The 52334-nt window shown below is 63.0% G+C and carries 80 protein-coding genes and 1 pseudogene; 6 read left to right on the top strand and 75 right to left on the bottom strand.

What is annotated here, in order from left to right; translation table 11 throughout:
* Position 1: 1 nt before the first annotated feature.
* Positions 2-1135, bottom strand: a complete 1134-nt coding sequence (locus AC59JP_RS02190; RefSeq protein ID WP_497323985.1) for an FAD-dependent oxidoreductase — start codon at positions 1133-1135, stop codon at positions 2-4.
* A 400-nt stretch (positions 1136-1535) separates the two neighbouring features.
* Entirely contained in the window at positions 1536-1742 is a 207-nt protein-coding gene (locus tag AC59JP_RS02185; protein ID WP_497323984.1) for a hypothetical protein, read from the bottom strand.
* 99 nt (positions 1743-1841) lie between these two features.
* Between AC59JP_RS02185 and AC59JP_RS02180 the strand changes: the two genes are divergently transcribed.
* The 3 genes from AC59JP_RS02180 to AC59JP_RS02170 all read left to right on the top strand — a co-directional run bounded on the left by AC59JP_RS02180 (position 1842) and on the right by AC59JP_RS02170 (position 2656).
* The gene (locus tag AC59JP_RS02180) at positions 1842-2120 is read left to right on the top strand and encodes a hypothetical protein (RefSeq protein ID WP_497323983.1); all 279 of its coding nucleotides are present in this window, start codon (positions 1842-1844) and stop codon (positions 2118-2120) included.
* Positions 2120-2266 carry a hypothetical protein gene (locus tag AC59JP_RS02175; protein WP_497323982.1) on the top strand — a complete coding sequence of 49 codons (147 nt, stop codon included), beginning with the start codon at positions 2120-2122 and terminating at the stop codon, positions 2264-2266. The genes AC59JP_RS02180 and AC59JP_RS02175 overlap by 1 nt, the downstream gene beginning before the upstream one ends.
* A gap of 63 nt (positions 2267-2329) precedes the next feature.
* The gene (locus AC59JP_RS02170; protein ID WP_497323981.1) at positions 2330-2656 is read left to right on the top strand and encodes a hypothetical protein; all 327 of its coding nucleotides are present in this window, start codon (positions 2330-2332) and stop codon (positions 2654-2656) included.
* Between the two features lie 50 nt (positions 2657-2706).
* Here AC59JP_RS02170 and AC59JP_RS02165 read toward each other — a convergent pair whose 3' ends face one another.
* Positions 2707-2958 (bottom strand): hypothetical protein, encoded by a 252-nt coding sequence (locus tag AC59JP_RS02165; RefSeq protein WP_497323980.1) that lies wholly within the window; start codon positions 2956-2958, stop codon positions 2707-2709.
* Between the two features lie 277 nt (positions 2959-3235).
* Here AC59JP_RS02165 and AC59JP_RS02160 point away from each other — a divergent pair, with 277 nt between their 5' ends.
* Positions 3236-3403: a hypothetical protein gene (locus AC59JP_RS02160; RefSeq protein WP_497323979.1), complete on the top strand. Its 168-nt coding sequence runs from the start codon at positions 3236-3238 to the stop codon at positions 3401-3403.
* Positions 3404-3430: 27 nt separating this feature from the next.
* Here the strand turns inward: AC59JP_RS02160 and AC59JP_RS02155 are convergent, their stop codons facing one another.
* From AC59JP_RS02155 to AC59JP_RS02085, 15 genes are read right to left on the bottom strand one after another with little or no spacing between them, the layout of a single operon-like run.
* A complete protein-coding gene (locus AC59JP_RS02155; protein WP_497323978.1) occupies positions 3431-4648 on the bottom strand; it encodes a beta propeller repeat protein in 1218 nt (405 codons plus the stop codon).
* Positions 4648-6777 (bottom strand): hypothetical protein, encoded by a 2130-nt coding sequence (locus AC59JP_RS02150; RefSeq protein WP_497323977.1) that lies wholly within the window; start codon positions 6775-6777, stop codon positions 4648-4650. Before AC59JP_RS02150 ends, AC59JP_RS02155 begins: the two co-directional genes overlap by 1 nt.
* A gap of 8 nt (positions 6778-6785) precedes the next feature.
* Positions 6786-8660, bottom strand: coding sequence for a glycoside hydrolase 5 family protein (locus tag AC59JP_RS02145; protein ID WP_497323976.1), 1875 nt, complete (start codon positions 8658-8660; stop codon positions 6786-6788).
* A 25-nt stretch (positions 8661-8685) separates the two neighbouring features.
* Positions 8686-9027, bottom strand: a complete 342-nt coding sequence (locus AC59JP_RS02140) for a phage tail fiber protein (protein WP_497323975.1) — start codon at positions 9025-9027, stop codon at positions 8686-8688.
* Between the two features lie 3 nt (positions 9028-9030).
* A complete protein-coding gene (locus tag AC59JP_RS02135) occupies positions 9031-9357 on the bottom strand; it encodes an LtfC-like domain-containing protein (protein WP_497323974.1) in 327 nt (108 codons plus the stop codon).
* Positions 9354-9704 carry a putative phage holin gene (locus tag AC59JP_RS02130; RefSeq protein ID WP_497323973.1) on the bottom strand — a complete coding sequence of 117 codons (351 nt, stop codon included), beginning with the start codon at positions 9702-9704 and terminating at the stop codon, positions 9354-9356. Before AC59JP_RS02130 ends, AC59JP_RS02135 begins: the two co-directional genes overlap by 4 nt.
* Positions 9701-9928 (bottom strand): DUF7620 family protein, encoded by a 228-nt coding sequence (locus AC59JP_RS02125; protein WP_497323972.1) that lies wholly within the window; start codon positions 9926-9928, stop codon positions 9701-9703. The genes AC59JP_RS02130 and AC59JP_RS02125 overlap by 4 nt, the downstream gene beginning before the upstream one ends.
* Positions 9925-10236: a hypothetical protein gene (locus AC59JP_RS02120; RefSeq protein WP_497323971.1), complete on the bottom strand. Its 312-nt coding sequence runs from the start codon at positions 10234-10236 to the stop codon at positions 9925-9927. Before AC59JP_RS02120 ends, AC59JP_RS02125 begins: the two co-directional genes overlap by 4 nt.
* A gap of 4 nt (positions 10237-10240) precedes the next feature.
* A complete protein-coding gene (locus AC59JP_RS02115) occupies positions 10241-10525 on the bottom strand; it encodes a hypothetical protein (RefSeq protein ID WP_497323970.1) in 285 nt (94 codons plus the stop codon).
* Positions 10522-11334 carry a glycoside hydrolase family 19 protein gene (locus tag AC59JP_RS02110; protein WP_497323969.1) on the bottom strand — a complete coding sequence of 271 codons (813 nt, stop codon included), beginning with the start codon at positions 11332-11334 and terminating at the stop codon, positions 10522-10524. The genes AC59JP_RS02115 and AC59JP_RS02110 overlap by 4 nt, the downstream gene beginning before the upstream one ends.
* Positions 11334-11942 (bottom strand): C39 family peptidase, encoded by a 609-nt coding sequence (locus AC59JP_RS02105; protein WP_497323968.1) that lies wholly within the window; start codon positions 11940-11942, stop codon positions 11334-11336. The genes AC59JP_RS02110 and AC59JP_RS02105 overlap by 1 nt, the downstream gene beginning before the upstream one ends.
* A gap of 8 nt (positions 11943-11950) precedes the next feature.
* Positions 11951-12178: a hypothetical protein gene (locus tag AC59JP_RS02100; RefSeq protein ID WP_497323967.1), complete on the bottom strand. Its 228-nt coding sequence runs from the start codon at positions 12176-12178 to the stop codon at positions 11951-11953.
* Positions 12178-12483 carry a hypothetical protein gene (locus AC59JP_RS02095; RefSeq protein WP_497323966.1) on the bottom strand — a complete coding sequence of 102 codons (306 nt, stop codon included), beginning with the start codon at positions 12481-12483 and terminating at the stop codon, positions 12178-12180. The genes AC59JP_RS02100 and AC59JP_RS02095 overlap by 1 nt, the downstream gene beginning before the upstream one ends.
* Entirely contained in the window at positions 12480-13469 is a 990-nt protein-coding gene (locus AC59JP_RS02090; RefSeq protein WP_497323965.1) for a glycine-rich domain-containing protein, read from the bottom strand. Before AC59JP_RS02090 ends, AC59JP_RS02095 begins: the two co-directional genes overlap by 4 nt.
* Positions 13466-14086 carry a phage gene 29 protein family protein gene (locus tag AC59JP_RS02085; protein ID WP_497323964.1) on the bottom strand — a complete coding sequence of 207 codons (621 nt, stop codon included), beginning with the start codon at positions 14084-14086 and terminating at the stop codon, positions 13466-13468. The genes AC59JP_RS02090 and AC59JP_RS02085 overlap by 4 nt, the downstream gene beginning before the upstream one ends.
* Before the next feature lie 78 nt (positions 14087-14164).
* Between AC59JP_RS02085 and AC59JP_RS02080 the strand changes: the two genes are divergently transcribed.
* Positions 14165-14674, top strand: a complete 510-nt coding sequence (locus AC59JP_RS02080; RefSeq protein WP_497323963.1) for an NUMOD4 motif-containing HNH endonuclease — start codon at positions 14165-14167, stop codon at positions 14672-14674.
* Here the strand turns inward: AC59JP_RS02080 and AC59JP_RS02075 are convergent.
* From AC59JP_RS02075 to AC59JP_RS02065, 3 genes and pseudogenes are all read right to left on the bottom strand, one after another.
* Positions 14671-16308, bottom strand: a pseudogene (locus AC59JP_RS02075) (Gp37-like protein). The gene AC59JP_RS02080 and the pseudogene AC59JP_RS02075 overlap by 4 nt on opposite strands.
* A 74-nt stretch (positions 16309-16382) precedes the next feature.
* Positions 16383-17333, bottom strand: coding sequence for a phage tail protein (locus tag AC59JP_RS02070; protein ID WP_497323962.1), 951 nt, complete (start codon positions 17331-17333; stop codon positions 16383-16385).
* Complete coding sequence (locus tag AC59JP_RS02065; protein ID WP_497323961.1) at positions 17333-21898, bottom strand: phage tail tape measure protein; 4566 nt, start codon at positions 21896-21898, stop codon at positions 17333-17335. Before AC59JP_RS02065 ends, AC59JP_RS02070 begins: the two co-directional genes overlap by 1 nt.
* Positions 21899-21961: 63 nt before the next feature.
* Here AC59JP_RS02065 and AC59JP_RS02060 point away from each other — a divergent pair, with 63 nt between their 5' ends.
* Positions 21962-22315: a DUF732 domain-containing protein gene (locus tag AC59JP_RS02060; protein ID WP_497323960.1), complete on the top strand. Its 354-nt coding sequence runs from the start codon at positions 21962-21964 to the stop codon at positions 22313-22315.
* On the opposite strand, the gene AC59JP_RS02055 is transcribed toward AC59JP_RS02060, so the two are convergent.
* The 54 genes from AC59JP_RS02055 to AC59JP_RS01790 form a co-directional block, all read right to left on the bottom strand.
* Positions 22312-22692 (bottom strand): hypothetical protein, encoded by a 381-nt coding sequence (locus AC59JP_RS02055; protein WP_497323959.1) that lies wholly within the window; start codon positions 22690-22692, stop codon positions 22312-22314. The two genes, AC59JP_RS02060 and AC59JP_RS02055, sit on opposite strands and share 4 nt — an antisense overlap.
* A gap of 50 nt (positions 22693-22742) precedes the next feature.
* On the bottom strand, positions 22743-23132 hold the full coding sequence (locus AC59JP_RS02050; RefSeq protein WP_497323958.1) for a hypothetical protein: 390 nt from the start codon (positions 23130-23132) through the stop codon (positions 22743-22745).
* 14 nt (positions 23133-23146) lie between these two features.
* On the bottom strand, positions 23147-23713 hold the full coding sequence (locus tag AC59JP_RS02045; RefSeq protein ID WP_497323957.1) for a phage tail tube protein: 567 nt from the start codon (positions 23711-23713) through the stop codon (positions 23147-23149).
* Between the two features lie 106 nt (positions 23714-23819).
* Positions 23820-24260: a hypothetical protein gene (locus AC59JP_RS02040; protein ID WP_497323956.1), complete on the bottom strand. Its 441-nt coding sequence runs from the start codon at positions 24258-24260 to the stop codon at positions 23820-23822.
* Positions 24257-24568: an HK97 gp10 family phage protein gene (locus AC59JP_RS02035; protein ID WP_497323955.1), complete on the bottom strand. Its 312-nt coding sequence runs from the start codon at positions 24566-24568 to the stop codon at positions 24257-24259. Before AC59JP_RS02035 ends, AC59JP_RS02040 begins: the two co-directional genes overlap by 4 nt.
* A 1-nt stretch (position 24569) precedes the next feature.
* On the bottom strand, positions 24570-24767 hold the full coding sequence (locus tag AC59JP_RS02030) for a hypothetical protein (RefSeq protein ID WP_497323954.1): 198 nt from the start codon (positions 24765-24767) through the stop codon (positions 24570-24572).
* Between the two features lie 2 nt (positions 24768-24769).
* Entirely contained in the window at positions 24770-25138 is a 369-nt protein-coding gene (locus tag AC59JP_RS02025; protein WP_497323953.1) for a hypothetical protein, read from the bottom strand.
* Entirely contained in the window at positions 25135-25518 is a 384-nt protein-coding gene (locus AC59JP_RS02020) for a hypothetical protein (protein WP_497323952.1), read from the bottom strand. The genes AC59JP_RS02025 and AC59JP_RS02020 overlap by 4 nt, the downstream gene beginning before the upstream one ends.
* Before the next feature lie 9 nt (positions 25519-25527).
* Positions 25528-25806, bottom strand: coding sequence for a hypothetical protein (locus AC59JP_RS02015; protein WP_497323951.1), 279 nt, complete (start codon positions 25804-25806; stop codon positions 25528-25530).
* Positions 25806-26693: a phage major capsid protein gene (locus tag AC59JP_RS02010; protein WP_497323950.1), complete on the bottom strand. Its 888-nt coding sequence runs from the start codon at positions 26691-26693 to the stop codon at positions 25806-25808. The genes AC59JP_RS02015 and AC59JP_RS02010 overlap by 1 nt, the downstream gene beginning before the upstream one ends.
* A gap of 28 nt (positions 26694-26721) precedes the next feature.
* Positions 26722-27387 (bottom strand): hypothetical protein, encoded by a 666-nt coding sequence (locus AC59JP_RS02005; RefSeq protein WP_497323949.1) that lies wholly within the window; start codon positions 27385-27387, stop codon positions 26722-26724.
* A gap of 61 nt (positions 27388-27448) precedes the next feature.
* Positions 27449-27682, bottom strand: a complete 234-nt coding sequence (locus AC59JP_RS02000; protein WP_497323948.1) for a hypothetical protein — start codon at positions 27680-27682, stop codon at positions 27449-27451.
* Complete coding sequence (locus AC59JP_RS01995; RefSeq protein ID WP_497323947.1) at positions 27679-29496, bottom strand: VG15 protein; 1818 nt, start codon at positions 29494-29496, stop codon at positions 27679-27681. The genes AC59JP_RS02000 and AC59JP_RS01995 overlap by 4 nt, the downstream gene beginning before the upstream one ends.
* Before the next feature lie 3 nt (positions 29497-29499).
* The gene (locus AC59JP_RS01990) at positions 29500-30873 is read right to left on the bottom strand and encodes a phage portal protein (RefSeq protein WP_497323946.1); all 1374 of its coding nucleotides are present in this window, start codon (positions 30871-30873) and stop codon (positions 29500-29502) included.
* A gap of 15 nt (positions 30874-30888) precedes the next feature.
* Entirely contained in the window at positions 30889-32553 is a 1665-nt protein-coding gene (locus AC59JP_RS01985; protein WP_497323945.1) for a terminase large subunit domain-containing protein, read from the bottom strand.
* A complete protein-coding gene (locus AC59JP_RS01980; protein ID WP_497323944.1) occupies positions 32554-33024 on the bottom strand; it encodes a phage terminase small subunit in 471 nt (156 codons plus the stop codon).
* Positions 33021-33497 (bottom strand): HNH endonuclease signature motif containing protein, encoded by a 477-nt coding sequence (locus AC59JP_RS01975; RefSeq protein ID WP_497323943.1) that lies wholly within the window; start codon positions 33495-33497, stop codon positions 33021-33023. The genes AC59JP_RS01980 and AC59JP_RS01975 overlap by 4 nt, the downstream gene beginning before the upstream one ends.
* A 553-nt stretch (positions 33498-34050) precedes the next feature.
* Positions 34051-34191, bottom strand: coding sequence for a hypothetical protein (locus AC59JP_RS01970; RefSeq protein ID WP_497323942.1), 141 nt, complete (start codon positions 34189-34191; stop codon positions 34051-34053).
* A 102-nt stretch (positions 34192-34293) separates the two neighbouring features.
* Positions 34294-34686, bottom strand: coding sequence for a DUF3307 domain-containing protein (locus tag AC59JP_RS01965; protein ID WP_497323941.1), 393 nt, complete (start codon positions 34684-34686; stop codon positions 34294-34296).
* Positions 34687-34690: 4 nt separating this feature from the next.
* Positions 34691-34858, bottom strand: coding sequence for a hypothetical protein (locus tag AC59JP_RS01960; RefSeq protein ID WP_497323940.1), 168 nt, complete (start codon positions 34856-34858; stop codon positions 34691-34693).
* Complete coding sequence (locus AC59JP_RS01955) at positions 34858-35031, bottom strand: hypothetical protein (RefSeq protein WP_497323939.1); 174 nt, start codon at positions 35029-35031, stop codon at positions 34858-34860. Before AC59JP_RS01955 ends, AC59JP_RS01960 begins: the two co-directional genes overlap by 1 nt.
* A 483-nt stretch (positions 35032-35514) precedes the next feature.
* The gene (locus tag AC59JP_RS01950; protein WP_497323938.1) at positions 35515-35883 is read right to left on the bottom strand and encodes a hypothetical protein; all 369 of its coding nucleotides are present in this window, start codon (positions 35881-35883) and stop codon (positions 35515-35517) included.
* Positions 35880-36380: a hypothetical protein gene (locus AC59JP_RS01945; RefSeq protein WP_497323937.1), complete on the bottom strand. Its 501-nt coding sequence runs from the start codon at positions 36378-36380 to the stop codon at positions 35880-35882. Before AC59JP_RS01945 ends, AC59JP_RS01950 begins: the two co-directional genes overlap by 4 nt.
* Positions 36377-37099 carry a hypothetical protein gene (locus AC59JP_RS01940; RefSeq protein WP_497323936.1) on the bottom strand — a complete coding sequence of 241 codons (723 nt, stop codon included), beginning with the start codon at positions 37097-37099 and terminating at the stop codon, positions 36377-36379. Before AC59JP_RS01940 ends, AC59JP_RS01945 begins: the two co-directional genes overlap by 4 nt.
* 54 nt (positions 37100-37153) lie before the next feature.
* The gene (locus AC59JP_RS01935) at positions 37154-37360 is read right to left on the bottom strand and encodes a hypothetical protein (protein WP_497323935.1); all 207 of its coding nucleotides are present in this window, start codon (positions 37358-37360) and stop codon (positions 37154-37156) included.
* Complete coding sequence (locus AC59JP_RS01930; RefSeq protein WP_497323934.1) at positions 37357-37515, bottom strand: hypothetical protein; 159 nt, start codon at positions 37513-37515, stop codon at positions 37357-37359. The genes AC59JP_RS01935 and AC59JP_RS01930 overlap by 4 nt, the downstream gene beginning before the upstream one ends.
* On the bottom strand, positions 37508-37930 hold the full coding sequence (locus tag AC59JP_RS01925) for a hypothetical protein (protein WP_497323933.1): 423 nt from the start codon (positions 37928-37930) through the stop codon (positions 37508-37510). The genes AC59JP_RS01930 and AC59JP_RS01925 overlap by 8 nt, the downstream gene beginning before the upstream one ends.
* Positions 37931-38090: 160 nt before the next feature.
* Positions 38091-38315, bottom strand: coding sequence for a hypothetical protein (locus AC59JP_RS01920; protein ID WP_497323932.1), 225 nt, complete (start codon positions 38313-38315; stop codon positions 38091-38093).
* Positions 38312-38686 (bottom strand): hypothetical protein, encoded by a 375-nt coding sequence (locus AC59JP_RS01915; protein WP_497323931.1) that lies wholly within the window; start codon positions 38684-38686, stop codon positions 38312-38314. The genes AC59JP_RS01920 and AC59JP_RS01915 overlap by 4 nt, the downstream gene beginning before the upstream one ends.
* Positions 38686-38826, bottom strand: coding sequence for a hypothetical protein (locus AC59JP_RS01910; protein WP_497323930.1), 141 nt, complete (start codon positions 38824-38826; stop codon positions 38686-38688). The genes AC59JP_RS01915 and AC59JP_RS01910 overlap by 1 nt, the downstream gene beginning before the upstream one ends.
* Positions 38823-39470 carry an NUMOD4 motif-containing HNH endonuclease gene (locus AC59JP_RS01905; RefSeq protein ID WP_497323929.1) on the bottom strand — a complete coding sequence of 216 codons (648 nt, stop codon included), beginning with the start codon at positions 39468-39470 and terminating at the stop codon, positions 38823-38825. Before AC59JP_RS01905 ends, AC59JP_RS01910 begins: the two co-directional genes overlap by 4 nt.
* A 2-nt stretch (positions 39471-39472) precedes the next feature.
* The gene (locus AC59JP_RS01900) at positions 39473-41077 is read right to left on the bottom strand and encodes a DnaB-like helicase C-terminal domain-containing protein (protein ID WP_497323928.1); all 1605 of its coding nucleotides are present in this window, start codon (positions 41075-41077) and stop codon (positions 39473-39475) included.
* Positions 41074-41547: a hypothetical protein gene (locus tag AC59JP_RS01895; protein ID WP_497323927.1), complete on the bottom strand. Its 474-nt coding sequence runs from the start codon at positions 41545-41547 to the stop codon at positions 41074-41076. The genes AC59JP_RS01900 and AC59JP_RS01895 overlap by 4 nt, the downstream gene beginning before the upstream one ends.
* The gene (locus tag AC59JP_RS01890; RefSeq protein WP_497323926.1) at positions 41544-42470 is read right to left on the bottom strand and encodes a hypothetical protein; all 927 of its coding nucleotides are present in this window, start codon (positions 42468-42470) and stop codon (positions 41544-41546) included. The genes AC59JP_RS01895 and AC59JP_RS01890 overlap by 4 nt, the downstream gene beginning before the upstream one ends.
* On the bottom strand, positions 42470-42700 hold the full coding sequence (locus AC59JP_RS01885; protein ID WP_497323925.1) for a hypothetical protein: 231 nt from the start codon (positions 42698-42700) through the stop codon (positions 42470-42472). The genes AC59JP_RS01890 and AC59JP_RS01885 overlap by 1 nt, the downstream gene beginning before the upstream one ends.
* Positions 42701-43013: 313 nt before the next feature.
* Positions 43014-43406: a hypothetical protein gene (locus AC59JP_RS01880; RefSeq protein WP_497323924.1), complete on the bottom strand. Its 393-nt coding sequence runs from the start codon at positions 43404-43406 to the stop codon at positions 43014-43016.
* The gene (locus AC59JP_RS01875; RefSeq protein ID WP_497323922.1) at positions 43403-44086 is read right to left on the bottom strand and encodes a cutinase family protein; all 684 of its coding nucleotides are present in this window, start codon (positions 44084-44086) and stop codon (positions 43403-43405) included. The genes AC59JP_RS01880 and AC59JP_RS01875 overlap by 4 nt, the downstream gene beginning before the upstream one ends.
* A gap of 65 nt (positions 44087-44151) precedes the next feature.
* Positions 44152-44592, bottom strand: a complete 441-nt coding sequence (locus AC59JP_RS01870; RefSeq protein ID WP_497323921.1) for a hypothetical protein — start codon at positions 44590-44592, stop codon at positions 44152-44154.
* Positions 44589-44957, bottom strand: a complete 369-nt coding sequence (locus tag AC59JP_RS01865) for a hypothetical protein (RefSeq protein ID WP_497323920.1) — start codon at positions 44955-44957, stop codon at positions 44589-44591. The genes AC59JP_RS01870 and AC59JP_RS01865 overlap by 4 nt, the downstream gene beginning before the upstream one ends.
* Positions 44954-45514, bottom strand: a complete 561-nt coding sequence (locus AC59JP_RS01860) for a hypothetical protein (RefSeq protein WP_497323919.1) — start codon at positions 45512-45514, stop codon at positions 44954-44956. The genes AC59JP_RS01865 and AC59JP_RS01860 overlap by 4 nt, the downstream gene beginning before the upstream one ends.
* An 870-nt stretch (positions 45515-46384) precedes the next feature.
* On the bottom strand, positions 46385-46723 hold the full coding sequence (locus AC59JP_RS01855; RefSeq protein WP_497323918.1) for a hypothetical protein: 339 nt from the start codon (positions 46721-46723) through the stop codon (positions 46385-46387).
* 2 nt (positions 46724-46725) lie between these two features.
* The gene (locus AC59JP_RS01850; protein WP_497323917.1) at positions 46726-47088 is read right to left on the bottom strand and encodes a hypothetical protein; all 363 of its coding nucleotides are present in this window, start codon (positions 47086-47088) and stop codon (positions 46726-46728) included.
* Entirely contained in the window at positions 47085-47270 is a 186-nt protein-coding gene (locus AC59JP_RS01845) for a hypothetical protein (protein WP_497323916.1), read from the bottom strand. The genes AC59JP_RS01850 and AC59JP_RS01845 overlap by 4 nt, the downstream gene beginning before the upstream one ends.
* Positions 47263-48153 carry an ATP-binding protein gene (locus AC59JP_RS01840; protein ID WP_497323915.1) on the bottom strand — a complete coding sequence of 297 codons (891 nt, stop codon included), beginning with the start codon at positions 48151-48153 and terminating at the stop codon, positions 47263-47265. Before AC59JP_RS01840 ends, AC59JP_RS01845 begins: the two co-directional genes overlap by 8 nt.
* Positions 48150-48641 carry a hypothetical protein gene (locus AC59JP_RS01835; protein ID WP_497323914.1) on the bottom strand — a complete coding sequence of 164 codons (492 nt, stop codon included), beginning with the start codon at positions 48639-48641 and terminating at the stop codon, positions 48150-48152. Before AC59JP_RS01835 ends, AC59JP_RS01840 begins: the two co-directional genes overlap by 4 nt.
* Complete coding sequence (locus tag AC59JP_RS01830; RefSeq protein WP_497323913.1) at positions 48638-48904, bottom strand: hypothetical protein; 267 nt, start codon at positions 48902-48904, stop codon at positions 48638-48640. Before AC59JP_RS01830 ends, AC59JP_RS01835 begins: the two co-directional genes overlap by 4 nt.
* The gene (locus tag AC59JP_RS01825) at positions 48901-49194 is read right to left on the bottom strand and encodes a hypothetical protein (protein ID WP_497323912.1); all 294 of its coding nucleotides are present in this window, start codon (positions 49192-49194) and stop codon (positions 48901-48903) included. Before AC59JP_RS01825 ends, AC59JP_RS01830 begins: the two co-directional genes overlap by 4 nt.
* A complete protein-coding gene (locus tag AC59JP_RS01820) occupies positions 49191-49772 on the bottom strand; it encodes a hypothetical protein (RefSeq protein ID WP_497323911.1) in 582 nt (193 codons plus the stop codon). The genes AC59JP_RS01825 and AC59JP_RS01820 overlap by 4 nt, the downstream gene beginning before the upstream one ends.
* A 4-nt stretch (positions 49773-49776) precedes the next feature.
* Positions 49777-50313 carry a VUT family protein gene (locus AC59JP_RS01815; protein WP_497323910.1) on the bottom strand — a complete coding sequence of 179 codons (537 nt, stop codon included), beginning with the start codon at positions 50311-50313 and terminating at the stop codon, positions 49777-49779.
* Positions 50314-50351: 38 nt separating this feature from the next.
* Positions 50352-50927: a hypothetical protein gene (locus AC59JP_RS01810; protein ID WP_497323909.1), complete on the bottom strand. Its 576-nt coding sequence runs from the start codon at positions 50925-50927 to the stop codon at positions 50352-50354.
* Between the two features lie 110 nt (positions 50928-51037).
* Positions 51038-51214 (bottom strand): hypothetical protein, encoded by a 177-nt coding sequence (locus tag AC59JP_RS01805; RefSeq protein WP_497323908.1) that lies wholly within the window; start codon positions 51212-51214, stop codon positions 51038-51040.
* Complete coding sequence (locus AC59JP_RS01800) at positions 51211-51483, bottom strand: WhiB family transcriptional regulator (RefSeq protein ID WP_497323907.1); 273 nt, start codon at positions 51481-51483, stop codon at positions 51211-51213. Before AC59JP_RS01800 ends, AC59JP_RS01805 begins: the two co-directional genes overlap by 4 nt.
* Positions 51480-51803 (bottom strand): hypothetical protein, encoded by a 324-nt coding sequence (locus tag AC59JP_RS01795; protein ID WP_497323906.1) that lies wholly within the window; start codon positions 51801-51803, stop codon positions 51480-51482. Before AC59JP_RS01795 ends, AC59JP_RS01800 begins: the two co-directional genes overlap by 4 nt.
* The coding region (locus tag AC59JP_RS01790) for a DUF7666 domain-containing protein (RefSeq protein ID WP_497323905.1) at positions 51800-52334 on the bottom strand (535 nt) is incomplete at its 5' end. The genes AC59JP_RS01790 and AC59JP_RS01795, both read right to left, overlap by 4 nt.

Raw genomic sequence — 52334 nt, 5'->3', positions numbered from 1 at the left:
GTCAGATGGGCTGAGCCAGAATTTCCAAGGAGTCCGCGACGAGCTGTGTCTGTTCCGCGGAGGGGGCGCCGCTCTGTTCGAGGCGCCCGATGTGCAGCGAGTTCTCGACCACGGTGCGGCAGCGCAGACCGCGCCGATGCATGAACGTCGCCAACGCATCGTCGACCGTGGAGGCCGACGAGAGTGCCTGTACCAGAACGATTGCGTCTTCGACGGCCATACCCGCACCCGACGCGAGCTGCGGGGTGGTGGGATGCGCGGCATCACCGACGAGAACCGTTCGGCCTCGAAACCAGGCTCCGGAGAACGAGAATGCCTCGAGGGGCCGGACCACGATGGAGGATTCCGAGGTGATGCCGTCTCTGATCTTGCCGATGATTCCGCCGTAACCGTCGAGTAGCGCCCGAAAACGGTCGACTGCGTCCGCCTCGGATATCGGCGCACCGCGCTCACATGTCTCGAGCGCGAAGACGTAGAGCAAGGACTCCGAGACCGGGGAGAGGCCGACCTTGGTCGGGCCGCCGAGGAAGAAGTGCCGACGGTCGACGTCTTCGGGGCGTTCGGCAATCAAGCGCCACACGGTTTGGCCGGTGTATTCGGGCACGGGGGCGTCGGGGAACACCAGACGCCGTGTCGAGGAATACAACCCGTCGGCGCCGACGACCAGGTCGTACGTCCCGGTGCGCCCGTCGGAGAACGTCGCGACCGTCCCGTCCTCGCGCTCCGCGATTGCGTCGCACGTGACGCCCAGCCGCACCTCGGTACCGAGGTCGACAACCTTGCCGGACAGTATGCGGTGCAGTTCGGGCCGAAGAATGCCGCCGCTTCCCCTGAACGAAGGCGGATCCGCAATCTCACGAAGTGCGTTGCCGTCCACGTCGCAAACACGAATTCCGTGTCCTGAATATCCGCTGCGCAGAACGTCTTCGAGAATCCCCAGTTGTTCGAACGCGCGCAGCGTGGGACTCGAGATGGTGATTCCGGCACCATATGTCCGCCAGGCGGGGTCGCGGTCGATGAGGTCGACATCGATCCCGAGCTTCCGCAGCACGATCGCCGTGGACATCCCCGCGATACCGCCGCCGACGACCAGCGCACGCTCGACCGGCACTGCAGGGGTAGGACGAGCATCCACATCGAGCTCCGTTTCACATCGCGCGCCACCACAGGAAGACCGCCGAGCAGTTCATGTCGAGGCGGCTTGTGACTTGCTTCACCGTACATGTCGTACGTACGTACAGTCCAGGACGAGATGATGCTCATTTCCGCCATCGGTCCGCGGCTTCCTGGGTCGGCTCCTCGTGAAGCTGCGAGACAACGAAAAAGCCCCCGACCCGGCACGCAGGTCAGGGGCTTATCAGACGCTCCCCCATCTGGACTTGAACCAGAAACCCTTCGGATTAACTCAGTACCCACGGTGGCTTCGGGACGCCCAGTCGTTCCAGAACGTGCAGCTCACACTCCTGGGCAACGATCGTCGTTCCGGTCAGAGGGGAACAGCTTGAGAGTTTCAGGTGGGTAAAGGGTGGGCGCAACTACCGGCGCGTGCCCTTGCGGATCTGGTAGACCCTCGCCTGCGAGAGGCCCGACGCTTTCACGATGTCGCTGTGGTGGATGCCGGCGTCGAACGCCTCCCCGACTGCGGCGCGCAGGTCTTCGTCCACGCGGGCAACCTGGGTCATCAGAGAAGATCTTTCGTTACGCAAAGAACCGATTAGGGCAAGGGTGTCGTCGGCGTCCATCGGTCCAGTCTAGCCGGTCGTTCTAGCGCCGTAGAAATATCTTCGGATTATTCCAATCTGGGCTTGTGCCATCGGATTACAGCGTGCTAGAATACTCCTATGAGCACACAGACAGCCGCCCGAATCGCCGACCTGGTCCGCGCCACCGGCCACAACCCCCGCCTCTACGCCATCACCGCTACCGCCCGCATGATCGACGAGACCACCGACGCCCACGCCGAGATGGCAGCACGCGGCTTCACCGCCGAAGCCGACGCAGAGTTTGCCCCCATGAGCGACCACGAGATCCTGGTGTACCTCGACGAGCAGGTGGAGGACGACAGCGTGCCGTTCCTCACCGAGGAGCACCGCCTGTACCTGGAAGGGTTGGCCGCCTGATGTCCACCACCACCGCCCACCTTCTCCCCTTCTACGTCACCACCGCCGACACGGAACGGTTGGTGATGGCGTTCACTGCCAGGGATGCCGAGGCTCGTGCAGCGCACTGGGGTGAGGTGGTGGCAGGCTCAGCCAGGGCACTGTGAGGTAGTGAAGCGTTCAACTACTTGTAGCTCGATCCCCCGTTGGTCTTGAAAGGATTCTGAACCATGAACGAAGTCGAGTTGAAGGCGTACGCAGTCCTCACCGTGGATTGCGGCATGAGCCATGCCGAAGCCGAGCGCGTTTCCCTGGCCCTTTCCAAGGCGGCCGCACTGCGCCACCCCATGACCATCAAGTCGGCGGATGTGAAATGGCAGGAAGGCAAGTGGCCGCACGTTGATCTGAAGTTCGAGGACCGAAACAAGCGGGTACGCGGGTTCGTGGTTCCAGAGGGTATGGAGCCGGGACTTCCAGTGCAGCAGTGGAGCAACCCGCTCTTGGCGCCTGACCGCATCCGACCCCCAACGCAGAAAAGCCCCGCTCCCGACCAGTGAAGGTCGAGGGCGGGGCGTCTCGCTGTCGGCGCATCACGCGCCGGGTGGTGTCAGGCTGCGGGGTCGGGCGACTCGGGGTCGACCGGCACCTCTTCCGCCGGCACCTCCGGCTCGGCCGGAACCTCGGGTGCAGCGTCGGGGACGATGCCCGCGACAGCAGCGAACTTGCCACGGATCAGCTCCGCAGTCTCGGCGTCCGCGCCGACAGCCTCGATGACCTCGGCGGCACGCTGGTCCGCCTCGGCCTTGATCTTCTCGTCCAGCTCTGCGAGAGCTGCGGTCACTTCGGGTCCAACGGCCATGATGGCTCCTTTGAGTTCGTATTTGACCCCGTCGAGCCTTCGCCCGATCCTCAGGGTTACTGCGTCCACGATCTGATCGACCGCGGATTTCCTGCTGAACCACCAACACATGTCGATGGCACCCCCTTTCTGTGGGGAATCTGTGCTGCCCCCGACTAGGGCATGGGTGGGTACCGTCGCGCCTGTGAACGACAGCGAGCGGTACGGGAGAGCGGAGCGACAGTTGCGGGCAGCGGCCCGGAGGTTGGAGGCCCCGGAGGGTTACAGGCACCCGGAGGTGGCGCCGGAACCTGAGCGGCTACGGGCGCTTGCGGATGAGGCGGAGGACCAGCGCTACCAGAGCGGCGAGAAGGCACTCGATCTCGACGAGCGAATCACAGCCGAACTCGGCGACGGGTGGGACGACGGACCGGAGCCGGATGTGTGGGAGAAGGGCGCGACATAACGTCCACTTCTCGGTGTTATGAGCGGGTCATTGCTGAACCGTGGTGTAGGTCATCTGGCGTGCTGAGCGCGAGCGGAACTGCCATGACACTGGCTGTGTCCGGATGGTTCGAGAACCGGTTGAGAACGCTGTCGCGTTGAACACCATCATGTACAGGAACCCGTTCTTGTCAGGGCCGACGACGCCTTGGATGGAGTTCGAGCCCGATGTCGCGATGTTAGATAGCTCCCACCACGAGCGGCCACCATCGCCAGTGGCCGCAATGATCTGCTTCTTACTGCCCGACCCGGTGTCGGGGAAGCACATGTAGACCTCGCGGCCCCGCTGCGCGATCTGCGGGTAGCCGTACTGGCTGGCACCGACGCCGATGACCGATGTTGCGAAGCGCTGGATCGCGGGCCATTCGGGGCGGTCGAGGTCAAGCTCGATGACACCCGCCTGGATCGACCCCTCGTCTGGGGTGCCGAACAGCCTGTCCTCGATGACGATGACCGCGGTCGGTTGCAGGTTCCCCGCCGGCGCGGCCGAGTTGTAGAACGCGGACGTTGAGGGCTGCGTCCACCGCTTCCAGGTGCGGCCCCAGTCGTCGGAGAAGAACAATCCGCGATTGCCGCCGTCACCACTGCTCGCGACAATCCGTTGGCGACGCGGGTCGTAGACGGAGCCGTGGAAGTGGCAGGCCGCAGACGTGTCGGTGCCCGGTCCGATGGTCAGGATCGACGTCCACGTCTGGCCGCCGTCGCGGGTCATCCACAACTTGCGGGCCGTCGAGTAGCCGCCGCCGTACTCGCCGTACAGCAGCACCGATTTCCCGTCGGGGCCAGGCTTCGGCATCGAGATGCCAATGATGTTCAGCGCGGTTGAGCGGCACGACACGACCTCAGTGACCGCCATCGACGGTCCCCACGTCTGCGACGCGGGCGAGAACCACCACTTGAGGACATCAGTGCTGGTGTTGTCGGTGGCGAACACCCACCCCTCAGACAGCCGGTTGGCGTAGACGACCTGCGCGCCGGAGTGCAGCGACGAGAAGTCCGGGCCGTCGACCGTGTTCACCCACGAATCAACCGACATCGTCGCGACGGTGGTTCCTGAGCGCCCGTAGACGTTGCCGTCGACGCCGACAGCCACCACCAGTTTCCAGTTCTGGATGCCCGTCTGCGACCAGGCGAGGTTGCTGGTGGGATAGGCGGTCTCTTCGAAGTCCAGTCGCGAAGGGCCAGTGCGGGCGGGGGTGTAGGCCATCAGTGCACGCTCCAGTTCGTTCCATCGGTAATCACGTCGACCGCTTCGTAGCGGGATTGCAGGATGTACGCCGAGTCGCCGTCGATCGTTGCCCCGGTGGGGGTGATGGTGATCGGCGATGTCCCGACGTTCTTGACGCGGTAGACGCGCCCCGCGTCCGCTGCGGTCGGGGTGGGCAAGGTGATGACAGTCCCCGTGCCGGACGCAAGAACGACCATGTCAGTGGATGTGAGAGTCGCCGACGCCGTCTTTGCGGTGACATTGACGCGAAGGCCCTGGAGTTTGCCTGGGATGGTGAAGTCGCCGTAGCGGCGATCGACCTTGAACGCGTCGCCCAAGTACGCCCCTGAGTCGTCGAACCGCGACAGCGCGAGGTTCGACCCTGCGTTCGAGCCGGACTCAGCGGTGTTGTCCACTCGCAGCCGGAAACGAGGGGTGTTCCCGGTCTGGAACGACACCTCCCTCGCCTGTCCCGCAGCCGACTTGATCGCCAACTGACTCAGGTCAGCGAGCCCCGCCGCGCCGACGTTCACCGGCGAGGTGGGCGGGCTGTAGACGTTGGTCGTGTTGGCGTACTTCGCGCCGCGGACGGTCGAGGTCGACATGTCGCCGTCGAAGTCGCGCAGGATGCGGTGGATGTTCCCGACCTGGCCGCCACCCTGGAAGTACATCGCGTCGAAATCGTGGTAGCCCGAGCCCGACTCGATCTTGACGCCGACCATGGTGTTGTCGGGAGTGTCGATATTCGCGTAAACGCCGCCGCCGATGATGCGAGTGTTATAGGCGTAGAGCCGCCACCCGTAGGTGGCGCTGTCGGCGAGGCAGTCAAGGTAGACCGACCCAAGGCTGCGGTCGACGAAGCAGGTGGTGGGGCGGCGTCCGTAGTGACCCCATGGGTGCACCATGAAGAACTTGCATCCGCCGACTCCGACGCCGACCTCGTGGCCGATGTCGCCGCCGATCAGCGTTCCTCGCACCATGTGGTTGTCGGTCGACTTCTGGTAGTAGACCACTCGCGATCCGGGTGTGATGGCCGGGTAGGAGCCGTTTGCCAGCGGCACCGCGTCGGAGTCGAAATCGTAGAAGTCGGCGCCGGTCGAGTACTCCGGGCTGGCGCTGTCGCCGCAGATGACGAAGTCGCCGAGCGCGTTGAGTACCCGCATCTGCCGCGACACGAATCCGAAGAAGTAGCGCGGGTAGAAGCACGTCTGAGCCAGTCGGTTCGCGTCGAGCGTGAGCCCCTGAGTGCTGTTGCCGCGCAGAGGTGTGCCGGCTGGTGTGTCCACCATCGTGTCCATTGACGCGCCCGCCTTGAGGACACCACCAGGCTCCATGACCACGTTCATCACCGACGCGGGGATGGTGATCTTCGAGTCAATGCGATAGGTGAAAGGCGGGAGCGACACCACTGGCGAGCCAGAGTTCAGCAGCGCCTGAATCGCTGGCGCGTCGTCGTCAATACCGTTGGCTTTGGCGCCGAACTGGAACGGGGTCGGCGCCTTCTGCTCGACCCGCACATAAGAATTTTCCGCTTCGGTTTTCGTGATGACGTTTCCGAGGGCTGTGCGGGCTGCAGCCGCGGTGTCGGCTTTAGCCACTGCCTTGCCCACCGTCGATGCGTCCGTCAGGTCGTCGACACTCGTCGGTCCCCCACCGCCGATTCCCGCGTCCTCGAAATCCTGAACCGTCAGTGCCCCCGTCTTCCCCAGCACCGACGTCACCCGAGCAACCGGAGCCGTCACCGGCAAAGAAATGTTCCCGCCGGGGATCAGGTCGAAGTCCACCACCGACTGCCCCATCGGCAACTGGAACGGCTTCGAGAATGCCTTCGACTGACCACCGGGACCCCGGAACTGACCCGTCACCTGATACGCCCAGTTCGAGAACGCATTCCCCTCGGAATCGCGGAACCCCGTCTGATCGGTGAACGGCAGGGTGATCGACCCCGGCATCCCCTCCGCGATCTCGATGGTCTCCGTGAAGTCCAACAACTGGATGCCGGTGGCTTCGTGCACCAGGTCGTGGGTGGGTTTGATGGTGAACGTCATCGACGTCGGCCTGCCCCCCACCAGGGACACAGCCTGACCGAACGTCACCGTCCCGGTGAGTATGTCGTCGGGTAATGACATGGGGCTCCTTAGGTGTTGCGGGTGAGGAACGCGGACGCGGCGGGTTTGGCTGTCCGGTTGGTGCGGTACAGCCCGTAGTTCTGCTGATCGTTCGACGTGCCGGTTTGGGTGTCGCGGAAGTCGAAGACGAAGATCGCCCCGCAGTACGACAGGGAACGCAGGTAGTCGATACCGTCCGCGACGAGCACCGACTGTTCGGATTCACTGACCCCGTAGGAGCCGGCGGGTGTGGGGGTGGCGGCGCCGAACTCTGTGAACCACATCGGTTTCGCCGAATCCCCGTTGGCGACCATGGCGTTGCGGATGCCGGTGATGTGCTGCTGCGACCGCCACTGATCGCTACTGGGGTCGGATAGTTGGTAGGGCACGTCGTACGGGTGGAACGCCACCGCATCGAAGTACGGCTTCCCGCCGGCCGCATACAGATTCGTCATGAAATCCGGGGGGCTGACCTGCCCGTTCAAACTCAACGTCGGCGCCGTACCACCAGTCATCACGAAGTTGTCCGCACTCACCCCCTTCAACGCCGTGTACGCCGCCTGTAGGTACGGCTTGTACGCAGCAGCGGAGGGTGTGGGTGACCAGGAGGCGGAGATGTTCTGCTCGTTCCAGATCTCCCACTTGGACACTTTCCCGGCGTAGCGGGTGGCGGCGGCGGTGACGAAGTTCGTCCACGCCGTGAGGTTGTTCGGCGCCCCGTGCCCCGTCTGCCCCGCCACCTGCGCCCAACCGGGGGCGTAGGTGATGCACGCCAACAGGTTGATGCCCTTGTCGTACGCACCGTTGATGTAGGTGTCGGTGGTGGTCCAGTCGTAGGAGCCTTGGTTGTATTCGGTGTCGGGCCACTGCACCAACACCCGCAGGTACTTCACGCCGAGGTCGGACAGTTGTTGGAAGTCCGCTGCCCGGTTCGCGGCGAGGGTGTTGCCGTCCGTGGGGGCGGTGGACAACGTGACCGCGGTCAAACCCAGTGCGCCGGACGGCCACGTTGGGGCCGTCGAAGGTGGAGACACAGCCACCGCGTCGAAGTAGAGGAAAGTACTGCCCGCCTGGATGACCCGGTTCGAGGAGGTGGTGGACGGGGCCATCGCGTTCATCGTCACCACATCCCCCTGATTCAGGGTGCGGGTGACACTCACCGTCGCCACCGTCGTGGACGACGAGGTGGAGGTGGCGACTGCTACCCCGTTGACCATGATCTGCACGCTCGGTCCGGAACTGTTGTTCGTCACCTGCGCGTTCAGGGTGTAGCTCGCTGTGGCAGAACACACCAGAGCGTTGTTGGTGATGACGGTGGAGGGGTAACCGGAGCGGGGGGTGAAGGTGTTCAGTTGGGTCCAGGTATTGCGGGAGCCGAGGGTTTGGGTGCCGTTCTTGTTCATCCCCATCGGCGCGGCCACCAACACCCCGGAAGCACTGAGGGTGCCATCGCCGGCGAAATCGGCGGTGCGCCGCTCCACCTCCACGATCCCGAAGTCCGCCGACCCCGACCCAGAGAAGAACGCCGACGCCTTCGGGTACGACTTCACACCCAACTCACCGGAACCGGTGAACGCCGCAGTGCGGGTGAACGACTCACGAGCAGTGAACGACAGTGTCCCCTCGCCCGTGTACCGAGTCTCCGACCCGTTCAGCATCACCAGGTTGCCGGCGCCGACGAACTCCACCAGCCGGGACTCCACAGCCTTCGCAGCGAACGACGCCTGCCCCGACCCCGAATACACCGACCCCAACCGGGAGATACCCCGCGCCACCACACCCAACGAACCGGACCCGGTGAACGCCGCCACACCCGACACCGGGAACTGCGGCACCACACCCGACCCCAACTTCAGCGACGGAGGGGACGGCTGCCCCACCTTCACACTCGGGACGGCGGGCATCACCACCCTCACGTCGACCACAGGGCTACGACTGCACGAACGACGGGGTGACCTTGACCTGACCCTGCGCACCCAACGTGATCGGCGTCGTCAACGGCTTCCCGTCGATGAACGTCCCACCACTGGAACGGATCCCCGTGTGCGTGTACGTGCCGGCGGGGACGTCGAACGTCACCTCCGTCGCCGTCAACACACCACCGGTACCCGACGACCACACCGTGGTCTGCCGTGCGTACGCCGGCGACCCACCCGATGCTTCGTTCGCACCCGTGGTGCCGGGGTCACCGGTGTGCAGAGACACCCTGTCCCCCAACGCCTTGTACGCATCGGCGAGAGCCTGACGGGTGGTAGCCACTGAGATGGGCATGTGTTACTCCGATCGTTTCACGGTGCCGTAGAACAGGACGTATTCCTGTGTCGGCGCTTGCGGGTACGACACGTACAGCCGGTAACCCGTTCGGGCGGGGATTGCGTCGGCGTCGGTGGACTGGATGATCCACTCCAACTTGTCCGGGGTGACCGTGGCGTTCCACGACGCCGTGGTGACTCCCGTTGTGGCGTTGTAGAACTCGATTTTCGCGGAGGTGTTCGTCGGCCACTTCGTGGTGCCGTCCGGAAGGATGCGTTGGATGAAGTCGGCGCCCTTCGACAGGACCAGTTGCCGTTTCGTCGGCTCGTAGCCGAGTGGTGTCGTCACGGCTGCGCCTCTTCGTCTCTGCCGTTCTTGTCGAACTTCGGGCATGCCTCACGACGCGCACGGCGATCCGTGTTCTGCTTGTGCACCAACGACCAGATCATCGGCACGTACACAACGGCCCCGAGGACGTAGATGCCCAACCGGATCGGCTGCCTACCCGGATAGTCCGTCGACACCAGAGACGCCACGGTGATCTGAATCAGCACCAGAGACAACACGACCGACTTTGCCAGGTAGATCTTCCCCACAGTGTTCCGCCACCACGGCGAACGAAGCACGTACAACAGTGTGAACAGCGTGACCATCACAGCCAGGACGAACAGGGTCCAGTTAGCAGCCTCTTTCACTGCGACCTCCCGCCCCACGCCTGCTGCAACATCTCGGTCCACCCGTTGCGGCGCAACTCATCCCACAACACGTTCGCAACATCGACCGCGTCATTGCGTTCCCTCTCCGATTCCAACCTTTGCTTCACGGAGTAGGCGTGCTCCTCACGTGCGCGTTTGGCTTCCGCCTCAGCTGCGGCCACTTCCCTAGACCACGGCCACTTTCTCCCCCAACGGCGTGTCATCGCGGACCTGCATTCCCGGTTGCTTCGCGGATTGCCTGGATGATGTGGGCCGACAGTTCACCCGACACCTTCTGCTCCGCAATGGTTCCGGCTTGCGCGGAGATGATGCGTTGGTCCTCCAATGACCTGCCCTGGAGGTGGTCGATGGCGTCGTCTTTGGCGGCGACGATCTCTCGATGCGCCGGACCGAAGACGAGCCATCCTCGCCCGAAGGCGATGGCGTGGAGGATGAACATAATCACCACGAAGGTGACGATGCTGATCCCTTCCCACGCCGAGGGTGAGACGAGGCTGGTCAGCCCCTCCACCTGGTCAGTCCGCCTTGCGGTGTCTGCCGACGTACTCTTCGAGAGCTTCCGCCTGCTTCACGGTGGGCGAGTTCGGCAACGCCACGACACCCACCACGCCGACGACGAACTGCACCGCAACCGCGACACCGAACGCCCACCCCGTGGGAACTAGCTGTGACGGCAGGACGGTCAGCAGCCACGCCAGGTTGATGAGACCACCGACGAGGGCGGCGATGCCTTTGGCGTACTTCTTGTAGACCGGGAGGGACTGAACCCACTCGGAGACTGCGGAGTTCGGTGTGGTCATGACTGCTCCTTCTCGTACTCGAACGGCGCGGGGTTCTCAACCTTGAGGGCTGTGAGAACGGCGTCGAGCTTCAGTTCGACACGCTTGAGTTGATCGACCTGGAAGTTCGCGATCTGCATCACGCGCCCGGTGCCGTCGACCAGGCTGCGCTTAGGCGCGGTGTGGTCACCGAGTTGCGGCCACCCCTGACCGCCGGGTCCGAGCAACTGCTCCTCGATCTGTTCTGCCTTACTTGCCATGTCGTCCTCTTCCGGTAGAAGTGCGTCTCCGAGCGCCAGTGCGCGGTTGTAGAAGTTGCGTCGGTCGTCGAGCCCGTTGGTGCCGCCGTTGACGGCCCTGGTCGCGCCCAGGAGGTCCGCGTTGTCCGCGTACGTGTTCATGGGGCGAGCGACGGTCCAGTACCAGACAGCGCCGAGGAACCCGTACTGCGGCTGCGACAGGAGCGTGGGTTCATCCACGAACTTCGTCGGGGTGTCGACGTAGCCTTTACCCTGTGCCCAGGCGGACAACTTGCCGTAGTTGAAGCGGCCGGTGATCTGAATAGGGCCGCGGCCCTTGAACCTGCGTCCGTCACCGGGTTGGGCGTTGCCGAGGTCCTTGCGCCCCTCGTACGCGGAGCCGTCTGCGATCTCTTCCATCCACTTCAATCCGCCGGACTCGTGGCCGATCTGCGAGACGAACATCGCCACGCGCTTGACTGTGGTGCAGTCGGCGGCGATGAGGGCTGCGTTGAAAGCGGGGCAGAGTTCTTCGTAGCGGGCCATCGACACCCGGTTATCCATCGCCCTCGCGAGCGTGCCGGCGTCCATCAGGCCGGTCCCATGAACTGCAACAGGATTCGATCCCACACCTCGGCGTCTGGGTCCACGGCGGGGGCGACATTCACGGCTGCGGTGTACCCCTTGCCTGCGATGCACGAGGCGAGTTGGTCGACGCTCATCCAGTATTCGAACGGTCGGAAACCACTGTCCGCGACGAACACTTCGCGGGTATCTGGGTTGAACCCCACGACGGTGAAGTAGTGGTAGACCGTCCGTCCGCCGTAGGCCGGTCGTTCTCCCCTGGTGCCACGCGGGTAGTTCGACGGGGGGACGACGATGTTGACGACGACGGCGTACCCTGCCCGAATGGATGCTTGGATGTCGGACCACAGCAGGTCACGTTCGGCGGGTGTGGCGTAGTTGCCCGGTATCTGACGGGTGACGTACACACCACCGAGGTTGCGGTTCAGCAGGTCTCGGATCAGGCCGATGTGGTTGGTGCCGTTCGTGGTGGTGCCGAGTTGCCGAGCGAGGTCCGGTTCGGATGATCCGATACCGCGCACATCCAGGGCTACCTGTGTCGATGCCGGCCCGCAGAAGTATCCGGTCTCCTGGGGAATGATGCTGCTGTTGTGCGGTAGAACGATGTCGGCCATCGGTTCCCCTATGAGGTGACGTCGTACTGGAACACGCCGAGAAGAAGTTCGGCCTGGGAGAAGTTCACCGGTGTGGATGCGGTGGCGTTGGGGCGGGAGCGAAGCGCCATCTGCGCCACAACATCGGCCACGGTGATGGTGCGGCCGAGGTAGTTGGTGATCGCTGTTGCTGTCTGCGCAACAGTCTGTGTTGTGGCGAACGGAGACGCCTGTTCCTTCGTGCGACCGAACGCCATCAGACCACGACCTCGGTGTACCCGATGGACTCCAACGCTTCGGCGTGCGAACACAGCGGCAGTTCGATGGACAGCGCCATCGTCTGGTCGCCGTTCACCAACATCACCACATGCTCGGTGCCGTCGTCATCCGTCACGACCGTGGCGGGGGTGATGCGCGTTTCCCGGCACCCAAACTGCGGCCAGTCGATACGCGAGACGATCAGATGCCCAACACCGTTCAGCGGCTCGGACAGGCTGTACCCGAACGCCTCCCCCGCTTTTCCTTCGATGGCACCTGTCACCCGTGTTGCCTGCTTGCTCACGCCGGACCACCCGTCTTCTCGATCACTGTCACTCGCCCATCGGAGCCGATTCCACCGGCGCCCTCAGCGGAGCCGAAGGAACTGCGAGACCCACCACCCCCACCACCCCCGGACGGGTAAGCACCGTTGCCACCTTTGCCGCCGTTGCCGAAGTTGTTCCCACCACCACCGCCACCGGATCCACCGTTGCCGCGGGTGTAGGGGCTGATCGTGGCCGCTGTTCCGTTGCCACCGTTGCTGCCGTTGCTGGCACCCCCAGTACCGCCGGCACCGAACGCCGACGCACCGCCAGGAGAACCAGCAGTGAGAGGGACACCGGTGTTGGCGTTGCCGCCGTTGCCGCCCTGACCGCCACGCTCGGCGGCGGAGTTCGACACCTGCGCACCCTCGATCGTCAATACAGCACCGATGCCGGGGACGGACTGTATGAGGTTGCCGAAGCGGCTGATCCCACCCAACTGCGACGGGACCGCTCCCGCAGCACCGACCACCACCTGCTCGGTGGCGCCGATGTCGGCGAGTTGTTCGGCCTCGAACCAGATGAACCGGTACCCACCGCTCAAACCACCGGTGCCGCCGATGTTCACGCCACCGGTGCCGCCGGAACGGCCGGCGTCCCCGCCGCCCTCGACAGCAACACCGAGGCGGGTGAGGTTCGGCGGTTTGGTCCAGGTGGAGTTGAACGCATACGACCGGATCGTCAGCGCCCCACCTTCGAGGAGTTCGACTCGGTTCGTCAGGTTCGTAAGGTCTTCGGAGATGGTCCCCGCCTGGGTGACCGCTTCGTCGATGATCTGATTCATCGACGCGAACATCCCCAGGAACCCGGAGAAGATGCCGCCGAACCCGTTCTGCGCACCCGCGAAACCGGCGAGGTTCGCACCCCGGATCTGGTTGCGCACCGACGCTTCCGACTGCCCCTGCGCATCGTCGACAGTGCCGACGACATACGCCCCCGAGGGTGGGGAGCCGACCGGGTAGGTCACAGCCCTTTCCAATCAGGGTGGTTCAGGATCTTCTCCCGACGCTTACCGCGCATCTCCGCAGCGAGGATGATGCGGCGGTTCGGCACCGACTGACCCTTCAGTAACCCGATGACCTCGGATGGTGTGTCGCGGCCGGGGTCGTAGGTGCTGGGGTCGAACACATCCGTCACCACCTCCGCGGTCGACGGACCCAACGGCATCTCCGGGACCGTGAACCCCTTCGCAACAAGCTGATCGAAGTGCGCCTGGTTCTGCTCCGTGGTGAACACGTCCATGTCCTGCGCCACCATCGCCACCGAATCCGGCTCGTCCATGTCCACGATCGACGACGTGTTGTTCAGGGTGTGGTGCTGCCCCATCGCGGGGAGACGGACCTTCTTCGTCTGCGGCCTGAGGTCAGAGACGTCGATCTTGCCGTTGCTGTCAGCCAAGGCTTTGATCTCGGAGACGTGCATGTACCCGAACTCCTCGATCCGCTCCGACATCACCTCAAGGCTGTCGTCGTCCGGGGTGTACCTGTTCTGCCCGTACACCATCGAGGCAACGAACAACCACTGGTGACGCTTTTTCGGATCGTCTTGCTCCAAGCACCACTGCTGGGTGGGAATGCGAGGCATCAGTCACCGACTTTCGATTTCGCCAAATATTGCTGGTGCCAACTGGATTCGCTCTTACATGAGCGGTATTCTTGGACTATGGAATCTGTCGAGAATTGGAAGCCCGTACCCTCTTGGGGTGGTCTTTATGAAGCCAGCAGCCACGGGCAGATCAGGCGCACTGGAAAAGACCTCCCACTAAAACTTCTGGACACGAAGCACAGCCGATACCTGATGGTCACCCTCAGCAGAAACGGCAAGTGCAAGCCACAATTCGTGCACCGCCTAGTTGCAGAGGCGTTTCACGGCGCACCCCCGGAGAACACTGAGTGCCGCCACCTGAATGGTGAACCCAAAGACAACCGGGCTGAGAACGTTTGCTGGGGTTCGAAGTCCGACAACACTCTTGATCAGGTGGCCCACGGGACGCATCATCACGTCCGCAAAACACATTGCCCCCGTGGGCACGAATACTCAGCCGAGAACACGTACACGCAACCATCGAAGCCGAACGCCAGACGTTGCCGCGTTTGCGCCAAGATCACCTTCGATGCATGGGCTACGAAGAACGCCGGCTACTACCGCAACCGCCGCAAGAAGACTGCTTAAGCAACACCCAATTCCTGGGCGATGCTGAATATCTCCTGGACGGCCTCGAACAGCTCCACGACCGGATCCTGCGGGGTGCGCTGCCCGATAGTGATGTCCCACGACGGGGCGTTGTCCCGATCCCACGACAACGACAACTCCGAAACCTGCTCGACGTACACCACGCCCGTGGGCATGCCGATGACGTTGAACCCGACACGGTCACCGATGAAGAAGTCACCGGCGCCTTGGTCGCCCACCGTCCACGGTGCTGCGTTCGCCACCTTCAAGGTGCAGGAACGCACCTCACGGGTACGCCACATCTGCGCACGCTGAGCAAGGAGGTAGCCGAGGGTGTACGCCTTGTCAGCGCCGTCCGCGAACTCCTCGTGGTAATGAGCACCACCGGAACGCACAGCACGAGAGGATGATTTGATCTTGCCGAACGCGAGGAAAACGTCGGTGTACAGCGGCTTCAACACCGCATCAGCTACGCCGCCGAGAGGTGGAACGCCGGGGATCATGGCGGTGAGGTCACCGACCATCTGCACTGCGGCAGAGATGAGTTCGTTCACACCAGGCATCGAGTGGCCGCCGGCCACACTCCCCACTGCCCCTGCGGGCTTGATGGAAAACTCCGACGACTGAATGCCGGACATCTCCGACTCCCAGAACACACAACCGGGAGCGGACGGGGTGGTGCCGCGGTACTCCGGAACCGGGTAGATACCGGGGACGTTGGGGTCGTCGACCTGCTCCACGGTTTCGGTGATGCCGTCACCGTGGATGTTCAGTAGTTCCTTGAAGAATCCGCTGAACACGTTGCCGCGGAACGCCGTACCTGTGGCGAACGACGACTTGTCGACCAGATCCCACACAAGGCAGCCGTAACGCAGGTTCGCACCGGGCCACGGAGGAGGATCACCGGGAAGGTAACGCCGGCATGTCCACGACAGTTGCCCGTCCGCGACGATCTTCTTCGACGTGTCGAACATCGACTTCATCCGCGAATGCACGATCGCGGGGAGGCTGTTGTCCGGTGTCGAGTCGGGGGCGACGACGTTCCACCAGGTCGACTGGTTGAAGTTGTTCCACTGCGTCCGATCCAGGGGGTTATCCGGGAGGGTCCAGAGGGAACTTTCTAGCCGCATAATCGTACAAAGCAGCGTTGTTTTGAGAGCCCAACGCGCTCTTCCGAAACATAACCATAAACGCGGAAATTGCACTTCAGGGGGTAAGAATTCAGGCTCTTTGCCTGGGGCCCCACCTTTTCAGGCAGGGCCCCAGGCAAAGGGGTTCGGATAAACCACCATGTGCTTGATTTGCTGGAAATCATGCTTGAAAAGGAGGCGGACGAGACGGCGTCCGGTGTCTTCCTTGATGATCTTCAGTTCGTCCATCTTACCGGTCCAGCGGGCGCCGTCCTTCTCCATCCGCACATGGACGTCAGAGGTGGAACGGGCATCGACGTTGATCGCCCACTCGGACAGGTAGTAGTCGAGTGGCATCTCCAACACCGCTGTGCCGGTTTCGTTGTCGACCCACTTGAAGTCCGCCGAGATGATCTGACCCGCAACGCCGACCGAGTTCCAGTCGCCGTCGTACAGTTCGACATCGGGCGGGTAATTGCGGCGTTCAGCTTCTTCACGAAGCATCTCTTCGATCTGCCGGTTGAACTCGACGAGATCGACGTCGATAGTCGGACTTGTCATCTACCCTCCGTCCTGATTCATTCGAGACCCCATGGCCGAGACCACGGGCGAGGCATGAGCAATTGAATCCGCGCACCTACAGCGGCTTTCGAAATTCCAACCGGGAGTTCCACTGGTGCGGTGTACGGCGGAATCGGGTACAGAAAGCGCACCATCTTCATTCGCTGCCCGTACGTTTGGTCCCGCGACGGGAACCCCCCACGTAGCGCATCCGGCCGGGTGTTCACCTGCACCCCGTAGTAGGACTGCGGTTGACCCGCAGGCGGTGCGAGGATTTCCGGCATGACGATCTGCCTGGTGGCGAAGTTCGTGGCGTTGTCGAGGTACACGCCGTTCTGCCACCCGTTGCGCCGCTTGTCACCCCACGAGTAATCAGGGAGTCTCGGCACGGAAGGGTCGGGGAGGCTCCACCGCGGCCAGACCTCGCGGTCACACGGGTTGACCATGGTCACGGTGCCGGACTGAAAGTGTCCGTCCATCGTGTTCTCGGTGGAAGTGAAGACGTCGGTGTACTCGTCCTCGTACCACCACGGATCCATGGCAACGCATTTGAGTTTGACCGTCTCGATCTGCGTCTGGTTCGGGTCGTACTCCAACTCGAACCGAAACTCTTCCGCCGGCCGAATCTTCAAGTAGCGCCGAGATGTTTCCGTCTCGATCCACAACTTGCAGTCCCGATCGACGTCCCACATCTTGCGGAACTCCGAGTCGTTCTCCATCCACGACGAGCCGTTGCTGTTGTCGATGACGACACCGAACTCCAACAACCGCTCCGGGAACCGCTTCCCGAAGTACGTCGACCCTTCTTGGAAGGCATGCGATCCACGCAGAACAGTGACCGGAACGTCCATGAACCCCGTCATGCCCGTGGCGAGGTAAGTTGCGGAGTCATCCGACCCCTCGCCGCTGAGGGTGACGAACTTGCCGTTGACGCCTTCGAGTTCGACTTGGGTGACGAACCCCGCCATCAGCCACGCCGCCTGAATGAGAGGGAGTTCATGTTCTGCTCACTGCGCATCTCCCGCATTCCCTGTTGAATCGAGTCGGTCTGAATGACCACCTGCGGCTGTCGGGCAGCGCCAACCAACTCGCTGATACGGCTGTCCAGGCCCGACAGATCCAGTGGCGCCTGACTCCTCGCCTGATTTCCCGAACGGGCTGCGGCGAGATCACGCATCTGCTGATCCCGCTGCGCCTTGGTGGTCACCCACTCGTCCTGACCCGACAGGTTCAGAGCGAGGCTGTTGTGCGGCAACCGACCACCGGTGTCACGCAGGTTCACGGTCGGGTTGACGCCAAGGCTGTTCAGTAGCCCCTGACCGACCTTCGACATCCACTCCGGGTCGATGCTGAACAACTTCTGTTCCCACCCCGGAGTGCCGGGGGTGACAGGGAGTTGGTTGTTCACCTCGGATTCCGAGAACGACTTCGGCGGTTCCGCCAGCGTCATCGGAGTACCAGCCGCAGGCAGAGAAAAGTCGGTAGTGAGCCAACGAGATTGACCGATGCCGAACGGCAACTGCTCGAACAGAGCATCGACGAAGATCCCCGACACGTCGGAGCCGAACTTCTTCAGTCGTTCCTGTACGGAACCACCCGATGCCGGTGTGGAGGCAGAAGAGGACGACGGTGAAGACGGCAGGTCGGTGGACGTGTCGGACTTCTTCGTCTTCTCCTCGTACGGCAACCCCGTCTTGGGGTCCAGTCCCGCGTCGGTGTCGGACTTGGCTTTCGCCAACCGGTCCGCCTCGGCCTGTGCCTGCGCAACCTTGTTGTCCGCCAAGGCCCGATCGTTGGCCGTCTTCTTCTCGTCGGCGTAGACCTTGTCCTTCGCCTCGATCGCCTTCTGCACCCGCAGAACGGACTCGTCGAGGTCCAACTGCTGCTTCTGCGTCCACGTCGGCAGCGTCGTGCCGGCGGAGGTGACACCGGCAGCCATCTGCATCTGCGGTGACAAAGCAGCGTCCGGGAGGTGGAACTGGGTTCCGAACTGCGCGTCGTCGTAGCCAGCAGCACCGGCGCCATAGGTGGAACCGTCATTGCTGCCACCGTTCTCGACGTTGACCCGCGAACCGTCCTTCAGGAACAGGGTTCCGGCCATATGCTCCTGAGAGACACCGATGCGAAAGTGTCCCTCGCTTCCTCCGGGCTGCATTCCCGCAAGGGATCCGCCGAGGATGGAGTACGTCGTCCACAGCCTGCCGAGTTCGCGGCCCATACCCGCGGCGGCGATCTGCGACATGTACATCGAGCAGTCCCAGTCGCCCCACACGTAGCCGCGGCCGGCGGTGGAGCGGGCGAAGTCGACCATGTTGTCCAGACCGTCCACAGCGCCGCCGTCAGCGAACTTCCGCGCACGACCAGACTGGATGGCCTCACGCAGGCGGTACATCGCGGCCTGCCCACCGGCCTTCTGCACATCCGAGGTGGTGAAGACGTGCTCACCCGGCATCAGAAGCGCGGGAATCGAATCCACGCCCGGCGTGCCGCCGGTCGCCTCTCCACCTTCCGCGAACTGGCCGGGGTTCTGTGCGATCGACCGAGGTCCATTGGGGGTGTCGATGACCGTGTTCTGCGCGATCGTGACCTTGGTGTAGCGGTCGCGAGTGGCGTCGTCGATGGCCGTCTTCAACGACTGCGCGTCCAAGATGGCCTGATTCACATCGACGGTGATGTTCGTTTTCAGGTCGGTCGGGAACAGGCGGTACGTGTCAGCCAGTGCGTTCGCCTGCTGCAACGTGAGACCAGCGGCCTGCGCTTGCGCGACGAACGAGTCCCGAACCTGCTGCCCCGCGGCCTGAGCGGCGGCGGCGGCTTGCGCCTGCGACTGCCCCTGGCTGATCGCGGACTGGAATGCGGCAGTGCCGGCGGAGTCGAACGCCTGCTGCACACCCTTCATCGCGTCGTAGAGGCGTGATCCTGCTTCGGTGGTGGTGTCTATCTGACCCGACGCCGCGATAGCTGCTGCGCCACCCTCGGGCAGTGCCGCGGCGAAGCTGCGGATGGAGTCGTTGACCCGCTGCTGCGCATCCTCCGTCGATAACTGATCGCCACGAAGTGCTGCGAGACCACCGTTGAGAATGTCGATCTTCGATGCCGCGTTACCGGAGGAGTCCGCAAACTCCTGCATCGTCTTGCGCATCGTGCCGAGGGCGGTAGCGGTACCAGAAGCATCGACGTTGCCTGCGGATTGATTGACCCGGCGGATGGCGTCGGCCTGTTCGACTGCTGCGTCTGCGAGCTTCTTGTAGTCGTTGTAGGCGTTCTGCGCCTGCTTCGACTTGTCCGAGAACCCGCCGATGTTGAACAGATCCTTGAAACCGGTCACCGGGTTCAGCGAGTTCTGGATGTTCTCTTTGTTCGCGGCAGCTTCGGCGTCCGCATTCTCTTTCAGAATCGACAGGTTCGCCCGTAGGGCCTCGTTCGAACCGGCAAGTCCCGCAGCGGCCTTCGCGCCCGAGATGCCCACGGAGTCGAGGTACTTCAGCACCGACTGTCCGGTGCCGGCCATCTTCGACTGCTCCAACGCGAGAGCGGCGGCTTTCTGCGTGGCGTTGGTCAACTCACCGTTGGAGTCGTTCAGCGCCTTGCCGAGATCCTTGGCGTTGGCTTCGAGTTCCTTGTTGCGCTGCGCTACCTTTCGCTGCTCCGCCGCGTACAGCGACAGCGCAGCAACAGCACCGGCAATGGCAATGCCGAACGGACCGCCGAGGGCGGACATCAAACCACCGGCCGCGACACGAACCGCAGTCCCCGAGGCGGCAATCGCACCCTGCGTACGGGCGAGGGAGGAACCAGCCAGCGCGGCTGACGATGCGGCCCCGACGAACGACGACTGAATGCGAGCCAGGCCAGGTGATTGCTGCCCGAGTACGGCAATAGCCGAACCGAACCGGCCCATCTGTACCGAACCCTGCTGGGCGGCACCGCCGAGGCGTTGGGTGGTGGTGACAGCGGCGCCGTTGGCCGTGGCGAAGGATCGGATCGCTGACCCGTAGTTTGTAAGCGTCCCTCTGGCGTTGGCGATCTGGGTGGAGAACACCGACTGTGCGATCCGCAGCGCCACAAGGGCTGTCACAGCAGTCTGAATGGGGCCAGGAAGCGACCCGAACAGCCCAGCCAGTGATGCGAGACCGGCGGCGAGAGGCTGAACGATGCTCAACGTCCCGGACAGTCCCGCGGCAGCGCCCTGCCCTGCCGCCTGCAGCGTGTCCAGCAGCCCGCCGGACGTCATCGCGCCCTGCGCGAGACTGACCAGACCCTCACCGGCAGACCGGGCAATGTCGCCGAGCTTCACACCGGAGCCGACGAGGTTGCCCCACGCCGATTCCAGCATCGGGAAGTCCCGCAGCGCCAAACCTGATGCTGCGGCGCCGAGTTGGGCGATCGCACCCGTGGGGGTGTTCATCGCGTCGTCCAGGCGGTCCAGTGCACCATCGGCGAGGTTCACCGCAGACGTACCCAGCGCTGTCAGCGGACCGTCGATGAGGTCGTAGAGCTGCAGCTTGAACCGTTCCGCAGTGTTCTCGACGCGCTCGAAGACACCAGGCAAGCCCTGGTTCTGAGCGGCGGCGAGTTCTGCAGCGGCACCCTGGCGGCTCACCGCTTCACGCATCGCGTTGTATCCCGCGGCACCTTGCTCCGCAGCAACACCACCGAGACGCATCGCGTCCGACCCGAGGAGGGTAGCGGTGGCCTGCTGATACAACTCGGGGGTGAGATCCTGAGACGCCGTCTGAAGTTGCCCGATCAGCGACTCCATGCCGACGAAATTGCCCTGCGCGTCGTACACCGTCAGGCCGAGAGTTTCCATCGCAGCCTGCGCCGGCTTGCTGGTGTCCGTGAGTGACAACAGAGTGGACTTCAGTAGCGTGCCGGCGTCACTACCGGTGATACCGGCGTTCGCCAACAGGCCAAGAGTCGCGGACGTGTCCTCGATCGACAAACCGAACTGGTTCGCTACCGCACCAGACTGAGCGAGACCCGCTGCAATGTCGGTGATCTCAGCCGACGACGCATTGGCCGCGTTCGCGAGAACATCCGACGCCGTAGCCGCATAGTCCGCCTGCAGACCGAACGCCTGCAACGCCTGAGACTGAATCGTCGCCGCCTGCGCGGCATCGATCTGCGCAGCCGCCGCCAACTGCAACGTGCCCTTGGCGGCCTGCATCGACTGATCGACGGAGAAGCCGCCCTTGGACAACTCCAGCATTGCGGCGGCAGCGTCGTTTGCGGAGGTGGCGGACAGGTCGACATCGTTGCCGAGTTCCATCGCCTTGGCCTTGAGCACATCCATCTGCGCCGCAGTGGCCTGAGTGACACCCGACAACGAATTGAGCGTGCGAGTGAACTCGTTACCGGTGTCGATGACCGACTTGAACGAGAACGCCGCACCAGCAGCGACAGCGAGGCCGGCCAACTTCCCGGACAGCCCGTCGAACAAACCGCCGGCGTTGTTGACGCCGTCACGAACCTGCCGCTCGAACCCACGGAGATCGGCCGCAACCTCGATGTCGATGCGTCCACCTGCCAACGAGGTCACCTCCTGCCGAAGAAATAGGGGTTGATGCCATGAGTGATCTGCGACGATGGGGCGATGAAGAAGATCGCCGCCGTGTGCGCGCTGACCGCATGTGCCGTCGCCTGCTCATCCCCGGCACCCGAAACAGGGGTGGACAAAGGGGTGGCGTCGGTATCGAAGTCGAGGGAGTCGCGGCCGAATACGCCGCCGGACGAGTTGTTCACCAATGCACTACAGAATTTGCAGGTGACCATCCCGAACGCTGCTGGAACACGAACGGTGGGACGTGACATCTGCACATCGCTCACCGAAGGAAGTTCCGTCGAACGGCAGGTTTCCGTCACCACCGGCGGACCGTGGGCAACACCGGACGCGGAGCTGGTTGTCGGTTCCGCTATCGGGTCGTACTGCCCGGACCAGGCGCCCTAGTCCGCTATCTGCCACCGGCCGATCAAGTCGGCCAGGCGGGGCTTCTCGGCAGGCTTGGGTGCGTTCTTCGCCAACTTCTCGAAATACGCCGCGGTCAATGCCTCCGCCAACTCCGGGTCACGCTGGGCGATCGGAGGAAGGATCGGGGATTCGCTCGGCTTGTGCTTCTTCGCCTCGGCCTGAGCGGCCTTGACGTCCGGATCTTCCGGGTCCGTGACCCACGACCGATACTCGGAGTTCAGCCAGTAGTCGTCGCGGTCGACGAGCATCGCCAAGTTCTCGGAATCACGGGCAGATTGCGCGGTCCATTGCTGCACAGAACGAGCGAGTGCCGCTGCGTCTCGTGCGGGTAGTTTCAGGGCCTCACGGAGGTCCATCTGGTAGTACCGCCGAAAGTTCGCGTACGTTGCGCTCCAACCACCCTCGGTCAGGAGGCAGGAAAGAGCGCCAACGGTTCCCCCTCGGTGATCGTCGACAACTTGGCAAGGTAATTCACTACCTTGATCGCCGCCTCGACCGACAAGGAGCCGATCTTCTCTGCCAACTCGTCGCCGTTCGACGCGCACAACATCTTCACCGCATCGAACGTCTTGTTCTCCCGCAGTAACGCCGAGAACAACACCACTTCCTCACCGAGAAATTCACGCCTCACATCGGCGTCGACACCGAGCAGAGTTACCGGAACCGGTTCCTGCGCTTGGGTGCCGAGGACCGTCAGGAGGTCGATGGCGTTGGGGTTCCCCGCCGGCTCCGGAGCCTTCGGAGCCGGACGGGGAGCCGCCTTCTTCGCTGCTGTCTTACGCGGGGTGCCTGGCATGGTCTTCTCTCGGATCAGGGGGCGAGCGGGTTGGTGTTCGACAGCGGCACCACCGGTGCGAGGCACAGCAGTTCCATGTCGAAACCGTCGATCTTGTCTCCACCGAGCGACCGCGGCGGCGGGGTGAACAGGGTGACACGCGAGCAGTACAGCGCGTGCTTGTCGGTGTCGTCCTCGAGACGAAGCAGGATCGCGAACTCCTCGGAGTCACCGACCGTCCACTTCCACACCCCGGAACCTGTGGTGGTCTCGGAGATGGTGCCGCCCTGCAGCATCGTGGTGACGGTGGCCTTCGAGTAGTCGACCGGCTTGAGCTTCAACCGGTCCGAACGGGGCGAACTGGCGTACTTGTACGCCGACTTGCGCCAGTTCCAGATCGGAAGTTCCTTCTTGTCCTGCGACGGGTTCTGCTCGAACCCTGCCTCGATGCCGCCGAACGCATCCCACGTCACCGCCGAGGGGACGGTGGAAGCGACAGTGGTGCCGAACGGTGCGGTGGGGATGCCGGTGCCGGCGGGGGCGCGGAATGCGTCACCGTCCTGCCAGACATACGCCTTCTCCGGATTTGCGAATGTGCTCACGAAATATCCTCCTGAGGGTGGCTCACGGTCGTGAGCGTTTTGGTGAGTCCCGCCCTGGACGTGCCAGGCAAGCACCCAGGGCGGGACAACTGTGGACGCGCAAGCGTCAGCGGACGACCATCTTCACGTCCCACCGAACGAGGGCGCGAAACAGTGGATTGTCCACTCCCCGTTCGGTGTCGACGTCCGTGATCGGACCGTCGATCCAGTCCGCACGCCACGAGGCGTTGCGGAAGTTCTGGATCTTCGCCTTGTGAACCAACCGACCGGCGAGGTCGGCGATGTTCCACGCCAACTCCTCCGGATCGGTGTCGCCACCGAGAATTTCCAACTTCGGAACCCACACGTCGAGTTGCACCATGGGCCGCCGAAGCATGGGATCTTCCCCGTAGTTCGACGGGGCGGAGAGGGTTCCGTACGGACCGGTGATCTTCTCCGGTACATCCCTGGTGGTCAGCGATGCCGCGGGCAGGTAGCCAGTGAATTCCGGAAGTGATATGAGAAATGCCCTGATTGCGCCGGGGGCGAATGGGGTGAACGACGTCACCCTCTCCTACCTCTCGGCTGAAACCCGCTGTACTTGCCGTACTGGCGAGCAGCGTTCGTCATGTCGGCCTGAGCCCGAGTGCGTGACGTCCCGTACTCCTTGTAGAAGGCGTTCGGGTCGGTGTTCTCCACGAACACCCGGTCACCCTCCGTCACCGCCCGTGCGCCGGCACGGAAACGTCCCGTTCTGACTCGGGCGGTCGACTGGAACCGAGACACGATCTCGTCGGCGATGCGCTTGCGCCCGGACAGAGAGTTCTCCATCCCCTCCCTGCGGAGTTGCGCGCCGTAGATCGTGACCCGAGCCATGTCAGTCCTCGGACTTGGGCTTCGCAGAGACGAACGGTGCCTTCGCATCCGGCTTCGCCGACACAGCAGGAGTGGTCTCAGTGACCTTCTGCTCCAACTCGGCTCCGCCGTCGATGCCGCGCTTGTACAACTCGTAGGCACGGGAATCTTCGTCGGCGAAATGCTCCACGCCGTCGACTGTGAACGTGACAATAGCCACGGCTACACCTCTTTCAGATCAGATGAGCGCCGTACCACCACGGCGACGTATGCGGGCTTACGAACGCCCACAGCGGGTTTGCGGGTGCGGCTGGCACCCACCACTTGGTATGTCTCCCCCGCGGCGTCCACGAGGACGGCACGCGAGGACGGCTCAGGGCCGACGTCGAGCAGAAGATCGAACGTGGAGACAACGGTGCCGTTGGGCAATTCGTTGTTGCCGGCGTCGACACTGGACGCGGACAGTTGCCGCTGCTGCAGCAACCCCCGACGCTGCGACAACACAGGAGCGCCGTTGCGGCGATTACCTGTCGACGGGTCGACGGTGGCGGGGCCTGGCTCCCGTACCGTCCACTTCTCGGGGAATCTCACGTCAACCCGAGCCGGATGGAGAACGCATTGGTCTCCACCGCAGGGGTCAGAAGCGCGATCTGTTCGGGTGTGAACGACACCAACCCGGACAACGTCGACGGTGTGTACTCCGTCGACCACTCCGGGTACTGCACCGACTTCACCCGAATGCCCACACGCATCGTGTCGAACGCCGCCGCAACAGCTTCCACCATCACACCGACGATCAGATCGTGGTCGATCGAATTGGAGATCACCCGAGCTTCCAACCCCGGAATGACACCGCGGAGGCGGGCGGAGGCGATACGGATGATCGACTCGACCTGCTTCTGCTCGTCCTCCGTCAGGGTCTCCCCTGTGAAGGATGTGTAGTCCGAGACTGTGATGAAAGGAAGCGCCACCGGAACCTCCTAGACCGGGTGACCGGCCTTTTCGATGCGTTCGATGAACTCGTCGCGAGTGACTTCGGAATCCTCGGCCCACGCCAACCCGAGATCCAGCGCGTACTTCTGCCACGCCTTCACCCCCGAACCCGGACCGCCCTGCGGCGGAGGGGTCGGTTCCGTCTTCGACGGTGCGCGGGCGGGCTCGTCGGACACCCGGACGTATCCGAGGCCGATGAACATGTCCGCGTCGGCGTCTGCGACCTCGACGGGGCCGCCGCCGTACGGCAACCTCAGCGTTGCCATCAGGCCGGGGTGGCGCCCGTGAGGCGGACGAAGCGGTTGACGTCGCGGACGGCGAACCCGACCTCGACCTCTGCGCGGACAGCGAACATGTTGCGCTGCCACAGGTTCAGTGCGGTGCCGCCGTCGTTGAGGGTGGCCTGATCGGAGATGTCGATCTTGATGCCCTCGACGTAACCCCACACTGCGGAGTTCCAGTCGCCACCGAACCCGAGAGTCGCGGCAACGCCTGTGGCGCCGGCCTTGTAGACGTACGGCGACTTGAACGCGGGACGGGCGAGGATGTTGCCCACCGACCCCTGCGTGGTGACGTTGTCGATGAAGATCGGGCGACCCTGGGTGTCCTTCGATCCCAGTGCTGCGATCTCACCCTGGCCGGACAGTGCCCACGCCGTGACGTCGGCGCCTTGAGCAGCAACGAGTCCGAGGCCGGCGAGGAAGCCGTCGTAGACGTTGGTGTTGATCGACGCGGTCGGAGCGCCGGCGAGGGTGTCGAAACCCGATCCGGGAGACGCTGCGAAGCCGAGGGCCGTCATGTCGAACGTCTTCGCCAGGGCGCCGGGAAGGCGGCTGACGAGGGCGTTGTACAGGGCGGGGATGTCGCGGCGGAATTGGTTCGAGAACGGCTCGATCACAGCGAGGGTGTAACCCTTGATGTTCTTCGATCCGAACGTCGACCGGCTGACCGGCTTCTCTTCGGTCTCAGCGGTCCACGCGGCCACCGGGTCGCCGGTGATGATCGGCACGTCCATGCCGCCGCCGGGGAGGGTGATCTGTCGTGCGAGCTGCTGCACGACGGACTGCTGAATGGTGGCCTGCCAGATTTCCGAAGAAACCGTCTTGGGGAGGATGACGCCGGAGGTATCCCGGCGGATGTCTTTCTGAACCACGGTGGTTCACCTTTCGTTTCGCATGGGATTACAGGAGGGGACCCAGCGCGTGAGCGAATTGCTGCTCCGCACTGGACATTCCCTTGCCTCCAGCTCCTTGCGAGCGGTCAGGCTTGGGGGTCTTCTTGGTGTCGCCGCTTTGCGCGGCAAGATGGGGCTTACGGGAGATGAGATCGTTGATCGCCTCGACGAACGCTTCGGGGTCTACGTCCCCGTCGTCGTCGACGTCGAACTGGTCGAGATCGGTGATGAACACCACCGCGTCACTGGGGTCGAGGAGCTTCCCCGCCGCCGCTGCCTTCAACTCCGCCTTGATGATGCGGGTGTTGGCTTTTGCGGTGGCTTCCTCCTCGATCCGCTGACGTTCCTGCGCGGCCTCGTCGCCACCGGACTCCTTCTCGGACTCCAGTTCACGGATGCGGCGCTCCGCGGCGAGGCGTTTGCCGCGCTCCGCCTTGTGCTTCTCCTTGATGGCTGCGAGGGCTTTCTCGCCTTTGGGGCCGAGTTCTTTGTCCTCGTCGTCATCGTCGCCGGATTCGTCTTCGGAATCGTCGACGGATTCCGAACCTTCCTCGTCGGTCGACTCGTCGGAGTCGTCGGGTTCGTCCGCTGCGTCGGCTTCTGCGTAGTGCTGTTGCAGCGGTTGGGCGTTCCACACGATTGCCGGGTGGTCGACCAGGGTCTTCTCGGACATGCGTCTCTCCTTGCGAGAGGTGAAATCCCAGCCCTTGCGGCGAGGAAACTGTGGAACCCCGTCAGGGGTTGCGGCGGGCGCGAGCAGCGACGGCATCGGTCAACTCGCGAGCCAACTGCCGATCCAGCGCGGACGCATCGAACTCGGCGGACGTATGCACCGCGACGACACCGACGCCGGACAACTTCAGCGACGACACCAGGTGGGCGCCGAGACCGTCGACGATGAGCACGCCAGGGCTGAACTCGTGTGCGTCGTAACCGGTGTCGAGCACGTGCGTCACAGGTACGTTCACCGGTTCACCCTCGCCACTCGGAACGGAAGCCCCGCCTGCGTCAGCGCGTCACGAACAGCGGGAGACGGGCTCTCTCGCAACACCACTTCGGCGACGTCGTCCACGGACACTCGGCGGTGAATCTGCGCCTCCACGTAGTTACGGCGGTACAGCGGACCGTTCAACGCATCCGCGTACTCCTGCGCCGTGGAGAACTGTGCGGCCTGAGATGGATCGCCGGTGAACCGACCGAGATCGTCCAGCGGTGCGGGTATGGTCGATTCCGAACGGCCCAACGAGTCTCCGGTCGACACCGAGATTCCCTCACCATTCGGCGAGTCCTTCAGCACCAGGGCGAACTTGCCGTAGGCATCGGCTGCGGACGGTCGATCGTCCGGCGACCGAAGATACCCGTATGTCGGAGGCTTCGAGTCGGTGCCGAACCACGCCTGCTCGTACTGCGAGCGCAACGCAGCATCATTGGAACCACCGGAAACGCCCGTCTCGAAACGGTTGCGGTAGTAGCCGTCGCGGAGGAAGGACAACAAGCCGTCTTCCTTCATGTTGACCGCAACCCGCTTGTCCTGAGCGAACACCGACAACGCTTCGTGCGACTGGGCTACCAGTTCGTCCGGTGTCCTACCCGCGTCCCGTGCAGCCCGTGTGAGAGCCGCTTCGATGTCGCGGACCTGACTGCGCCGCAGCACCGCAACCGACTCCGTTGTCACACCGGCGACCGCCGGACGAGACGGAACTGGGGGGACTCGTCGCGGAGCCGCCGGGACCACGGGTGGTCGTACGACGATTCGATCCAGATCCACCACACCGCGGTCCAGATCCGCCAAACCAGTGCGCGAACCACGGCCCGACGTCGGAACACCGTTGCGGTTCACCACGTACCCATTGGCGCGCAACAACCTCAATGCGTCGGCGCGGTCCTCGGCAATGTCGTAGATGGTCGACGGCATCAACCGCGGAGTGGTTCTCGGGTCACGGCCACGAGCGCGGATGACCTTGCCGGCCACGCCACGTTTCGTGACCCCCTCGGTGGTGATCTTCAAGTTCCGGCCGTACACCTGAGCCTGTTGCATGCCCTTCTGGGCGTTCACGACCTGGCCCATGTCCGCGCCGTCGCGGATGGCCTGCGCGTTCGCAGCGCCAAAGCGTGCGTCCTGCTCCGCCTTCGACAACGACCGGAAGTATTTGTCGGGGTCGATGGTGAGTTTGTTCGCCACCTTCTCCGTGGCGGGGATGTGGCGGCAGTCGCACCGAGGGTGGCGTTTGAATCCCGCCGACCAGCGGTAGAACCGGCCCGCCAGGATGATGCAGCGGGAGCACGATTCACCTTCGAGCATGCGCACATACCCCACGCTGGGACGTGTTGCCACACCAAGCGATTCGACAGCGCGACCGGAGTCGGACAGCGCCGTGGATACCAACATCTGCAGCACTGATCCGCCGGTCTGCAACGCAGCGACAGTGGTCGAACCATCCTTCACCGCCTGCTTGGCGCCGATCACCGAGGCATACAGCGCCTCCTCCAAAGGAACACCGCCGCCGGTGACACCGACGACCGATTGGGGAATCGGATCCGCATCGGCGGGAACGTCGATACCCTGAGCGTCCAGAACTTCCGGGACGAAGTCGGAGGCCAACTCGGCGGACGCCAACTGCCCCTTCTCCACCGACGCTACGAGCACCGGGGCGATCTGGTCCCACGCGGCATCGAAACTGCCACCCATGCGCAACCACAGACGTTTGGCGATAGCCAACGTCCGCGCCGACACCTGGCGTTGCTCGTCCCAGTAATCCAGAGCCGAACTCGGCAGCGGCACGGCTTAGCTGTTCGGTGCGGAGATAAGGCGTTCCAACTGCGGGTCCTGCGACTCCTCGAGACGCATCGCTTTCAGTCGAGCAATCTCGGTGGGAGACTTACCCAACTCCTCCCACGCGGCCTCGGCCGGCAGAAGTGGGCGACCCTGCCCATCGGTTGCGGTGTAGAGCTTCACCACCGCATCGGTGCGCTGAGCGATCGTCGGAGTAGCCGCATCCACCCACAGCGTTTCGAGACCGTCCAAACGGTCAGCATCGGCGCCGTCGCGGAACTTCAGCATCACCCGAACCGTCTCCGCGTCGGAATACCCGAGGGCCTGCTGATCCAACTCGGAGGTCTTCACCAACCGGGCCTCGCGAGCACGGATTGCATCGGCGGACGCAGCGTCGTCGGCGGACAGTCCGAAGTAGTTCGGGGGAAGACCTGAGACACCGGAGGCGAGGCGGGCGTACAGCTCCACCATCCGCTCGAAGTTCTGCATGTCCGACGACGACAAGTTCCCCACCTTGGCGTCCTCGTTCGTCAACGCCCACACGGAACCGAAGTACGCCTCCCACACCGGGAGTGCGTTGCCTTCTTGGTCCGCGAAATCGCCCTGCGAGACACCCAGCGCGTACCGTTGCGGCACCGCGTGAGTTTCCTGGGCAACCTGAGCGTTGGTGATGACCCGAGCGGCGGAATCGGCAATGGGGATCACGTCCGCCATCGCAGACACGCCCTGCAGCAACCGGTTCGCGGGAATCTGAGTGCGCCGGCGGCGGAACGTCGGGATCACCGGCACCACACCGAGGTTGTGCACATCGGGTTCGGTGTCCGTGTCGATTTCAAAACTGCCACCGTTCGACGTCAGATAGACCGTCTCGTTCGGCAGATAAAGCGTTGCCGCGGTGGGTTGGCCGTTCACCACGTCGTACAACCGCACACCGGCCTCCACGAGGCCCGTGCGTGCGTTGCGTTTGGTGATGACGTTGCGCGGAGACTCCACCGTCACGATGGGAGTCTCCGGATCGTCCTCGTTCGACCCCACACACTTGTACGTGCGGCCGTAGATCAGGTAATCCAGGCGCGAGAGCATCCCCTGATCGCCCATGCGGGCGCGGTTCCACATCGTCCATAGATCATCCGCACCCGAGTCTGAGCCCGGAAGTCGGAACCCCTTCTGTTCCAGGCGCTCGTTCACACCGTCGACAGCGAGGCGCGGCCAGTTCACGATCACCGTGAACTTCAGCAACTCCGGAGGGATCGCCAACCCCAACTGCTCCAGGCGCTGCATACCGTCGTAGTACGCATCCATCAGGTCGAATTGCGGCTGAGCGGCGGTCAATTCGTCCGACAGGGCAGTGAAGATGGCCTTCTGGTCGTCATCGAGCTCGGCCACACCCACCACCTCTCATCATCGGAACACGATCACCTTGGACGGCGGTTTCGGTTGTGGAACAGGGTCGGTCAGCGCGTCCATCCGCGCCTCCCACGACAACGTGCCGGCCATGGCGCAGTCGATCTTGAACGGCGAGTCACGCCGCTCCTTCTCGATCAACCACAACGGCTGGCCTTCGTCGTCGAGCATCTTCAACAGTCGTTTGTGCGACGAGCCGATATGTTGGTCGAACACTTCGTCGTCTGCGTGGGTCACTTCGCCGGATCGCATTGCCGTGGAATACGACCGGGCAGCGAACGCCGTCTTCCGCAGCCCGCGGGAGTCGGTGTAGAACTCGATGATCTTCTTCGGACCGTGCTTCGACGCCAGGCGGGCCATCACCACATCGAATCCCTGGGCAGGGTCGCCGTAGAGGCGCATCAATTGATACTCGGCGGCCAACAAGTCCACGGCGGCTTCCACCTCGTCGGTGGGAACTTCGCCGGACTGCAGTTCGCGTGGATCCCAGAACCCCGCGACCCACTGCCACCCCGACAACACTTCGGTCGCGACAATGGCCGTGGTGTCGTTCCACTTCGACCCGTCCAACCCGAGAGTGATCGCGCACCCTTTGAGCGGAACCCGATCCCGCTTCAACTCCGCCCACCGGGAAGCGTCGAACGCCTTGTTGCCGCCCTGCACTCGGCGGTTCAACCACACCCGCTCGAAATACGACGCATTCCCACGCCGCTTCGCCTGGTGGTACAGCGAGGCGATCGACTCGACCTGACCCTCGAAGTCCTCCCACTGCGCAACGGACGGACCCGACGCTTCCCGGATCGCCGCGGCCAACTGGTCCGGCTCGTCCAAGTTCTCGTCGTCCGATGTAGCTGCGTCACGGTGGAAGAAGAAGAACGTCGGATCCTCGATCTTCTTCGCCGCGATCTGCTCCGCATCCTCGTGCGTGCCCTGCGCGACACTCCCCTCGCCGGGGGTGTACGTCGTGGTGGTCTCCAACGACCACGCATCGGCCATCATGCGCTTCGGGATGTTCTGCAGCATCGTCTCGTGCGCTTCCACAAGACGATTCAGCGTGAAACGGTGCGTCTCGTCGAAGTGCTGGAACGTCGTACGCGCACCGTCACGTGAATCGGGCGAGGACGCCAGTGCAACCGCTTTGCCATCGGCCCGACCACGCTCGTCCAAGCGGAGAATGCGGTCCAAGCCGATGTCGAACAAGTCGGCGTCCGGGCCTTCGCTGCACATGATGTACAACGCCGCGTACGCCAGGTCTTCCGTCTGCTCCTCGGTGTACGCCACCATCGGGATGTACGGATCCGTCACCGGCCGCCCAACGGGAACCCACGCACCCTGCTCCTTGCGCCACCCATCGGTGCGCACAGGAGAATCCGGATGCAACTCACCGAACGCAATGGCCGCAGCAAGTTCCGTCTTCGCCGTCCCCTTGCGGAGCGACAACCCGAACCTCTTGAACCGGCGCTTGCCGGCACGAACATGACCACGAGGGAACACCTCGTACGCCCGGTAGATGAACGCACGCTTGTCATCGTCCAACCGGTACGGCTTACCCTTCAGGTCACCAGGACCATGAACGGCGCGCTCCTCCAACAGGTCACACACCTGCGGACCCAACGTCGGCCACGGCTCCGCATCAGGCGGCGGAACCATCAGAACCGACATCTACGCACCAGACAGAGAAGACCGCGGATCCGAAGACCCACGAGGCTTCGCCGGCGCAGCAGCACGACGCTTCTGCCCCTTGTCCCGAGCTTCCTCGGTCCGCTCGATCTCCCACTGCAACCGACGACGGTCGATCGGCGACAACCCGAACCGCTGCGACTGCTGACGCAACTCCGCCGCCAACTTCATTCGGTCCGACGCGGACTCCGCCAACCAGAAATCATTCGTCAGAACCGCCAGCGCGAACAACCCATGCGAATCCGACGCATCGAACTCCGGAGCCATCGGGGAAGACCACACATCAGCCCACCACTTGCGGGTCATCGAATGCCACCCCTCCACCGACTCCGGCAGATCAGGCACCGGCAGATCGGGGACAACGCGCAGAGTGGCCTTCGTCGAAGTCGTGTTCCGGCGAGCGCGAGTGGATGGATCCTTGGGTGGGGGGCCGTTTCCTGCGATTGTGATCACCCAACCTTCGACAGCGCGTACCAAACGCGCTTCTGTTCGTTGATGCGCTCACGATTGGCAATGCGCCACTCTCGACGTGCGACTATCGAGCACGTCCTGCACTCACGCTTGTTGCCCCGAAGTCGAAGGTTTTCCCCTCCGAGCAGATGCCCATTCTTGCAATGGGTCTGACGCGCCTGATCTGCAATCGGCCCGACGCCACGCAGTGAATTTTCCCGCGGCGTCACCGGCTCAAGGTGACTAGGCCGCACGCATCGCTGATTTCTACAAAGGTGATCAAGGAACAACCCGTCTGGGATCTTGCCCATCGCCAACTCGTACGAAAACCGATGAGCCTGAACCCTGGGTCCGTTGACTCGAATGCGTCCGTAACCGCCGGAAATATGCCCTGTCCAGTTCCAGCAGGTCTCAGTCTTGTCGACCCGGCGCCAGAGGCGATCCACTGCGGCGTCTCCACTCTCGTTTCCTGCCATCTCAGTGCTCACCTCCCGCCTCAGAATCATTCAGTCGATGTTCGGTCTGCCCCAGACTCGTACGGAGCAAAATCCGCCTTACCCGAGGCCAAACGCCGTTCGGGTCGGTTGGGGCTCTCCCCCCACCCCACGTTTCCGCAGGTCAGGGGGTTAAGGGTTAGTGCTATATCCCCTGTCGCATGGGGTGTTTGCGCAGGTCAGGGGCGTGTGGTGTTGGCCTTGCGGCTGTTGCAACTGCGGCACATCACGGTCAGTTCCCCTATGGGTGAGCCGCCCTGGGCGATCTCGTGCACGTGGTCTGCGGTCAACCCTCCGTCTCGAAGGGTGAGGGTGTGTGAGGGTCGTTGCCATCCGGGGCACCACTCGCCGTGCTCGGCCCTGTGTGCTTGTACTGCTGTGCGTCTGCGTGCCCGGTCTGCCGGCTCGTGGATCTTGGTGGGTGTGGTAACGCGGTAGTGCGCGTCCCTCTGCTGTGTGTGTGTCTGGCATCGGGAGGTGGGTTGGATTGCGGGGCAGCCGGGTTCGGCGCACACGCGCATCTTGGTTCGCGGCATCAGAACCTCGCCGGCCTCGGCACTCGCTCCAGCATGGCGTTCAGCCGGTCCTCCACCACCGCTGCCTCCACGTCGTCCCCGCGCTCACGGGCACCGAGGAGACGCTGGTAGGCGTCGGTGATGAGGTCGCCCAAGGTCATCACCGCAGTCTCGCGTCCTGTGTCAGGCGGTACAGAAGCCAGCGGAGGAGAAGGGTGATGCGGGTGTCGTAGTCGAAGCGGGACACCAACGTACGCATGGGGTTACAACCAGACCACAGCGGCGACGTTGATGATCATGTGCAGGATGTTGTCCGCGAGAATCAGCAACCAGAAGGCCAACCACGGCGGGGTGTCCTCCGGGTATCCGGTGGCCGTATGTCCGGACCGGAACGCCTTGGGTGCTGCGAGGTTCTTGAACCACACCACATGACGCGCAAGCCTGTGGCGGTCGATCACCGCGTGTGTTCCCACGATCACCGCGAGGGCGAGCGGGGATTGGGTGATGAACAGGAACGGGATGCCGTACGTGACGGCGTGTGCGATGGCGGGCCACCAGTGCTTCGTCTTCTCCGTTGCCATCCAGTGCGATTGAATCAGGTAGTCGCCCACCAGGTGAGCGAGCAACGTCAGCGCGATTGCTTCAGCGATACCCATCGGATCAGCGGCGGGAGAAGGTGAGGGATTGGTGTTGCTGCTGCCGCTTGAGTACGGCCTCGGCGTCGGACGCTGCGAACGGACCGAACCAGGACTGAGTATGAGCGGCGGGCTTCGGCGGCTCCAGGTGATCCGCTGTGGTGCGCAGGACTGCCGCCAACCATGAGCGCATCAGGCAGCGTCCTTGTGTGCCTTGATCGCGGCATCGACACCAGGTACAGCGAGCACTGTTGCCAGGCTGTCCATGTAGAACGTGCGGCTCTCCATGGCGTCGAGGTACATGCCGTAGTACGGGCCGTGTGCGTCGTCCATGGCGCGGCGCTGGGCGTCGGCTTCGACGCTCACGAGAACAGCCCGATCAGGGGGATCAGAGCGCCGGCGATGGCAGCGAGGTACTTGATGGCCGTCGCGTAGGTGTCGAAGCTGATACCGAACAACATGCGGTCTCCCTGGTTTAAAGATGGTTCAGAGCTGGTTTAGAGCAGATGCGAACCAAAAAGAAATTCGCTGGTCAGGCAACCCGAAGGTGCTGTCGGCGGTTTAGAGCTGATGAAGAAGCAGGCGCCGGCGTTGAGTCTCGATGTGGCGCAGCAACACCCTCGCCGAAATGAGTGCAGCGTCATGGGGTGAGCTTTGGCGAGGCGAGACACACTGGAACCCCGACGTTCACACCACACCGAGAAGAAGGTGGGCCGGTTTACCCGCGATGCCCAGGCGCACAGTTGCCGAACGGTGTCGGCTGTCCCCAGCTACAGCAGGGGAAGAAAGGGGATTCGAGGAATGGTGGCCGTGAGTAGAGACGGCTCTGCCGGGTCCAAGTATGACACGTCACGCGGACGCCCGTCCATTCAACCGTTCACGGCGTGTCTGCGCGCAATAGTCGATGACATCACCGATCCGATAGACCGGCTTCGCATCCGCTCGGAGGCGTTCGATGTGGCCGCGAGATGCCCATTGTCTGACCGTTCTTGCATCCACCCCGAGGATTTCTGCGATACGTGAAGCGGAGACCAGTTCGTCCAAGTCGTAGGTCTGCTGATTCGGTACGACCCACCCTTGCCCTACTGCTTTGGCGCTGGCGTCTCGGTCGTCACAGAGAGCGACATCGACGGCGCGCAACGCTTGTCGGTAGGACTGCGCGATCTTGCGTGCTCGCTCGAGACTGGTGTCGGCAGGGAAAGGCCACGGGTCGTTCATGCCTGACACCTCGCGCTCCGATCGTCCTTGTGAACCCATGCACGCGGGTCGTCTTGGAACGCCAGTTGCCGACGACAGATGGTGCACATGACAATTCGCGCCTTACGTGCCTCATCTTCGAAGTCGTAGTCCTCGTGTGTGACACACGGACCGTCGTGGCTGTCCCATAGGTCGCACTCGGTGGTGTCGCCTTCCGACCATGTGCCGTCTTTTGTCCACGCTGTCGGCACTGGGGTGTCCCGATAGCAACGGGCGATGTGCTCGAACGCATTGAATTGCGCGATAGCGGCGTCGAAAGACTCCTGCAGGTTCAGGAATCTGGACACTCCCTCGAAAGTTCCATGATCGCAGATGATGCGGGTTCGCGCCCATAGATCCCACGCGATCTCGATGTGCGGGCTACAGCCCATCCAGCAACCTGGCTCGTACCGCTCCCCTGTGGACGGTCGCGTAGCGATGGCCTTGAATGCGTAACCGAGAGTATCGACGGTGCTCATGCCTTCACCGTCTGCCGCTCGAAGTCCAGGACGTCACCGAGGAGGGCAAAGTGTGCACGGTCCCACGTGATGTGACACGCCTTGCAGGAGATGTACTCCTGATCCTTCGACGGCGTCAGTGACCGCTTGCCGCAGTGGGGGCAGGGATCGGGCAGCCATGAACGCTGATCCCCCAGTTGCAGCACCGCATTCGCCATCGTGTGCAGGTGCGCCAACTCCAACACCGCATCGACACCATCGCGGGTGACCTCCATCAGATCGTCACCGCCCATCGGGTGCGGGCGGTTCACCCACACACTCCGAGCGGGGAGGTCGACCAACGTGCCCTTGCGCGAGTACAGGATCGACACGCAATGACGAACCGCGTCCTCGCGGCCCCACGGGATCTCGTCGCCCTGAGTGACGATGCGCGTCCAGCGGTGGGTTACGTCCTCGATGGCAGACATCACCGTGTCGATACCAAGAGGGATGGGGATGGAGTTCTCCGCTGTACCGTTCACGCGCTGCGTCGGTGCTGCGGTGCGTTGCTCCAGCACTGCGACCCACAGTTTCCGCCAGTCCTGGTGAAGCAGGGAGATGCGCTCGAACGCCCAGTCCTCACAGGCGGGGCAGAGTGAGAACGGTTTGTCGGTGCCGGCGGGAACCCACTCGTTGTCCTTGCCACGATGTCGGGATGCACACTTGCGACCCCTGCGGCATTCGTGTTCGACGGTCTCCATGTCATCCTTCCCAAACCTGTTCTGCCACTTGCGATTATATCAGACTGTGACGCGTCACGGTGCCTGCTCAACGCCCGTTTCCAGCGTCGACAACGGGGCCAGAATCGCGTCGATCTCGGCCCGTGGCGGCACAGGCACGCCCAGGAGATCCCAGAGGTAGTCCACGACCCACCTGAACCGGGCGTCGAACTCACGGGTTCTCCACTCCACGAGAGCGTCGAGATCGCACTCCCGGCCCATAGGGAAGTCAGGGGAGGTCACGAACGTGCCTGTCTACGACGTTCTGCAACCTCGTCGAATGTAGGCATGGGAGCGCCGGTCAGTTGCCGTGCCAGCACATCCCACCCTGTTTCATCGGTGGACCAGTTCGTCCACGACATGATCTGCATGATCGCGTCGGTCGGATCGTCACTCATCCCATTCCTCCCTCACGCCGTGGCGCAGGACATCCCACGCACCCCGAACCCGCTCCGATGCCTCACGACGGATCGAGCGGTAGCGGAGGGTGATACGGCCACGGAGGGATGCTTCCCATGCCTCACGGGCGAGACGGTCGGCTTCCTGCTGTGCGCGGCGGGTGAAGTACGCATCGACAGCTTCGGTGTCCCAGGACTTCAGGAGGTGGGTGCGGAGTTGTTCGTCGGTCGGTCGAACCCACGGCTCCTGCGGCAGGCCGGAGAATAATTCCTGGTACGGCATCGCCATGAATATCTGGGCGTCACTGTCTGGGGATCCGGTTCGGATGAAGTTCCGGAACGCGGTCACAGTGTCGTACAACTCGAATGCCGTTTCGTTGGAGGGCGGGAACTCGCCCCACGCTTTGTCGCTCATGCGCTGGCCTTCCAGGCTTTGTAGGGCATCGACACGAACCGCCGGCACCCACACCACTCCACACTGCACGGACACGGCATACCCCCGTCGATGGAGGGGACAGGAGGGTGGAAGGTGGAGATGTGGCCGCAGGAGCAGATGTCCACAGGGGAAGGGGATGTCATGCTGCGCCGCCCTTCAGCACGGAATTGATGTGATCCCACATCTCGTAGTAACTCGGCTCCAACCACTTACCGCACTCGCAATAGTGAGTGAACTCGCTCTCGTCCTCGTAGAACCCGTACGTGTGACCGGCTGGCAAAGCTCCTCGGTCACAAAGGTCTTCGTACTGGTCGATGCGGCGTTGCGTCTCGTTCGCTTCGCCAACAGTGCTGTCGCCGCTCATGCTGCGTCCTCTGCTCGTTGCCCGGAGATGAGGGCGACGAAGTCCGCCACCGTCATCGACACCCACTGCTCCAGCGGATCTCTCGTCCCCCGACGCTTGTGCACCACCACACCCACGAGGGCGTCCCCGTTCCCCGCTTCGACCGCAGCTTCTCTCGTCCAGCCGGGGAGGTCGAGGCGTGCTGCGTCCTTGCATTCGATTGCCACGCGCTGCCCGTGACACCGAACGCCCATGACGTCGCCACGGTCTTTCGACCCTCTGCGGGGCATCCGGTCGATGCGGTCGTCGTCCAACGCCTTCGCCAAACCGTCAGCCACGAGACGTTCGAACGATGAGCCGGCGGCCTTGGCGGATGCCCTGCTGCGCGCCACTAGTCATCCTCCGATGCATCGAGCCACTTCTCCATCGAGTCCAGGCTCTCGGTCATCTTCTCGACGTACCCGCGGAGTAGGACCACCTGTAGTTCCAGGTCCAGGATCCGTTCCGGTTGAGACGTTCCTTCGTCGCTCATGACGCCTTCCGTTCGAGGTTGCGCTCTCGTCGTGCAGCCCGCGAACGGATTGCCTTGCAGGCTCGGCACGTTCTAGCGGTCCCGGTTCGGCCACCACGGCCGGTGTTCTCCGGCGTGTACTCGTGGCCCTGCGGGCAGTGTGTGCGGTTGAGTTGCCAACTGTTCCCATGCCGGATGATGTCTTGGCAGTTCTCGGAGTGCGTTCCGTACGCCAGGTTCGCGACCCTGTTGTCCCGCTTCTCACCATTGAGGTGACGTACTTCCAGACCGTCCGGGCATGGACCGAGGAACGCTTCCGCCACGAGCCTGTGGACTTTCGCATTCTCGCCGGTGTTGTTGGAATACAGCCGGACTACCGCGTACCCATGCCCGTCGTCGACGAGTTTCCTCAACCGCTCCGTCAGTATTCGCGTGCGGCCGAGACTGTTCTTCTCCTCGTAGCGCAAAGACTTGACTCGTCCGATGTTGCTGACGGCGTATCGCCCCTCGTAGCCGACTACGGGCAACCATGTTTCCGTCGAGACAGCATGTGAAATAGGATTCACTGCGGCCCCCTCTCGCTCTAATCGAGTTGGGTGGTCAGAGGGCGTGCGGTGTTCCACCACCGTGCGCCCTCGCTCATATAATACCAGTTCAGAGGCCATTTTTACCCTATGCGAGCCTGATGTCCGCGCCACGGCATTGCCATCGTCGTCAGCGGACCCGTTCTGTTCTTGCCGATGATCATCTGAACTTCCCCGGTGCCAACACCTTCGCGTTGCTCGTGGTGCAGCAGGATCACGACGTCCGCATCCTGTTCCAGCGATCCGGACTCGCGCAGCTCGGCGATGGTGGGCGCACGATTGTCCTTCGTAGGCCCACGGTTCAACTGGCACGCGGTGACCACTGCAACGTCAAGTTCTCGAGACATTGTTTTGAGGCCCCAGGAAATGGCCGCGATCTGACGCTCACGAGTCGCCTTCGAGTCCGACGCCTTCAATAGCTGGGCATAGTCCACGGCAACGAAGTCCAAGCCTTCTTTGGACTTGAGAGAACGGGCCTGCGCTCGGACGGTTTCGATCGTGACGGTTGCCTGATCCGACACCCACAACGGCATCTCCTGCACATCGCTCGCATATGCGGTGACGCGCCCACGGTTGAAGTCGTCCATGCTCCGGCGAGTGATCTGCCCGTACTCGGCATGTGCGCCGGCCGCAAGGATCCGCGACGTGATTTCCATGCGGCCCATTTCGACCGAAAACAGCACACCCTTGTTTCCACGCTCGGCGGCGTACGCGGCCACGTTCGTCAAGCCCAAGGATTTACCCGACCCTGGCCGTCCTGCGATGAGGTAGGACCGACCCGGCTGCAGCCCACCCGCCAACGCATCGTCGAGTTCCGCCCACGGCGTTCCGATTGTGCGGATCTTGTCTTTTGGGACATCGATCCAGTCCCACCACTCGTCCACCAGGTCGCCGAACTTGTGCAGCTTGTCCGTGGTCTTCGGGACTAGCGCGTCCAGTTTGCGATGCACCGCTCCGAGGACGTCCTCGAACGGTCGATCCGCTGACTGATCCATGACTCGGCGCAGGGATGCGAATAGCAGATCCTTCTCGAACCCTTTGGCAGACAGAAACTCCTGAGCCGTGAATCCCGCCGCAATGTGGTCGGCGGCATCCTTTCCATGTTTGGGTTCGACCACGGTCACATCGGCGTGCGGCGAGAGAAGTTCCAACACCTGCCGTGCGTGCGCCTCGCCTGGTGCATCCATATCGCGAACCACCACAACCGACTTGCCGTACAAGGGCGTGAGGTCGAACAGGTGCGCCTTCCCTGCGCCCATGGCCGTGCAGGTAGCAGCCACGCCCTCAGCCTCTAGAGCATGAACATCCTGCTCGCCCTCGACCATGAAAACGGTGTTGGCCTCCGAGAGTCGGTCGGCTCGGTAGAGCTGGTCGCCCTTGGTGTTTCCGGATTGAGAGAACTTCTTCGTCGTGGTGCGAGACACCACCCGACCATCCGGATACGGGTAGGTCACTCCTTTGGGTGAGTCGAACAAGTCGCTCAGTTGCAGCCCGACGAGCGTGAGGATGTCCTCGGTGTTCTCGAAGGCGTACGAGTAGATCAGGGTCCGGCCTTCGGTGTAGGTGACCAGGATTGATCGGTCGGCCGCGCTGTGGTTCGGCGCTTGGCAGATGGCCTTGTGTCCCTTGTCGTCCACGAACAGTCCGTTGTCCCGGAACGCGCTGACGACTCGCTCGTAGGACTTCATGCGGTCAGCGCCGGCGGTTGGTACTTCCGGGTGATGGCGGCGTCGATGAGACGGTTTTCGTTCTCGGCGATCCACCGTTTTATGTCTGCGACGAGTAGCGGCTTTCTCTCTGCCCACGGCAGGTGATCCAGATCGGTGCGCAACGGGGGCTGTATGCCCGTCTGCGCCGCGATTGCTTCCGACATGGGTTCCTCTGCCCATGAGTACAGAAACTCGATCACATGGTCCGCTGACGACCAGATCGGCTGGCGCTTGCAGTACGCGATGACGTCGGCAGGCATGATCCGACGATCCGGGTGCTGGGCGTAGAAGTCGGTGACGGCATCACGCGCTTCCTTGTGCCATACGCGGCGCCCCTCGAATGTTGCGGCCCATCCCATCAGGACGGCCTTGTCGGGCTGCGGCATCTTGGGGTCGATCGCCTTGGCGAGAGCGAGAACGTCTCGGGCAATGATCATGCTGTCACTCATCCGAGTTCTCCTTGCTCGTGGTCGTCGTTCATGATGTTCATCCATCCGTCGACTGCTGCTGTGGTGTTTCCGGCAGTGGGCTTACTGTTTGACTTCGGCCCAGTAAACGAGGGTTCTTTTATGATCCAATTTCGCCACGTCCTGTTCCAATCAATTTTGGTGGCGTCTTTTCCTGACTTCGAGAGCCAATGATTGGTGAACGATTCGTGCGCGGTTTTCAGATCGACGTTGGGGTATTCAGACTTCGCCCATGCGATGGTCTCTGCGTCCGGCATCCAGTTTTCGGGGAGGCGGGTGCCGCGTTGCGGCGCCTCTCTTTTTGTAGTTGGAGTAGGAGTTGGAGCAGGAGAAGGAGTAGGCCCCTGGTTAGCCATGGGGTTAAGGGTGGGGTTAACCCAAGGGTTAGAGTCGGGGTTAGCTGCGGGGTTGTAACGGGGGTTGAAGCAAGGGATAGCCGATGGGTTGATGGGTGTCTGCTTCAACATCGACGCCACCGCATCTCGTGACCATCCACTCAACTCAGGCTCTTTGTCCCGCAGCTTCAATACCTCATGAACAATCACTCCACGAATTGTTTGTGATTCCGCGGACGATCTGGCATTAGCCATCGAAACCGCCATATTGGGCACACGGAATAGACCGTCGTGCTTTATCCATGATCGGATAAGGACTTCTTCGGTGTTCTCGTCGATCACAAGAAACAGTTCCGAGGAAAGTTCGGCGCCGGCCATCTCCACAGCGTGGGCATCCCAGCCCTTGGATCGTGCGGCGATCTTCCCTGGCCGCCAATCGTCTACCCCACAGAACGTCAGGGTGGGCGAGGTCCACAAGGCGAAGTAAAGATGTTGGGCAGGTGGGGTCAGCTTCCGCCAGTCGTCGTCACCCCAGATGTCGAGGCGAAGCCTGGCATGATCCCGCGCCATCAGTCGAGACCGTCCGCTTTCCGGATGGCTTGTCGCACCGCGTTCTCGGTGATGCCGAGGATGATGCCGATCTCGTGGCAGCTCATCCCGACGTCGCGGCGGGCCTGCACCATGTAACGGATCCGGTTGAGCCGGGACGATTCGTATTGGTCGCGGATGAAGTCGAGCTTTCCGATCATCGCGTCACGAGGTTCGATGTCGGCGGATCGCCCTATACTGGCTATAGTCACATCAGCCTTCCCTGTTTCACTTACGGTTACGGGTGGGTCAGACCCCGCTAGGCGTTGGCGCGCCCAAGATGCGGGGTCGCTTTGTATCATACCCCGGTTGTCGCCATTTCCTGTTGCACCACGCTGACGAAATGTGTTGTCGCTGCGGCCGTTTGCCGAAGTCTCACTCATCGCAACCACCACCCAGCATCCGCCGCTCCGGAGACCCCACCGGCATCGACAACGCCTTGTCCCGCCTCTCCCACCGCACCACCAGAGACGCAATGACGATCACCCCGGCGATGACGGTGGCGGTGATCCCACTCCCACAGGGTCACGACGCGGCCTTCTCCCGGTAGTACCAACCGTCCCAGTCCTGCGGGACGTCAGGGAAGCCTCGAAGGGTGGCGTCCAGCTTCTCCGACACCGACGCAACGCGAGCGGGAGGCAAGGGGTAGGTCGGGTTGACCAGAAGCACCTCGCCGTTCCATGAGAACTTCCACTCACCGCCGTACCGGGTGTCAGCCGAGTCCAACCCCGGCCTGTAGCGGTTCTCGTTCAGGTCGGTGTGGATGACGAACAGTCGGTAGCTACCTAAGGTGACGACGGTCCTGCCGCGTTTACGTGACGCCCATAGCGCATCGACACGCAGCCCGTCAAAGGTCTTCGGTGCAAACGCATACGGCGTCTTGGAAGGGGTGAACTTGTCCACCTGAATCAGGCTCATGCCGCACCCACCTCTCGGTTGATCTGCTTCCCCAGCGCAGCGAGCAGTGGCGGGTACGGCGCGACGTGAGCGGACGGTTTACCGCTGTACGCCCGGAGCAACGCAACCGCTTCGCCGTACACCCCCAGGTCGTAACGCCGGCCCACCGCAGCAGCAGCCAACTTCACCCGCATCCGCAACGGCATCCCCACATCCGGACCCACCGACGTCAGGAACGCCGCCAGAGACCGCAGAGGAGAGCCGTCCGGGGTGAAGCAGATCGGGTCACCCGCATCGCACACGTAGTCGACACCGGCGGGCATGTTCAGGCCCAAGCCGATCGGGTTCGACTCCGCAATCCCCCATGCGGCCGGACGAGTGGAACCGTGAATGCGGTCGATCTTCAGATCGGTGTACGTCGAACCGGGAAGGGGCATCGAGGGATCGGCACACAGCACAGTCCGCACGACCTTCTGCTGATCCTGGAACGACATACGCGGGCAGGCTGCGTGGACCACATCGGCACCACCTGAGTAGCCAACGAGGATCACAGGCCCGTCGTGGTTGTGTACCGCCTCGGCCAGCAGCCACGCCACACGGTTTAGTTCCCGGTCGTAGTCACCGAACCCCGCCTGCCACTCCGGGAACTCCTGCACATCGAAACGGTTGCGGTCCAACGCACCGGTCAAGTTGGACAACATGTTCGGAACTCTGTCGTCGACCGGTCGCTTTTCGAACAAGCCCCGGAGCGTATAGACCTGCGTCTTCACGACGCCTCCTTCTCGTGCATGGGTGCGCAGTCGAACCGCACAATGAGGGCTTCCGCCAGCATGGACGACGTGTAGGCCAGCAGCTCTTCTCGTGACCCGCTGTAGGACGCACCGAGACGTAACTCGTTGACGCCGAAGAATGCTCTACCCACCTGTGCGCCAACATGAATGCACTCGTGTATGACGGTCTCCATGTTCAGGTACTCACGGGACAGTCGAAGCACTCCGAGATACCTGCCGCCGCGATACGCCGGATAGGTGAAACACCCACCCACATCACCGACCGTGGCTATGGACTTGCCTGCGTGCCGCGCCATTCCCCGCCGCATTTCGTGGAGGGTGTCGTAGACGGCGACGTTGATCCAGTAACCGGGCAGGTCACCGACTCCGGCGATGGTGATGGCGTCCATCTGCAGCTTGAACCGTTCGACGCTCATGCGACGCGCTCCCCGATCCACACGAGGCGGGATTTGGGGATCCGGTTGTGAATACGAACCTCAACGACGCGACCGTTGTCGCGGCGACGTTTCACTACATCCGATTCCACCGGTATGACGAGCCACAAATCGAATGTCTCACCGGTCAATCCCCACCCACGGTGCGTGTACACCCACGCAGTTGCGGGGTCCGGCGAGAAGCACACGCCACTCTGGCGGAACTCGCCGCGACTGGGGTTGTCGGGATCGTGGTAAGTCGGACCCTCGATGTTGCGCTTACCGGGTACCAAGCCAAGACGCTTGATGCCATTCAGTCGTGCACGAGGTGACCAGTGATAGAGGGTATTCATGCGATCGACGCTCATGACCGAACCCCCTCACGGAGAACGGTGATGGGAACCTCGTGGCGAGCGATGAGTTCGGATTTCACGGGTTGTTGACCGCCGATCTCGTACCACCGGCAAGGCTGCAAGTAGAGCCTCTGGTACGTCAGCAATGTCTGGTCATACTTGGGGTCGTACGCCTCGTCGCAGGTGATGATCGACCCCACCGGCAGTGCATCCAACGCCGCTGTGACCGTGGGGGTGTCGCCGGTGATGACACGGGTGGAGCGGTCCAGCTTCCCAATGCTCTGGAGGTAGTCGATGGCGGTGCGGGCCGCGATGAGTGGGGATTGCCCCGTCGAGTAGTAAGCCGACAACGCGTCAGCCAGCCCGTCGACCACTTCCCGGTCGGTCATGTTCTGCATCCCCAGGTCCGGCATCGCCGCCTTCGACAGCAGCGCCAACGCCGACTCCGCCACCTCCGCCCGATGCCGCCACTCGTCCACCTCGTGCACAGCAGCAGCTATCCCCCGCTCCAACACCTCGTGATGCGGGAAGTGGCCCGCCCTGTAGCGGGCGCTCTCCAGTCCAGTGCTCATCGCTCTCCCCGAATCACTCGGTCCAGGTCTTCGCGCGCCCACTCGACTCGCCGGGATGCAGACTCTGCCTCTCGAATCCGGTCGTCGAGTTCACGCCGAGCGTTCTCTATTTGCGTTTCATGATCTGGTTGTGCGCCTTTCCGAACGAACCATCGGTGCTGCAAGCCGTGCTGCGACGGAATCGAATAACGATCCCTCGGGGCGTACTTCGCCCACGAGATCGGACTCCCCGGTGCGTAACGATCAAGTTCGTCGCAATCGTTAATATTGAACACGTGCTCAGCAGTCGCGATTTCGTCTTGGGTAAGGATGTGATCGTCTTGCGACTGGATACCCCAGAAGGTGTCGCGCCAGTACTGTGTTCCATCTCGGTACTCACAGAGGATTGCGACTTGTTCGCGACAATGCCTGCTTTCGCGTTCTGACTTGTACTTAATGACATCGCCCACTCGCGGGCGGACAACTGTTATCGTCATTGTTTCCCTCACGCCTCTTTCGGAAGTTGTTCGTATCGACCGTCATCGGTCAGAAGAAGTCGGCGGCCACCGACACTCATCGCCACATCCGTTGGCGCCCAGCTGCCCTCGATCAGGTAGCCGTGCTTCACCGCCCATATTCGGTTGCTCTCTATCGCCTCGTGACATGGCCTGCACGCGACACAGCAATTCGCCACCGACGACACCTGCGGGCTTCTGCTGCCGCCCATGCGCCGGGGGAGTCTGTGGTGGTGCTGCTCCACAGGTCCGATGCCGCAGACCTCGCACACCCCACCCGCCCGTTGGTTCGCCAGTTCCTTCGTCGCCTGATCGAATGCACCGTTGGCGGTGCGGGATCGGCGCATCGGCTTCCGGGCTATCGGAGTTCCCCGCTTCACGACCACACCTCACGCGGAACCGACGCGACATGTGCAGCGAGTTCGTCAGGACTACCGAACGCCTCACCGCATCGGCAGCGGCACTCCCCGTCCTTCGGCCCACTGCTGAACAGTTCGTGCTCGTACAGCGGGAGATCCATTGAGGCAACTTCGGCGACAGGCATTGGCGTCCAGTCGGGTACGTCGCGGTACGCGATGAAGTACGTGCCGTCCGGATCGTCGCGCCGCCAGTCGAGGAGGGCGTCGGTGACGTACTCGGGTTTGATGTTGTCGGTACCAACAGGAATGACGTTGCCATTCTTGGCCCGATATGCCGCGGTGTAATGCCGTCGCATCGTCATCGCTCCCACGTCCCCGCAGCGGAGTAGGCACCGTTCACAGATTTACCCACCGACTGATAACCGGTGAGCCTCTGCTCCAACGCCTTGCCCCACATCTCGGCGCGCTTGTGAGCGATCTTCTTGATCACCATGTCCCGCTTCAATGCCTCGGTGGCGATACCGGCCTTGTACTTGCGGCCCGCCTGCGCACCCTCTGCGTCCTCGTAGGCTTTGTCGAACGCCAGCTCGTACTCCATCAGCGCCATCTCGTACGCCTCGTAGGCGTCACCTCGGGGGCCGACAGACTTGCCGATGTCGTTGACCGCAGCGAGGACGTTGACCTCGGACTGGACGGGAGTGAACGGAACGTGCTCGCTCATGCCGCATCACCCCCGGCTGCGACCATCGCGTTCGTCGTCGCGTTCTCGATCGCCCGCACGACGCCTGTCAGGATCTCCTCGTCGCCTTCGGAGACGTTGAAACGCAGCGACCCAGACAGGGTGACGACGGTTCCAGTGAGGTTGACGAACGTGTCACCTATGCGGACCTCGTAGTCACTCATGAGTCGCCTCCGGTTGGCTTCCACCCTTTGCCAGCGAAACGATGAAGTCGCCGAGGACGGTGGGCTTCGAGTCCTTGTCGATCGTCGGAGCGCCGGTCAACCGGTGCTCCTTGACCTCGTTCCACAACGCCCGCAGATCGTCCGGGTTGGTGAGCTTCAATGCCCGACCGCGGTACTCGGCAACGGACGGAACCTGCTCACCGTCAGACAGCCACGCCTCGATCTCCTTGGCGAAGTCCTCACCCGGCAGCGGCACAACAGCTTTCGCTAAGGTATGGATGCGGGACTTCGAGACAGTAAGGGTGTTGTCGTGGTCCAGGTCGCCCACCAAATCGAACTCGTACTCGATCCCGTCACGCTGCACCGGCTTCAGTCCCACCTTGCGTGGAACCTTCTTGCCGCGCTCGTTCTCCTCGATGACGTACTCGGTCTTCGCCCGCATCGTGACGATGACGTGACCGGGGTAGCCGATGAGAGCGTCCACCATTCGGCGTTCGTCCGGCCGCGCCTCTTTCCAGCCGGCGAAGTTGTTGCCGTTGCGCCCACGCCGGTCGACCTGTTCGAGCATCCCGTCCGTGCCCTCCCAGTAGTGCGAGAGCGAGTCCACGACGACGCACCCGTACTCGGCGCCCGCCGCAGCTCCGAGGGCGTCCACGAGGGACAAGGGGCTGTACGACTGAGGTTGCAGGGTGTCGAACGCCCACCCGTTCAAACCCACGTACTTCGAAGCGGATCCACGCTCGGTGTCGATCACCGCCACCTTCTCCGACAGAGCGTGAGCGAGCATCAAGGCGGTGTACGTCTTGCCTGCACCGGATGGGCCACTGAGGGCAATACGAGCCTTGGCCGCTTCCTTCGTAGCAGGGGTGAATGTGAGCGTCATTGGTCTTCACCCACAGGAAGTTCCAGCACCGCACGGAAGTCCAGGGCGCCCCGGTCCACCATCCCTTGCACCAACTCACCGACATTCTTCGACGGCGTGAACCGAGGGGACGACGGGCGCTTCTCCGGAACTGTCACCGTCACACCGGGGATCTCCGCCCCCGCCTTCGCCGCCTCTATGATCGAGTTACGGCCCTGCTCCGTCAGGCGGGTGGTGATGATCTCCTCACCGAACTGGTCCAGCGCCCACGGGATCACCACCGACTCGTCCACGATCGACACCACCGGTTTCGGCTGGGTCGCTTTCGGGACGGTGGCGTAGCCGAGGCTGTTCTCGTCGTCGGAACCGAGTCCGTCGTAGGCGTAGACGGTGCCCCGCGACAACCCCTCCGTGAGGGTGGATTTCAGTTCCGACTCACGGTCGGCGATCTTCTTCTTCATGACGGCGAGGACGGCGAGGTCCGTCACCACCTGCTCCAGGTCGATCATGCGTCCGACCCCCGCCGAGTGAAGCGCTCCATCAGCGCGGTAGCGATGCGGCTTCCCAGCACTCCGAACCACCCGCCGATCATCAGGGAGATGGCGAGGGTGTCGAACCCGAACGCCCATAACACCAGGGCGATGGGGCCGAGGACGACGGTGACCATTCCGAGCATCCAGATCAAGGTTCGGAGTTGCCCACTCCAGAAACTGTTGGCGTTCATGGTCCACTCGAAACTGTCCAGGAATACGTCTTCGAGTCGTTGCTTCATGCGATGTCTCGTTTCTGTTCGATGTTCCACACCCACACCTGCGCAGCAGAGCGGGGATGGAGGGAGTAATGGGGGTCGGTATGCCCGCGGTCGTTGTGGCACTGCACGTATCGACCGTCAGGGCCGAAGGTGCCGGCGCCACAGGGGCGTCCGGGGGGTGGTTCGGTGCGGCGTTCCATCTCGTCCTCCGTCATGCCGGTGACGGTGAAGCAGTAGTCCTCGTGACCGGAGCCGGGACCGCATACGAGGGCGTTGCAGTTGCACTGGGGTGTGATGGGGTCGTAGATCACGCCGCCTCCCCGCCGAAGAGCGTGAGGTTGTCGGCGTCGGCAACCCACCGCAACAGACGCGGAAGGTTCGTGTCCGGACCGAATGCCAGGAACGTGCCGTCGACCGAGTCGCATCCGATGTACTCGGCGTAGCGGTAGCGGCGAAGCGAATTGACCCGGCCCATGTGGATCTTCTTGCCGCGAGACTTGGCTTCACGGACGATGTCTCGTGCGGCCTTGCCCAACTTCCACTCCGTCGACCCACCGATGAACAACACGTCGAACGAGTCCCACGGGATGTCGAGGTCTTCGAGACCGTCCTGCGCTACCAGAGCGGCCGGGTAGCCCAACTCTCGGATCTTCGGTAGCCACGGCTCCGACCGAGCGAGGGTGGCAACCGCGTCACCGACAACATCAGGTGCAGTAGCGAAGGCGCACGAGGCGGCATCTACCGAGTGCTTCGTCAGCCAGGCCAACCACTTCTCGTCGCCGGGGTAGCCCTTACCGAAGCAGCCATTGTCCGCTGACCAAGTGATTCCTTGCATCCGCTTGTTACCCTGGGCAGGGGTGTCGATGTACCCCAATATTCCTGCGGTCATGGCGTCACGCACCTTCTGGCTGCTGGGATTGGCGAAGTACAGCAACCGTCGCCACCGCCTTACCTACGAGCAGGTACAGGATCGTGGCCCACGCCTTGCCGAGCATCTGACCGGCCAAGGCGGGTAGCACAGCGGCCCAACCAAATGCGATGCCGAGGAAGATGACCGTGTCAGCGAGACCTCCGACCACGCTGGATGCGGCAACTGCTGTCGCCCAACGTCTGTCACCGAGACGGGACCGCGCCCGAATGGGCGTGTAGACGGCGAAGTCAAGCAGTTCCGCCACCGCGAACGCCACCACCGACGCGAGGGCGATCACCGGATCTGCGATGAGGTACGAGATGACCGCTGCGAGAGCGACGACCGCGAGCATCCACCGCTTACCCAGAGCGTCCTGTGTGGCATCACGGGAGGCCAGTGCGAACCCTGCTGCGACGGTGCCTGCTGTGGCGGACAGTCCGAACCCCACAGGGATGAATCCGTAGGTGGATGTCAGCCAGTTCGCGGCCACCACGGACGCGATCAGCGTTGCTGCAGCCACGGTTCCTACTGCACGTCGAGTCGTTGGAGACGTTGTGGTCATGCCGCCACCCCCATGCGGCGCAGCCGAACCTGCAACGACGCCGGCTCCATCCCCAACTTCACCGCAATGTCGGCATCCGACCACCCGAAACCCCGGAAGTGTTCGTAGTCCGCCACGAACGAACCCCGCGAATCACACTCCGGCGCAGCAGGTTCAGCCCAGTAATCCTCGATGTCATCCCACAACATCGGGTGCACGAAACCCTCGCGGTCAGCCCACGCCTTCGTTCGGGCATTGCCACCATCCAGGTGGGACAGGCGCTCGTACACGTCGGCAACCCTCAGGTACACCGACCACGCACACCGAGTCCCCTCTGTGACGTGGTGAAGCTGGCGGTAGTCCATCCCCGCTTCGGCGCCGACCTTGGCGAAAGACCACCCCTGCACGGCCAGCCCCTGCAGGCGGCGGATGGTGCTGTACGACAACACCAACGCTTGTTGCTTGTGTGGTCGTGGCGTCACAGCCAGGAGCGCCGAGGCAACCTGAGGGACAGCGGTGGGCTGACCGTTGATGACGTTCCGCACCGTCGTCGTGGAGGTTCCTGCTGCGCGGGAGATCATCGAACTCGTCATGCCTAGGCATTGCAGTTGGTTCAGGTGTGCACGGCATTCGGTCAGGTCCACCATCTCGGTTCGGCTGACACGTCCAATGCGAGACAGGGCGCGGCCAATATACGGCTCCTTCATGCCGGCACCGCCGACACAGCAGACTGCGGAACCCACGTCGTCAACCGCAGGATCACGATGTCCGACAACACGATGCGGAACTTCGTGTCCGTCCGCTCCACCACCTGCACGTCGAGGCCGCGGGCGAACGTCCCCCACTTCGTCACGACATCCTTGCGAAGGGTGTGCTTCATGACGCCACCCCCGATGCGAGACGTTGCAGGTACGCGGACGTGGCGGTGGTGCGGGTGCTCATATTGACCCCGGCCCACACTCCGTAGCGTTCGTTGTTGGCGAGGGCGCGGCGGGCGCACTGGGCGATGACGGGGCATTCGGCGCAGATGCGTCGGGCTTTGGTGACGACCAACGTCGAGGTTCCGCCACCGGTGTCAGCCGGGTAGAACGACTCGGGATCCACGCCCCGGCAGTTGGCCTCTTCGACCCATGTTCCATAGGTGCTCATGACCCACCGAGCCAGAAGTAGGCGATGGCACCGAGGGCGCTACCGAGAAGCCAGCAGATGACGAACGGGAGCGGGCCAGCCTTGCGCCCGTATGCGGAGAACTCCAACTCCTCCTGTGTCATCCCCCCGTACATCAGGGCGTCCAACCACTCCTGGTCCACATCAGGGTTCTCCTCGAACACTTGATCCCCGGTGCGGATGGCATACCGATCACTGCCTTTGATGTTGAACCGGTACCGGAGAACAGGGTCGTAGGAGTACAGGGAGAACGTGTCGACGGGTTCACCGTCGACCATCAGCTGTGTTGTGGGGGTGCTCACGCCGCCACCTCCGCCGTGATCTCGACGCCGTCCACGTCCACTTCGACAGCGGGAGTCACCACCCGTTTCGCCTTCGTTTTCGCGGTCGACCCGGTGATCGGTGCCATCTCGGCGATCAACACACCGACACGGACGAACCTGGTTGCCGAGTAGTTGTAAGCCAGCGCGTGGTACGGGGTGGGTCCGAAATGCAGTCCGCCGCCGCAGGAGTCGGTGGGATCCCATTCGTCGTCGGAGACGGACGGAGTAGAGCCGGGGCTGTAGTCGACACCACGGGACGTGGTCCATTGGTCGTCGACGGCTTTGAATACCTGCGCGACACCGTCTTTGACAGTGACGCCGTGGTATTCGCACCACGTCGCGGGGTCGGTGAGGTCGATGGCCTGGTGGTCGATGAGGACGCCGCCTTCGATCTGTGCGCGGCCCGATTGCAGGTGCACCGCAACGTGACTGGTCGCCCTGACCGTGGCCGAGTCGTACGCCGTGACCGTGGCCGAGCCGTACGCCCTGACCGTGGCCGAGCCGGTCGCC

The organism is Rhodococcus sp. 320_ES (assembly GCF_059691855.1).
Note: the sequence above shows the minus strand (reverse complement) of the source record. Positions and strands in the feature narration are given on the sequence as shown.

Bases quoted from the DNA above. Each gene is read 5' to 3' on its own strand.
- AC59JP_RS02185 (WP_497323984.1), bottom strand. From the start codon at position 1,742: ATGGACGCCGACGACACCCTTGCCCTAATCGGTTCTTTGCGTAACGAA.
- AC59JP_RS02180 (WP_497323983.1), top strand. From the start codon at position 1,842: ATGAGCACACAGACAGCCGCCCGAATCGCCGACCTGGTCCGCGCCACC.
- AC59JP_RS02175 (WP_497323982.1), top strand. From the start codon at position 2,120: ATGTCCACCACCACCGCCCACCTTCTCCCCTTCTACGTCACCACCGCC.
- AC59JP_RS02170 (WP_497323981.1), top strand. From the start codon at position 2,330: ATGAACGAAGTCGAGTTGAAGGCGTACGCAGTCCTCACCGTGGATTGC.
- AC59JP_RS02165 (WP_497323980.1), bottom strand. From the start codon at position 2,958: ATGGCCGTTGGACCCGAAGTGACCGCAGCTCTCGCAGAGCTGGACGAG.
- AC59JP_RS02155 (WP_497323978.1), bottom strand. From the start codon at position 4,648: ATGGCCTACACCCCCGCCCGCACTGGCCCTTCGCGACTGGACTTCGAA.
- AC59JP_RS02150 (WP_497323977.1), bottom strand. From the start codon at position 6,777: ATGTCATTACCCGACGACATACTCACCGGGACGGTGACGTTCGGTCAG.
- AC59JP_RS02145 (WP_497323976.1), bottom strand. From the start codon at position 8,660: ATGCCCGCCGTCCCGAGTGTGAAGGTGGGGCAGCCGTCCCCTCCGTCG.
- AC59JP_RS02140 (WP_497323975.1), bottom strand. From the start codon at position 9,027: ATGCCCATCTCAGTGGCTACCACCCGTCAGGCTCTCGCCGATGCGTAC.
- AC59JP_RS02125 (WP_497323972.1), bottom strand. From the start codon at position 9,928: ATGACACGCCGTTGGGGGAGAAAGTGGCCGTGGTCTAGGGAAGTGGCC.
- AC59JP_RS02115 (WP_497323970.1), bottom strand. From the start codon at position 10,525: ATGACCACACCGAACTCCGCAGTCTCCGAGTGGGTTCAGTCCCTCCCG.
- AC59JP_RS02110 (WP_497323969.1), bottom strand. From the start codon at position 11,334: ATGGACGCCGGCACGCTCGCGAGGGCGATGGATAACCGGGTGTCGATG.
- AC59JP_RS02105 (WP_497323968.1), bottom strand. From the start codon at position 11,942: ATGGCCGACATCGTTCTACCGCACAACAGCAGCATCATTCCCCAGGAG.
- AC59JP_RS02100 (WP_497323967.1), bottom strand. From the start codon at position 12,178: ATGGCGTTCGGTCGCACGAAGGAACAGGCGTCTCCGTTCGCCACAACA.
- AC59JP_RS02085 (WP_497323964.1), bottom strand. From the start codon at position 14,086: ATGCCTCGCATTCCCACCCAGCAGTGGTGCTTGGAGCAAGACGATCCG.
- AC59JP_RS02080 (WP_497323963.1), top strand. From the start codon at position 14,165: ATGGAATCTGTCGAGAATTGGAAGCCCGTACCCTCTTGGGGTGGTCTT.
- AC59JP_RS02070 (WP_497323962.1), bottom strand. From the start codon at position 17,333: ATGGCGGGGTTCGTCACCCAAGTCGAACTCGAAGGCGTCAACGGCAAG.
- AC59JP_RS02060 (WP_497323960.1), top strand. From the start codon at position 21,962: ATGAAGAAGATCGCCGCCGTGTGCGCGCTGACCGCATGTGCCGTCGCC.
- AC59JP_RS02055 (WP_497323959.1), bottom strand. From the start codon at position 22,692: ATGGACCTCCGTGAGGCCCTGAAACTACCCGCACGAGACGCAGCGGCA.
- AC59JP_RS02050 (WP_497323958.1), bottom strand. From the start codon at position 23,132: ATGCCAGGCACCCCGCGTAAGACAGCAGCGAAGAAGGCGGCTCCCCGT.
- AC59JP_RS02035 (WP_497323955.1), bottom strand. From the start codon at position 24,568: ATGGCTCGGGTCACGATCTACGGCGCGCAACTCCGCAGGGAGGGGATG.
- AC59JP_RS02015 (WP_497323951.1), bottom strand. From the start codon at position 25,806: ATGGCAACGCTGAGGTTGCCGTACGGCGGCGGCCCCGTCGAGGTCGCA.
- AC59JP_RS02005 (WP_497323949.1), bottom strand. From the start codon at position 27,387: ATGTCCGAGAAGACCCTGGTCGACCACCCGGCAATCGTGTGGAACGCC.
- AC59JP_RS01985 (WP_497323945.1), bottom strand. From the start codon at position 32,553: ATGTCGGTTCTGATGGTTCCGCCGCCTGATGCGGAGCCGTGGCCGACG.
- AC59JP_RS01975 (WP_497323943.1), bottom strand. From the start codon at position 33,497: ATGGCAGGAAACGAGAGTGGAGACGCCGCAGTGGATCGCCTCTGGCGC.
- AC59JP_RS01970 (WP_497323942.1), bottom strand. From the start codon at position 34,191: ATGACCTTGGGCGACCTCATCACCGACGCCTACCAGCGTCTCCTCGGT.
- AC59JP_RS01965 (WP_497323941.1), bottom strand. From the start codon at position 34,686: ATGGGTATCGCTGAAGCAATCGCGCTGACGTTGCTCGCTCACCTGGTG.
- AC59JP_RS01960 (WP_497323940.1), bottom strand. From the start codon at position 34,858: ATGCGCTCATGGTTGGCGGCAGTCCTGCGCACCACAGCGGATCACCTG.
- AC59JP_RS01950 (WP_497323938.1), bottom strand. From the start codon at position 35,883: ATGAACGACCCGTGGCCTTTCCCTGCCGACACCAGTCTCGAGCGAGCA.
- AC59JP_RS01945 (WP_497323937.1), bottom strand. From the start codon at position 36,380: ATGAGCACCGTCGATACTCTCGGTTACGCATTCAAGGCCATCGCTACG.
- AC59JP_RS01940 (WP_497323936.1), bottom strand. From the start codon at position 37,099: ATGGAGACCGTCGAACACGAATGCCGCAGGGGTCGCAAGTGTGCATCC.
- AC59JP_RS01930 (WP_497323934.1), bottom strand. From the start codon at position 37,515: ATGAGTGACGATCCGACCGACGCGATCATGCAGATCATGTCGTGGACG.
- AC59JP_RS01925 (WP_497323933.1), bottom strand. From the start codon at position 37,930: ATGAGCGACAAAGCGTGGGGCGAGTTCCCGCCCTCCAACGAAACGGCA.
- AC59JP_RS01920 (WP_497323932.1), bottom strand. From the start codon at position 38,315: ATGAGCGGCGACAGCACTGTTGGCGAAGCGAACGAGACGCAACGCCGC.
- AC59JP_RS01910 (WP_497323930.1), bottom strand. From the start codon at position 38,826: ATGAGCGACGAAGGAACGTCTCAACCGGAACGGATCCTGGACCTGGAA.
- AC59JP_RS01905 (WP_497323929.1), bottom strand. From the start codon at position 39,470: ATGGCCTCTGAACTGGTATTATATGAGCGAGGGCGCACGGTGGTGGAA.
- AC59JP_RS01900 (WP_497323928.1), bottom strand. From the start codon at position 41,077: ATGAAGTCCTACGAGCGAGTCGTCAGCGCGTTCCGGGACAACGGACTG.
- AC59JP_RS01895 (WP_497323927.1), bottom strand. From the start codon at position 41,547: ATGAGTGACAGCATGATCATTGCCCGAGACGTTCTCGCTCTCGCCAAG.
- AC59JP_RS01890 (WP_497323926.1), bottom strand. From the start codon at position 42,470: ATGGCGCGGGATCATGCCAGGCTTCGCCTCGACATCTGGGGTGACGAC.
- AC59JP_RS01880 (WP_497323924.1), bottom strand. From the start codon at position 43,406: ATGAGCCTGATTCAGGTGGACAAGTTCACCCCTTCCAAGACGCCGTAT.
- AC59JP_RS01875 (WP_497323922.1), bottom strand. From the start codon at position 44,086: ATGTTGTCCAACTTGACCGGTGCGTTGGACCGCAACCGTTTCGATGTG.
- AC59JP_RS01870 (WP_497323921.1), bottom strand. From the start codon at position 44,592: ATGAGCGTCGAACGGTTCAAGCTGCAGATGGACGCCATCACCATCGCC.
- AC59JP_RS01865 (WP_497323920.1), bottom strand. From the start codon at position 44,957: ATGAGCGTCGATCGCATGAATACCCTCTATCACTGGTCACCTCGTGCA.
- AC59JP_RS01860 (WP_497323919.1), bottom strand. From the start codon at position 45,514: ATGAGCACTGGACTGGAGAGCGCCCGCTACAGGGCGGGCCACTTCCCG.
- AC59JP_RS01855 (WP_497323918.1), bottom strand. From the start codon at position 46,723: ATGCGACGGCATTACACCGCGGCATATCGGGCCAAGAATGGCAACGTC.
- AC59JP_RS01850 (WP_497323917.1), bottom strand. From the start codon at position 47,088: ATGAGCGAGCACGTTCCGTTCACTCCCGTCCAGTCCGAGGTCAACGTC.
- AC59JP_RS01845 (WP_497323916.1), bottom strand. From the start codon at position 47,270: ATGAGTGACTACGAGGTCCGCATAGGTGACACGTTCGTCAACCTCACT.
- AC59JP_RS01840 (WP_497323915.1), bottom strand. From the start codon at position 48,153: ATGACGCTCACATTCACCCCTGCTACGAAGGAAGCGGCCAAGGCTCGT.
- AC59JP_RS01835 (WP_497323914.1), bottom strand. From the start codon at position 48,641: ATGATCGACCTGGAGCAGGTGGTGACGGACCTCGCCGTCCTCGCCGTC.
- AC59JP_RS01830 (WP_497323913.1), bottom strand. From the start codon at position 48,904: ATGAAGCAACGACTCGAAGACGTATTCCTGGACAGTTTCGAGTGGACC.
- AC59JP_RS01820 (WP_497323911.1), bottom strand. From the start codon at position 49,772: ATGACCGCAGGAATATTGGGGTACATCGACACCCCTGCCCAGGGTAAC.
- AC59JP_RS01810 (WP_497323909.1), bottom strand. From the start codon at position 50,927: ATGACGAGTTCGATGATCTCCCGCGCAGCAGGAACCTCCACGACGACG.
- AC59JP_RS01805 (WP_497323908.1), bottom strand. From the start codon at position 51,214: ATGAAGCACACCCTTCGCAAGGATGTCGTGACGAAGTGGGGGACGTTC.
- AC59JP_RS01800 (WP_497323907.1), bottom strand. From the start codon at position 51,483: ATGAGCACCTATGGAACATGGGTCGAAGAGGCCAACTGCCGGGGCGTG.